The sequence below is a fragment of the Roseateles flavus genome (assembly GCF_039872765.1).
Taxonomy (GTDB): Bacteria; Pseudomonadota; Gammaproteobacteria; order Burkholderiales; family Burkholderiaceae_C; genus Roseateles_B; species Roseateles_B flavus.
Map to the genome: position 1 here is coordinate 339045 of NZ_JBDPZC010000003.1, position 55110 is coordinate 394154.

The 55110-nt window shown below is 69.1% G+C and carries 52 protein-coding genes (1 of these 52 cut by a window edge); 15 read left to right on the top strand and 37 right to left on the bottom strand.

All coding sequences use genetic code 11. The features are described 5' to 3' along the window. The 6 genes from ABDJ40_RS09395 to ABDJ40_RS09420 all read right to left on the bottom strand — a co-directional run. Window positions 1-332, bottom strand: partial view of an ABC transporter ATP-binding protein gene (locus ABDJ40_RS09395; RefSeq protein ID WP_347608997.1) — the 5' end (the start) only. Its footprint begins 388 nt before the window's first position; the window shows 332 of its 720 coding nt (coding positions 1-332); its start codon is at window positions 330-332; the stop codon falls past the left edge of the window. Then, entirely contained in the window at window positions 329-1132 is an 804-nt protein-coding gene (locus ABDJ40_RS09400; RefSeq protein WP_269629716.1) for an ABC transporter ATP-binding protein, read from the bottom strand. The genes ABDJ40_RS09395 and ABDJ40_RS09400 overlap by 4 nt, the downstream gene beginning before the upstream one ends. After that, window positions 1129-2436, bottom strand: a complete 1308-nt coding sequence (locus tag ABDJ40_RS09405; RefSeq protein ID WP_347608999.1) for a branched-chain amino acid ABC transporter permease — start codon at window positions 2434-2436, stop codon at window positions 1129-1131. The genes ABDJ40_RS09400 and ABDJ40_RS09405 overlap by 4 nt, the downstream gene beginning before the upstream one ends. Before the next feature lie 12 nt (window positions 2437-2448). Then, window positions 2449-3465 carry a branched-chain amino acid ABC transporter permease gene (locus ABDJ40_RS09410; protein WP_347609001.1) on the bottom strand — a complete coding sequence of 339 codons (1017 nt, stop codon included), beginning with the start codon at window positions 3463-3465 and terminating at the stop codon, window positions 2449-2451. A gap of 191 nt (window positions 3466-3656) precedes the next feature. Beyond that, entirely contained in the window at window positions 3657-4901 is a 1245-nt protein-coding gene (locus ABDJ40_RS09415; protein ID WP_269629719.1) for a branched-chain amino acid ABC transporter substrate-binding protein, read from the bottom strand. Window positions 4902-5012: 111 nt separating this feature from the next. After that, entirely contained in the window at window positions 5013-6671 is a 1659-nt protein-coding gene (locus ABDJ40_RS09420) for a 3-(methylthio)propionyl-CoA ligase (protein WP_347609004.1), read from the bottom strand. Window positions 6672-6856: 185 nt separating this feature from the next. Between ABDJ40_RS09420 and ABDJ40_RS09425 the strand changes: the two genes are divergently transcribed. The 5 genes from ABDJ40_RS09425 to ABDJ40_RS09445 all read left to right on the top strand — a co-directional run bounded on the left by ABDJ40_RS09425 (window position 6857) and on the right by ABDJ40_RS09445 (window position 10661). Then, a complete protein-coding gene (locus ABDJ40_RS09425; RefSeq protein WP_347609006.1) occupies window positions 6857-8347 on the top strand; it encodes a protein adenylyltransferase SelO in 1491 nt (496 codons plus the stop codon). After that, the gene (msrB, locus tag ABDJ40_RS09430; protein ID WP_269629722.1) at window positions 8344-8751 is read left to right on the top strand and encodes a peptide-methionine (R)-S-oxide reductase MsrB; all 408 of its coding nucleotides are present in this window, start codon (window positions 8344-8346) and stop codon (window positions 8749-8751) included. Before ABDJ40_RS09425 ends, msrB begins: the two co-directional genes overlap by 4 nt. Window positions 8752-8775: 24 nt before the next feature. Then, complete coding sequence (locus ABDJ40_RS09435) at window positions 8776-9435, top strand: septation protein A (protein ID WP_347609008.1); 660 nt, start codon at window positions 8776-8778, stop codon at window positions 9433-9435. Next, on the top strand, window positions 9432-9722 hold the full coding sequence (locus ABDJ40_RS09440; protein ID WP_269629724.1) for a BolA family protein: 291 nt from the start codon (window positions 9432-9434) through the stop codon (window positions 9720-9722). Before ABDJ40_RS09435 ends, ABDJ40_RS09440 begins: the two co-directional genes overlap by 4 nt. A 138-nt stretch (window positions 9723-9860) precedes the next feature. After that, the gene (locus tag ABDJ40_RS09445; RefSeq protein WP_347609011.1) at window positions 9861-10661 is read left to right on the top strand and encodes a peptidylprolyl isomerase; all 801 of its coding nucleotides are present in this window, start codon (window positions 9861-9863) and stop codon (window positions 10659-10661) included. A gap of 344 nt (window positions 10662-11005) precedes the next feature. Here the strand turns inward: ABDJ40_RS09445 and ABDJ40_RS09450 are convergent, their stop codons facing one another. Continuing rightward, on the bottom strand, window positions 11006-11683 hold the full coding sequence (locus ABDJ40_RS09450; RefSeq protein WP_347609013.1) for an ABC transporter ATP-binding protein: 678 nt from the start codon (window positions 11681-11683) through the stop codon (window positions 11006-11008). Window positions 11684-11693: 10 nt separating this feature from the next. On the opposite strand from ABDJ40_RS09450, the gene ABDJ40_RS09455 reads away from it, so the two are divergent. Next, window positions 11694-12326, top strand: coding sequence for an arylesterase (locus ABDJ40_RS09455; RefSeq protein ID WP_347609015.1), 633 nt, complete (start codon window positions 11694-11696; stop codon window positions 12324-12326). 21 nt (window positions 12327-12347) lie between these two features. Here ABDJ40_RS09455 and ABDJ40_RS09460 read toward each other — a convergent pair whose 3' ends face one another. Together ABDJ40_RS09460 and def are read right to left on the bottom strand one after the other, a co-directional pair. Beyond that, the gene (locus tag ABDJ40_RS09460) at window positions 12348-14405 is read right to left on the bottom strand and encodes a DUF6600 domain-containing protein (RefSeq protein WP_347609017.1); all 2058 of its coding nucleotides are present in this window, start codon (window positions 14403-14405) and stop codon (window positions 12348-12350) included. A gap of 102 nt (window positions 14406-14507) precedes the next feature. After that, window positions 14508-15044 carry a peptide deformylase gene (gene def / locus ABDJ40_RS09465; RefSeq protein WP_347609019.1) on the bottom strand — a complete coding sequence of 179 codons (537 nt, stop codon included), beginning with the start codon at window positions 15042-15044 and terminating at the stop codon, window positions 14508-14510. Window positions 15045-15096: 52 nt separating this feature from the next. Between def and ABDJ40_RS09470 the strand changes: the two genes are divergently transcribed. Continuing rightward, entirely contained in the window at window positions 15097-16056 is a 960-nt protein-coding gene (locus tag ABDJ40_RS09470; RefSeq protein ID WP_347609021.1) for an MBL fold metallo-hydrolase, read from the top strand. A 6-nt stretch (window positions 16057-16062) separates the two neighbouring features. On the opposite strand, the gene ntrC is transcribed toward ABDJ40_RS09470, so the two are convergent. The 10 genes from ntrC to ABDJ40_RS09520 all read right to left on the bottom strand — a co-directional run bounded on the left by ntrC (window position 16063) and on the right by ABDJ40_RS09520 (window position 26665). Then, on the bottom strand, window positions 16063-17535 hold the full coding sequence (gene ntrC, locus ABDJ40_RS09475) for a nitrogen regulation protein NR(I) (protein ID WP_269629732.1): 1473 nt from the start codon (window positions 17533-17535) through the stop codon (window positions 16063-16065). A 30-nt stretch (window positions 17536-17565) separates the two neighbouring features. Further along, window positions 17566-18657: a nitrogen regulation protein NR(II) gene (gene glnL / locus ABDJ40_RS09480; RefSeq protein ID WP_269629733.1), complete on the bottom strand. Its 1092-nt coding sequence runs from the start codon at window positions 18655-18657 to the stop codon at window positions 17566-17568. Between the two features lie 26 nt (window positions 18658-18683). Beyond that, a complete protein-coding gene (locus tag ABDJ40_RS09485) occupies window positions 18684-19229 on the bottom strand; it encodes a hypothetical protein (RefSeq protein WP_347609024.1) in 546 nt (181 codons plus the stop codon). Between the two features lie 162 nt (window positions 19230-19391). Next, window positions 19392-20807 carry a type I glutamate--ammonia ligase gene (gene glnA / locus ABDJ40_RS09490; protein ID WP_269629735.1) on the bottom strand — a complete coding sequence of 472 codons (1416 nt, stop codon included), beginning with the start codon at window positions 20805-20807 and terminating at the stop codon, window positions 19392-19394. A gap of 276 nt (window positions 20808-21083) precedes the next feature. Further along, the gene (locus ABDJ40_RS09495; protein WP_347609027.1) at window positions 21084-21878 is read right to left on the bottom strand and encodes a competence/damage-inducible protein A; all 795 of its coding nucleotides are present in this window, start codon (window positions 21876-21878) and stop codon (window positions 21084-21086) included. 13 nt (window positions 21879-21891) lie between these two features. After that, window positions 21892-22794 (bottom strand): EI24 domain-containing protein, encoded by a 903-nt coding sequence (locus tag ABDJ40_RS09500; RefSeq protein WP_347609029.1) that lies wholly within the window; start codon window positions 22792-22794, stop codon window positions 21892-21894. Between the two features lie 103 nt (window positions 22795-22897). After that, window positions 22898-23881 (bottom strand): sterol desaturase family protein, encoded by a 984-nt coding sequence (locus tag ABDJ40_RS09505; RefSeq protein WP_347609031.1) that lies wholly within the window; start codon window positions 23879-23881, stop codon window positions 22898-22900. A 38-nt stretch (window positions 23882-23919) separates the two neighbouring features. Next, window positions 23920-24726: a polysaccharide deacetylase family protein gene (locus tag ABDJ40_RS09510; RefSeq protein WP_347609033.1), complete on the bottom strand. Its 807-nt coding sequence runs from the start codon at window positions 24724-24726 to the stop codon at window positions 23920-23922. After that, window positions 24726-25715, bottom strand: a complete 990-nt coding sequence (locus ABDJ40_RS09515) for a YncE family protein (RefSeq protein WP_347609035.1) — start codon at window positions 25713-25715, stop codon at window positions 24726-24728. The genes ABDJ40_RS09510 and ABDJ40_RS09515 overlap by 1 nt, the downstream gene beginning before the upstream one ends. A 137-nt stretch (window positions 25716-25852) precedes the next feature. Continuing rightward, entirely contained in the window at window positions 25853-26665 is an 813-nt protein-coding gene (locus tag ABDJ40_RS09520) for a TIGR00266 family protein (protein WP_347609037.1), read from the bottom strand. Between the two features lie 87 nt (window positions 26666-26752). Between ABDJ40_RS09520 and ABDJ40_RS09525 the strand changes: the two genes are divergently transcribed. Next, complete coding sequence (locus ABDJ40_RS09525) at window positions 26753-27559, top strand: IclR family transcriptional regulator (protein ID WP_347609039.1); 807 nt, start codon at window positions 26753-26755, stop codon at window positions 27557-27559. 135 nt (window positions 27560-27694) lie between these two features. Here the strand turns inward: ABDJ40_RS09525 and phbB are convergent, their stop codons facing one another. The 3 genes from phbB to phaC all read right to left on the bottom strand — a co-directional run bounded on the left by phbB (window position 27695) and on the right by phaC (window position 31611). Continuing rightward, a complete protein-coding gene (phbB, locus tag ABDJ40_RS09530) occupies window positions 27695-28438 on the bottom strand; it encodes an acetoacetyl-CoA reductase (RefSeq protein WP_347609041.1) in 744 nt (247 codons plus the stop codon). Window positions 28439-28619: 181 nt separating this feature from the next. Further along, window positions 28620-29801, bottom strand: coding sequence for an acetyl-CoA C-acetyltransferase (locus ABDJ40_RS09535; protein WP_269629745.1), 1182 nt, complete (start codon window positions 29799-29801; stop codon window positions 28620-28622). Between the two features lie 64 nt (window positions 29802-29865). After that, window positions 29866-31611 (bottom strand): class I poly(R)-hydroxyalkanoic acid synthase, encoded by a 1746-nt coding sequence (phaC, locus tag ABDJ40_RS09540; RefSeq protein WP_430765624.1) that lies wholly within the window; start codon window positions 31609-31611, stop codon window positions 29866-29868. A gap of 241 nt (window positions 31612-31852) precedes the next feature. On the opposite strand from phaC, the gene ABDJ40_RS09545 reads away from it, so the two are divergent. Further along, window positions 31853-32167 carry a hypothetical protein gene (locus tag ABDJ40_RS09545; protein WP_347609044.1) on the top strand — a complete coding sequence of 105 codons (315 nt, stop codon included), beginning with the start codon at window positions 31853-31855 and terminating at the stop codon, window positions 32165-32167. Here the strand turns inward: ABDJ40_RS09545 and pgeF are convergent. Beyond that, window positions 32099-32884 carry a peptidoglycan editing factor PgeF gene (pgeF, locus tag ABDJ40_RS09550; RefSeq protein WP_347609046.1) on the bottom strand — a complete coding sequence of 262 codons (786 nt, stop codon included), beginning with the start codon at window positions 32882-32884 and terminating at the stop codon, window positions 32099-32101. The genes ABDJ40_RS09545 and pgeF overlap by 69 nt on opposite strands. Next, a complete protein-coding gene (gene maiA / locus ABDJ40_RS09555) occupies window positions 32881-33519 on the bottom strand; it encodes a maleylacetoacetate isomerase (protein ID WP_347609048.1) in 639 nt (212 codons plus the stop codon). The genes pgeF and maiA overlap by 4 nt, the downstream gene beginning before the upstream one ends. A 94-nt stretch (window positions 33520-33613) precedes the next feature. Between maiA and ABDJ40_RS09560 the strand changes: the two genes are divergently transcribed. Next, window positions 33614-34162 carry an NUDIX hydrolase gene (locus tag ABDJ40_RS09560; protein WP_347609050.1) on the top strand — a complete coding sequence of 183 codons (549 nt, stop codon included), beginning with the start codon at window positions 33614-33616 and terminating at the stop codon, window positions 34160-34162. 27 nt (window positions 34163-34189) lie between these two features. Here the strand turns inward: ABDJ40_RS09560 and ABDJ40_RS09565 are convergent, their stop codons facing one another. Next, entirely contained in the window at window positions 34190-36103 is a 1914-nt protein-coding gene (locus ABDJ40_RS09565; protein WP_347609052.1) for a bifunctional diguanylate cyclase/phosphodiesterase, read from the bottom strand. A gap of 37 nt (window positions 36104-36140) precedes the next feature. After that, window positions 36141-36755: a transglutaminase-like cysteine peptidase gene (locus ABDJ40_RS09570; protein ID WP_269629751.1), complete on the bottom strand. Its 615-nt coding sequence runs from the start codon at window positions 36753-36755 to the stop codon at window positions 36141-36143. Between the two features lie 330 nt (window positions 36756-37085). Between ABDJ40_RS09570 and ABDJ40_RS09575 the strand changes: the two genes are divergently transcribed. Then, window positions 37086-37949 carry an HDOD domain-containing protein gene (locus ABDJ40_RS09575; protein ID WP_347609055.1) on the top strand — a complete coding sequence of 288 codons (864 nt, stop codon included), beginning with the start codon at window positions 37086-37088 and terminating at the stop codon, window positions 37947-37949. 353 nt (window positions 37950-38302) lie between these two features. On the opposite strand, the gene ABDJ40_RS09580 is transcribed toward ABDJ40_RS09575, so the two are convergent. Both ABDJ40_RS09580 and ABDJ40_RS09585 read right to left on the bottom strand, forming a co-directional pair. Then, a complete protein-coding gene (locus tag ABDJ40_RS09580) occupies window positions 38303-39349 on the bottom strand; it encodes a M35 family metalloendopeptidase (RefSeq protein ID WP_347609057.1) in 1047 nt (348 codons plus the stop codon). A gap of 226 nt (window positions 39350-39575) precedes the next feature. Continuing rightward, window positions 39576-40748, bottom strand: a complete 1173-nt coding sequence (locus tag ABDJ40_RS09585; protein WP_347609059.1) for a rhodanese-like domain-containing protein — start codon at window positions 40746-40748, stop codon at window positions 39576-39578. Between the two features lie 189 nt (window positions 40749-40937). Here ABDJ40_RS09585 and sorT point away from each other — a divergent pair, with 189 nt between their 5' ends. The 4 genes from sorT (at window position 40938) to ABDJ40_RS09605 (ending at window position 44034) form a co-directional block, all read left to right on the top strand. Further along, the gene (sorT, locus tag ABDJ40_RS09590) at window positions 40938-42152 is read left to right on the top strand and encodes a SorT family sulfite dehydrogenase catalytic subunit (protein WP_347609061.1); all 1215 of its coding nucleotides are present in this window, start codon (window positions 40938-40940) and stop codon (window positions 42150-42152) included. Further along, window positions 42152-42520: a SorU family sulfite dehydrogenase c-type cytochrome subunit gene (sorU, locus tag ABDJ40_RS09595; RefSeq protein ID WP_347609063.1), complete on the top strand. Its 369-nt coding sequence runs from the start codon at window positions 42152-42154 to the stop codon at window positions 42518-42520. Before sorT ends, sorU begins: the two co-directional genes overlap by 1 nt. A gap of 125 nt (window positions 42521-42645) precedes the next feature. Further along, a complete protein-coding gene (locus ABDJ40_RS09600) occupies window positions 42646-43398 on the top strand; it encodes a hypothetical protein (RefSeq protein ID WP_347609065.1) in 753 nt (250 codons plus the stop codon). 51 nt (window positions 43399-43449) lie between these two features. Beyond that, window positions 43450-44034 (top strand): hypothetical protein, encoded by a 585-nt coding sequence (locus ABDJ40_RS09605; protein ID WP_347609067.1) that lies wholly within the window; start codon window positions 43450-43452, stop codon window positions 44032-44034. Between the two features lie 33 nt (window positions 44035-44067). Here ABDJ40_RS09605 and ABDJ40_RS09610 read toward each other — a convergent pair whose 3' ends face one another. The 9 genes from ABDJ40_RS09610 to aceE all read right to left on the bottom strand — a co-directional run bounded on the left by ABDJ40_RS09610 (window position 44068) and on the right by aceE (window position 55094). Next, a complete protein-coding gene (locus tag ABDJ40_RS09610; protein WP_347609069.1) occupies window positions 44068-44784 on the bottom strand; it encodes a LiaF transmembrane domain-containing protein in 717 nt (238 codons plus the stop codon). Then, entirely contained in the window at window positions 44781-45170 is a 390-nt protein-coding gene (locus ABDJ40_RS09615; protein ID WP_347609071.1) for a LiaF transmembrane domain-containing protein, read from the bottom strand. The genes ABDJ40_RS09610 and ABDJ40_RS09615 overlap by 4 nt, the downstream gene beginning before the upstream one ends. A 189-nt stretch (window positions 45171-45359) precedes the next feature. Then, on the bottom strand, window positions 45360-46313 hold the full coding sequence (locus tag ABDJ40_RS09620) for a J domain-containing protein (RefSeq protein WP_347609073.1): 954 nt from the start codon (window positions 46311-46313) through the stop codon (window positions 45360-45362). Between the two features lie 5 nt (window positions 46314-46318). Beyond that, entirely contained in the window at window positions 46319-46675 is a 357-nt protein-coding gene (locus tag ABDJ40_RS09625; RefSeq protein ID WP_347609075.1) for a hypothetical protein, read from the bottom strand. Beyond that, a complete protein-coding gene (locus tag ABDJ40_RS09630; RefSeq protein WP_347609077.1) occupies window positions 46672-47580 on the bottom strand; it encodes a hypothetical protein in 909 nt (302 codons plus the stop codon). Before ABDJ40_RS09630 ends, ABDJ40_RS09625 begins: the two co-directional genes overlap by 4 nt. Window positions 47581-47791: 211 nt before the next feature. Further along, window positions 47792-48595, bottom strand: a complete 804-nt coding sequence (locus ABDJ40_RS09635; protein ID WP_347609079.1) for a hypothetical protein — start codon at window positions 48593-48595, stop codon at window positions 47792-47794. Between the two features lie 152 nt (window positions 48596-48747). Then, window positions 48748-50550 (bottom strand): dihydrolipoyl dehydrogenase, encoded by a 1803-nt coding sequence (gene lpdA, locus ABDJ40_RS09640; RefSeq protein WP_347609081.1) that lies wholly within the window; start codon window positions 50548-50550, stop codon window positions 48748-48750. Window positions 50551-50682: 132 nt separating this feature from the next. Further along, window positions 50683-52341 carry a dihydrolipoyllysine-residue acetyltransferase gene (aceF, locus tag ABDJ40_RS09645; RefSeq protein WP_347609083.1) on the bottom strand — a complete coding sequence of 553 codons (1659 nt, stop codon included), beginning with the start codon at window positions 52339-52341 and terminating at the stop codon, window positions 50683-50685. Between the two features lie 41 nt (window positions 52342-52382). Continuing rightward, the gene (gene aceE / locus ABDJ40_RS09650; protein ID WP_347609085.1) at window positions 52383-55094 is read right to left on the bottom strand and encodes a pyruvate dehydrogenase (acetyl-transferring), homodimeric type; all 2712 of its coding nucleotides are present in this window, start codon (window positions 55092-55094) and stop codon (window positions 52383-52385) included. Window positions 55095-55110: the final 16 nt, after the last annotated feature.

Below are 55110 nucleotides of genomic sequence, written 5' to 3' on the forward strand. Positions count from 1 at the left end.
CCGCGCTTCTGGCCCAGCAGCAGGTTCTGGTGCACGGTGAGGCGCGGGAAGATGTCGCGGTTCTCGGGCACGTAGCCGATGCCCGCGTGCGCGATCTCGAAGGCCTTGCGGCCCAGCAGCTCCTGTTCGCCGAAGCGCACAGAGCCCGTGCCGTCGACCAGGCCCATGATGGTCTTGGCCGTGGTGGAGCGGCCCGAGCCGTTGCGCCCCAGCAGGGCGACGATCTCGCCGGGCTCCACCACCATGTCCACACCGTGCAGCACATGGCTCTTGCCGTAGAAGGCATGGACCTTGTCGAGCACCAGGCGGCGCCCTGTCTTTTCCGATGTCATGCCGTCGCTCCCGCTGCGGCCTGCTCGGCCAGGACGGAGCCCAGGTAGGCCTGCTGCACGCGGGCGTCCGCGCGCACGGCCTCGGGCGTGTCGAAGGCGATGACCTCGCCGTAGACCAGCACCGCGATGCGGTCCGCCAGGCCGAAGACCACGCCCATGTCATGCTCCACCGTCAGCAGGGTGCGCCCCTCGGTGACCTGGCGGATCAGCTGGATGAAGCGCTGCGTCTCGCTCTTGCTCATGCCCGCGGTGGGCTCGTCCAGCAGGATCACCGAGGCCCCGCTGGCGATGGTCATGCCGATCTCCAGCGCGCGGGCCTCGGCATAGGTCAGGTTCATGGCCAGCACGTCGCGGCGCCTGTCCAGCTGGATCTGCTCCAGCAGCTCCTCCACCCGGTCGTTGAGCCCGTCCAGCCCGGCCAGGAAGTGCCAGAAGCTGTAGCGGTAGCCCATGGACCACAGCAGGGCGCAGCGGATGTTCTCGAACACCGAGAGCCGCGAGAAGAGGTTGGAGACCTGGAAGCTGCGCGCCAGGCCCTGGCGGTTGATCTTGTAGGGCGGCAGGCCGTCGATGCGCCGGCCGTGCAGGCGCACCTCGCCGCTCGTGGGCGGGAAGCGGCCACTGATGAGGTTGAAGAGCGTGGACTTGCCGGCGCCGTTGGGGCCGATCAGCGCCACGCGCTCGCCCGCCCTCACCTGCAGCTGCGCGCCGCGGATGATCTCGCTGCGGCCGAAGCGCTTGCGCAGGTCCAGCAGCTCCAGCGCGTAGGGCGTCCCGGTGTCAGAAGGGGCTTGGCTCACAGGCTCTCCCGGCGCTTGATGTCCTGCTCGATCTCTTCCTGGGTCTGGTCCCACTCGGCCCGGAAGCGCCGCCGCGCCAGCTCGAAGAGACCCAGCCCGACGACCATGGCCAGCACCGCGCCGAACCAGGCATCGACCGAGTTGCTGCGGATGCGCGCGCCCATGAAGCCCAGCTCCGGCCCCATCGCGGCATTGAGCTGCAGGTGGTAGAGCATCTCCACGATGCAGCTGGCGCCCAGCAGCACGGTCAGCCCGGTGCCGGCCAGCGCCAGGTAGGCCGTCCACAGGCGCGAGAGCTTGCCGAAGGCCGCCACGCGCAGGTTCATCATGATCAGCGCGGCGATGCCGCCCGGCGCATACATCACCATGAAGAGGAACACGAGGCCCAGGTAGAGCAGCCAGGCCTGCGTCAGCTCGGACAGCAGCACGCCGGCCAGCACCATCAGCACCGCGCCGATGATGGGCCCGAAGAAGAAGGTCGCGCCGCCCAGGAAAGTGAAGAGCAGGTAGGCACCCGAGCGCGCGGCGCCCACCACCTCGGCGGTGACGATCTCGAAGTTCAGCGCCCCCAGGCCGCCCGCGATGCCCGCGAAGAAGCCCGAGATCAGGAAGGCCAGGAAGCGCACCCAGCGCGTGTCGTAGCCGATGAACTCGACGCGCTCGGGGTTGTCGCGCACGGCATTGAGCATGCGGCCCAGCGGCGTGCGGGTCAGCGCGAAGAGGGCCGCGGTGCTGAAGAAGCAGTAGAGCGCGATCAGGTAGTAGACCTGGATCTGCGGCCCGAAGCTGATGCCCAGCACCGGCGCGCCCACCACGCGGTTGCCCGAGACCCCGCCCTCCCCGCCGAAGAACTCCGGCAGCATCAGGGACATGGACCAGATCAGCTCGCCCAGACCCAGCGTGATCATCGCGAAGGGCGTGCCGGACTTCTTGGTCGACACATAGCCGAACAGCGCCGCGAAGAAGAGCCCCGCCAGCCCGCCCGCCAGCGGCACCAGGCTCACCGGCAGGGCCAGCTGCCCGGCCGAGACCTGGTTGAGCGTGTGCATGGCGAGGAAGCCGCCCAGGCCGCTGTAGACCGCATGGCCGAAGCTGAGCATGCCGCCCTGGCCCAGCAGCAGGTTGTAGGCCAGGCAGGCGATGATGCCGATGCCCATCTGCGACAGCATGGTGTGGGCCAGGCTGCTGGTCCACAGCAGCGGCGCCACGCCCAGCGCCAGGGCATAGCAACCCCACACCAGCCAGCGGCCGACGTTCCAGGGCTTGAAGTGGAAATGCGCCGCGCTGGCGCGCACTTGATTCATCAGCCGGCTCCCTCAGTCGTCCCGCGTGCCGAACAGGCCCTTGGGCCGGAAGATCAGGATCAGCACCATCAGCAGGTAAGGCAGGATGGGCGCGACCTGGGCCAGCGAGAGCTTCAGCAGCGGATAGCCCGGCGTGGCCGGCGTGACCGCCAGGCCCGCGCGCTGCGCCAGCGTGGCCAGCGAGGCGTCCACCGTCAGCGGCAGGGTCTGGATGAGGCCGATCAGCAGCGAGGCCACGAAGGCCCCGGCCAGCGAGCCCACGCCGCCCACCACCACGACCACGAAGATGATGGAGCCCACGATGGCCGCCATGGCCGGCTCGGTCACGAAGGTGATGCCCCCGATGACGCCCGCCAGCGCCGCCAGCGCGCAGCCGCTGCCGAAGACCAGCATCAGCACCCGCGGCACGTTGTGGCCCAGGGCCTCGGCCATCTCCGGGTGGGTGAGTGCCGCCTGGATCACGAGCCCGATGCGGCTGCGCGTCAACAGGGCCCACAAGGCCACCAGCATCGCCAGGGCCACCACCATCATGAAGGCCCGGGTCAGCGGGAACTTGGAGCAGGCCGCTGCCGCGCACTGTGCCGGCGTGGCGTCGCCCCATACGAGGGTCAGGCCTTGCCCGGCCGCCTTCAACAGCGTGAAGGCCGAGCCCTGCAGCGCCGGCGGCGGGCCGAAGGGCACCGAGGTCCGCCCGAAGACCAGCTGCACCAGCTCCAGGATCACGTAGGACAGGCCGAAGGTGATCAGCAGCTCCGGCACATGGCCGAACTTGTGCACCCGGCGCAGCGCCGTGCGCTCGAACAGCGCACCGAGAAGCCCCACCGCCAGCGGCGCCAGCAGCAGCGCCGGCCAGAAGCCCAGCCAGCCCGCCAGCACATAGGCCGCGTAGGCGCCCAGCATGTAGAAGCTGGCATGCGCGAAGTTCAGCACGCCCATCATGCTGAAGATCAGCGTCAGGCCTGCGCTGAGCATGAACAGCAGCAGCCCCGAGGCCAGGCCATTGAGCAGGTTGATCAGGAGTTGGTCCACATCACCTCGTGCAGGTTCAGCCCGCGAAAGCGTTCATCGACGCCAGCCCCCCTCCGCCACCGCCAGGGAATCGGGTATGCAGCGGCTGCAGCGAGCGGTCCGAGGTGGCGACGAGGAGCACAGCCGTACTGGGGTACGGCGAGCACCGCAGTCGCCAGATCGGATCGCGCAGCCAGCCGATGCAGCCCGATTCAGCGTTTCATTTGGCAGGAGGTGGGGGTGGAGGAGACGTACGAGTCGTACATCTTCAGCGGCACCAGCGTGTAGCCCGTGTTCTCAGGGCTGTACGGATACTTGGCATCCGCCTTGTTCCACACCGAGATGAACAGCGGCTGCTGCAGCTGGTGGTCGGTCTTGCGCACCTGCACCTCGCCGTTGAAGCTCTTCACCGTGAGCCCTTCCAGCGCGGCGGCCACCTTGACCGGGTCCGTGCTCTTGGCCTTGGCCATGGCCTCGCCCAGCAGGCTGTAGATGTGGATCACGCTGCCGGTGTAGAAGTCGTCGTTGAAGCGCTTCTTGTACTCGTCCATCCACTTGCCCATCTGCCCACCGAGGTTGTAGTGGTTGTAGGACACCTGGAAAACGCGCCCCGCCGAGGCCGCGCCCAGCGCCGTGGGCGTGCCGCTGACGCCGGCGTAGTAGGTGAAGAACTTGCCCGTGTAGCCGGCCTCGTTGGCGGCCTTGACCAGCAGGGTCAGGTCTGAACCCCAGTTGCCGGTGATGACGGTGTCGGCGCCGCTGGCCTTGATCTTGGCCACATAGGGCGCGAAGTCGCGCACCTGGGCCAGCGGATGCAGGTCTTCGCCCACCACCTGGATGTCCGGCCGCTTGCGGGCCAGCATCTCCTTGGCGTACTTGGCCACCTGCTGGCCGTGGGCGTAGTTCTGGTTGAGCAGGAAGACCTTCTTGACGTCGGCCTGGTCCTTCATGAAGGTGGTGATGGCCTCCATCTTCATGGAGGTGTCGGCGTCCATGCGGAAGTGCCAGTAGCTGCACTTGCTGTTGGTGAGGTCCGGGTCCACGGCCGAGTGGTTGAGGTACAGCACCTCCTTGCCCGGGTTGCGCTCGTTGTGCTTGTTGATCGCGTCAATCAGCGCCAGCGCCGCGCCCGAGCCATTGCCCTGGGTGACGTAGCGTACGCCCTGGTCGATGGCAGACTTCAGCGCATTGAGCGTCTCGGCCGGGCTCAGCTTGTTGTCGATGGCGATGATCTCGAACTTCACGCCCGCCGGATTCGTGGCGTTGAACTTCTCGGCGAAGAACTGGAAGCTCTTGACCTGGTTCTGGCCCACCGGGCCCATCAGGCCGGACAGCGGGTCGATCCAGGCGATCTTCACCGTCTCGCCCTTCTGCGCCTGGGCCCCGAGGCTCAGGCCGGCAAGAAGCAGGGACGCTGCGAGGTGCCGCAGCCTGAACTCACGCGATGCAGTCAACATGGACGTCTCCTTCTGGCCCTTTGGCGGGCCTGTTCTCGGTCTCAACATGTCTTGCAGGTCCCGACCCGCTGGCCGGGCCTGCTTCAGCGAACGCGGTCGGCCCGCCCCGGCTCAGGCGCCGGGCAGGCGGTGCTCGGCAAACTGCTGGCGCAGCTTGAGCTTCTGGATCTTGCCGGTGGCCGTGTGCGGGATCTCGTCGACGAAGACCACGTCGTCCGGGATCTGCCACTTGGCGATGCGGCCCTCGTAGAAGGCCAGCATCTCCTCGCGGCTCAGGCTGGTGCCGGGCTTGCGCACCACCACCAGCAGCGGGCGCTCGTCCCACTTCGGATGCCGGCAGGCGATGGCCGCGGCCTCGGCCACGGCCGGGTGGGCCATGGCGATGTTCTCGAGGTCGATGGAGGAGATCCACTCGCCGCCGGACTTGATCACGTCCTTGCTGCGGTCGGTGATCTGCATGAAGCCGTCGGCGTCGATGGTGGCCACGTCGCCGGTGGGGAACCACAGGCCCGCATCGACGCCCTGCTCCTTCACCGGAACCAGGGCGGACTCGTTCTGGCCGAAGTAGCTGTTGATCACCCAGTGGCCGCGCACGACCAGGTTGCCGCTGCTGGCGCCGTCCCAGGGCTGGGCGTCGCCGGCGTCGTCGATCACGGCCATGTCGATGCCGTAGATCACCTTGCCCTGCTTCTCCAGGATGCGGCGCTGCTCCTCCTGCGGCAGCTTGAGCTGGCGCGCGGTGAGCTTGGACAGCGTGCCCAGCGGCGAGAGCTCGGTCATGCCCCAGGCATGGATGACCTCGACGCCGTAGTCGTCCATCAGCGTGCGCAGCATGGCCGGCGGGCAGGCCGAGCCCCCGATCACCGTGCGCTTGAAGCTGCTGAACTGCAGCTTGTTGGCGCCCACGTAATTGAGCAGGCCCAGCCACACGGTGGGCACGCCGGCGCTGAAGGTCACCTGCTCCGATTCGAAGAGCTCGAAGAGCGACTTGCCGTCCAGGTGCGGCCCCGGGAACACCAGCTTGGCGCCCACGATAGCGCTGCTGTAGGGCAGGCCCCAGGCGTTGACGTGGAACATGGGCACCACGGGCAGGATCACGTCCTTGGAGGAGCAGTCCATGCCGTCGGGCAGCGCGGAGGCGAAGGCGTGCAGCACGCTGGAGCGGTGGCTGTACACGGCGCCCTTGGGATGGCCGGTGGTGCCGGAGGTGTAGCAGATGCTGGAGGCCGCGTTCTCGTCGAAGCGGGGCCAGGTGTAGCGGCCGTCCTCGGCCTCCACCAGCTCCTCGTAGCACAGCAGGCCCTGCAGGCTGGTCTGGGCCGGCATGTGGGCGCGGTCCGTCATCAGCACGTAGTGGCGGATGTGCGGCAGCTGCGGCGCCAGCTTCTCGACCAGGGGCAGGAAGTTGAGGTCGAAGCAGAGGGTCAGGTCTTGCGCGTCATTCGCGATCCAGGCGATCTGCTCGGGGAAGAGGCGCGGATTGATCGTGTGGCAGACCAGCTGGGAGCCTGAGCTGCCGTAGTAGATCTCGAGGTGCCGGTAGCCGTTCCAGGCCAGGGTGCCGACGCGGTCCCCGGGCTTCAGCCCGAGCCGGGCCAGCGCCTGGGCCAGCTTGCGGGAGCGCAGTTCGCACTCGCGCCAGTTGTAGCGGTGCAGGTCGCCCTCGACCCGCTTGCTGACGATCTCGGTGTCACCCGAGTGCCGGGCCGCGTGCTGGATCAGCGAAGAGATCAGCAGCGGCATGGACATCATCTGTCCCATCAAGCCCATCAATGTCTCCTTGGTTCCTGCCCTGCGTGGGGCTGAACTCGACCGAATCGGGCCATGTTAACCCTGCGCCGTGTGGCGACTTAGTCACCCTCGTTACACTGGATCTCATGGTTTTCGACAAGGGCACGCCCCCCTCTTCAGACCCGGGCAGTGACGCCCTTGCCACTCCCTCCACGGGTCGCGCGATGGATTGGCAGGAGCAGCTGGCCCAGGTCCCCGCCCGGCATGCCGCCAGCTTCACCCGCCTGGGTGACGGCTTCCTGACACGGCTCCCGCCCGAGCCGCTCCCCGCCCCGCACTGGGTGGCGTACAGCGAGCCCTGCGCGCAGCGGCTGGGCCTGCCACCCGACTGGCGCAGCGAGGAGGCCCTGCAGGTCCTCAGCGGCAATGCGCTGTGGGAAGGCATGGATCCCTGGGCCAGTGTCTACAGCGGGCATCAGTTCGGCGTCTGGGCCGGCCAGCTGGGCGACGGGCGTGCGCTGCACCTGGGCGAGTTGCTGCACGAAGGCCAGCGCTGGGAGGTCCAGCTCAAAGGGGCCGGGCGCACGCCCTACTCTCGCCGTGGCGATGGCCGGGCGGTGCTGCGCTCCTCCATCCGCGAGTTCCTGTGCTCAGAAGCGATGGCCGCGCTGGGCATCCCGACGACCCGCGCGCTGTGCATCACCGGCTCGCCGCAGGGCGTGCGGCGCGAAACGGTGGAGACCGCTGCCGTCGTGACCCGCGTGGCGCCCAGCTTCCTGCGCTTCGGCCACCTGGAGCATTTCGCGCACCACGGGCAGCACGAGGCGCTGCGGCAGCTGATGGCTCATGTCCTGAGCCACCATGCGCCCGAGTGCCTGGACGCGCCGGTGCCGCCGGTGGCCTTCCTCGAGAAGGTCGCCCGCCAGACCGCCGAACTGCTCGCCGCCTGGCAGTGCGTGGGCTTCTGCCATGGGGTCATGAACACCGACAACATGTCCCTGCTGGGCCTGACCCTGGACTACGGCCCCTTCGGCTTCCTGGACGGCTTCGACCCTGGCCATGTCTGCAACCATTCCGACCACCAAGGCCGCTATGCCTACGCCCGCCAGCCGCAGGTCGCCTTCTGGAACCTGCATGCCCTGGCCCAGGCCCTGATGCCGCTCATCGGCGGTGACGAGGAGGCCGTGGCCGAGCTGCTGGGCGAGGCCCTGGAGCCCTACCGCCAGGTCTTCCAGCAGGCCATGCTCACGCGCATGCGGGCCAAGCTGGGCCTGGCGCGGGCCGAGCCCGAGGACCAGGCCCTGGTCGACGACTGGCTGCGGCTGCTGGCCCTGCATCGCACGGACTACACCATCGCGCACCGGCGCCTGTCCCGCTGGCCGGCCATGGCCGAGCCCGACGGGGGCCCGCTGCGCGACCTCTTTCTGGACCGCGAGCGCTTCGACCTCTGGGCCCTGCGCTACCGCGAGCGCCTCACCCGCGAAGCCAGCGTGGACGCCGAGCGCCTGCCCCGCATGCAGGCCGTCAACCCGGCCGTGGTGCTGCGCAACCATCTGGCCGAGACCGCCATCCGCCAGGCCCAGGCCGGCGATTTCAATGAAATCGAGCGCCTGCTGAAAGTTCTGCAGCGCCCGTTCGACGAACCGGTTCAAGCGTCCGATGCGGACTTCCCGCCCGACTGGGCCTCCCATCTTGAGGTGTCCTGTTCATCATGAGCGACAAGCCCTACCCCATCCAGAAGAGCGACGCCGACTGGCGCGCCCAGCTCGACGACATGCAGTACCAGGTGACCCGCCACGCGGCCACCGAGCGCGCCTTCACCGGCCAGTACTGGGACCACTGGGAGCGCGGCCACTACGACTGCGTCTGCTGCGGCACGCGGCTCTTCGAGGCGCAGACCAAGTTCGACGCCGGCTGCGGCTGGCCCAGCTACTGGGCCCCGGTGAACGCCGACGTGATCGAGCGCATCGAGGACCGCAGCCACGGCATGGTGCGGGTGGAGGTGCGCTGCCAGCAGTGCGGCGCGCACCTGGGCCATGTCTTCCCGGATGGCCCGGCCCCGACGGGCGAGCGCTTCTGCATCAACTCGGCCGCGATAGACTTCGCGCCCGATGCCTGAGGCTCAGGCGCTCAAACACTCTTCATGAAGCTTCTGCTCGACTTCCTGCCGCTGATCCTCTTCTTCGGCACCTTCAAGATCGCCGAGTCGCACAAGGCCGCCGCGGCGGCTTTCGCGTCCTCGCACTTCGGCTTCATGGTGTCCGGCGGCGCGGTCGGCCCGGAAGAGGCGCCCGTGCTGCTGGCCACGCTGGTGGTGATGGCCGCCACCCTGGCGCAGGCCCTCATCACCAAGCTGCGCGGCCACAAGATCGACCTGATGCTGTGGATCAGCCTGGCCCTGGTCGTGGTCCTGGGCGGACTGACCGTCTGGCTGCACGACGAGACCTTCATCAAGTGGAAGCCCACCGGCCTCTACTGGGGCATGGCCCTGGTGTTCCTGCTCAGCGACCTGCTGTTCGGCAAGAACCTGCTGCGCAGCATGATGGAGAAGGACGTGAAGCTGCCCGACTTCGCCTGGCGGCGCATGAACTGGGGCTCGGTGCTGTTCTTCATCGCCCTGGGTGTCCTGAATCTTTACGTAGCTTTTCACTACCCCACCGCCACCTGGGCCAACTTCAAGGTCTTCGGCGTGACGGGCCTCTTCGTGCTTTTCACGCTGGGCCAGGGGGTCTACATGAGCCGTCACATCGTCGAGTCCGCGCCCGCTGAAGACAGCCCGGCCGACAAGGAAGTCCTCCCATGAACAGCCCCCAGCACGCCCTGCCCCGCGCCTCGCTGGCCGTGATCGAACAGCGCCTGCGCGAAGGCCTGCAGCCCGAGCGGCTGGAGATCGAGGACGACAGCGCGAAGCATGCCGGCCACGCCGGGGCCCGCGAAGGCGGCCACTACACCGTGCGGGTGGTCAGCGAGCGCTTCAGGGGTCTCACGAGGGTCGCGCGCCACCGGCTCGTATATGATTTGATGGCTGAGCTGATGCGTCAGGGCATCCATGCCCTGGCCATCGATGCGAAGGCTCCGGGAGAACCCTGAGCCGCACCGAATGGCGCCCCGAACCGGCAGGTTCTGTGGGCGTCTGTTTTTATTCAAACCTCGCCGCGTAACGCGGTGTATCACTGATAGAACCGGTGGTGTGTTCGCCGGTGGAGTCTGTTGAAAGGCCCAATGTCCATGAAGAAGATTGTGCTCGCCGCCTCGATCGCGGCCCTGACCGCAGCCCTGGCTCCCCTGTCGGCCAGTGCCCAGAACGTCGCGACGGTGAACGGCAAGGCCGTGCCCAAGGCTCGCGTCGACCAGCTGATCGAACAGGTCACCAAGAACGGCCAGCCCCGCAGCCCCGAGCTGGAAACGCAGGTCAAGGACGAAGTGGTCCGCCGCGAGATCTTCCTGCAGGAAGCCGAGAAGCGCGGCATCCCGGCCAGCGCCGACTACAAGACCCAGATGGAACTGGCTCGCCAGATGATCCTGATCCGCGGCCTGATGGAAGACTTCAAGAAGAAGAACCCCGTCACCGACGCGGAAGCCATGAAGGAGTACGAGCAGTTCAAGGCGGCCAACAGCGGCATGGAATACCGTGCCCGCCACATCCTGGTCGAGAAGGAAGACGAGGCCAAGGCCCTGATCAAGCAGCTCAATGGTGGCGCCAAGTTCGAGGACCTCGCCTCCAAGAACTCCAAGGACACCGGCTCGGCTGCCAACGGTGGCGACCTGGACTTCGCCAATCCCAACAACTTCGTGCCCGAGTTCTCCAAGGCCATGACCGCCCTGAAGAAGGGTGAGATGACCCAGGAGCCGGTGAAGTCGCAATTCGGCTATCACATCATCAAGCTGGAAGACACCCGCGAAGCCACCTTCCCGGCCTTCGACGACGTCAAGGGCCAGATCAAGCAGCGCATCGAACAGCAGAAGATGGGCGAGTTCCAGCGCGAGCTGGTGAGCAAGGCCAAGACCGACTACAAGTTCGCCCAGTGAGCTTGAGTGCCCAGACGAGTCGCGTTGCGGCTCCCTGACGAACCCGGCCTTGCGCCGGGTTTTTTCATGGCTCTTTGCGCGCTAAGTTGTGATCGCCAGGAGCCTGCTCCGTACCGCCCGCCTTGCACCACGAACCAACACGCAAAGCGCTCTCACGGGCTTCTTGCATGCCGGGTGCTGATCAGCAAGCGCGCAACAGGCATCGCCACCTCGGTCACCCGGTCTCGACTCACCGCCTATTGAGCATGCGTCCGCCACGCCGGGCCATCCCCTGAGGTCAAGAGCGTTCGGCGAAGCCGACGCTCGCCCCGCGCGACGCCTGCGGATCCGGCTTTGCCGGGCCGTCAGGCGTGCTCCACCAGCCGGCCTGCCTCAATGCGCAGCTGGCGTTCACAGCGCTCGGCGATGCCCAGGTCATGCGTGACCATCACCAGCGTCGTCCCCGCCTCGCGGTTGAGCTCGAACATCAGCGCCATTACCTGCGCGCCGGTGGCGAAGTCCAGGCTGCCGGTGGGCTCGTCGGCGAGCAGCAGGGCCGGGCGCTGCACAAAAGCGCGGGCCAGGGCCACGCGCTGCTGCTCGCCCCCCGAAAGCACGCGCGGATAGTGGTAGAGGCGCTGCCCCAGGCCGACGCGCTCCAGCATGGCCTGCGCCTGGGCGCGGGCCTCGCGGTCACCGCGCAGCTCCAGCGGCAGCATGACGTTCTCCAGGGCCGTCAGGTTGGACAGCAGCTGGAAGTTCTGGAACACGAAACCCACATGGGCTGCGCGCAGGGCGGCGCGGGCGTCTTCATCGAGTGCATAGAGGTCCTGCCCCTGCAGGCGCACGGTGCCGTGGCTGGGGGTGTCCAGGCCGGCCAGCAGGGCCAGCAGCGTGCTCTTGCCCGACCCCGAAGCCCCCACAATGGCCACTGACTCCCGCGCCTGCAGGGTGAAGCTGATGTCATGCAGAATCGTCAGCTCGCCGGTGGCATCGCGGACCGTCTTGCCCAGGTGTTCGACTTCGAGGATGGATACAGACATGAGGAGAGCGATGCAACGCCGAATGTGGATGGCCCACTGTAGCCTGAGCCTGGGCCTGCTGCTGGCGCCGGCCCTGGCACGCGCGACGAAACGCAAGATCCTGGTGCTGGGCGACAGCCTGTCCGCCGAGTACGGCCTCGCCCGCGGCAGCGGCTGGGTGGCCTTGCTGGAGGCACGGCTGAAGGCGCAGCAGCGCGAGCTCGAGGTGGTCAATGCCAGCATCAGCGGCGAGACCACCTCCGGCGGCCGTTCCCGCCTGCCGGCCTTGCTGAGCAAGGAGCAGCCCAGCCTCGTGATCATCGAGCTGGGCGGCAACGACGCCCTGCGCGGCCTGCCCGTGGGCATGACCCGCGACAACCTGCGCGCCATGGTCCAAGCCTGCAAGAAGGCCGGCGCCCGCGTGCTGCTGGTGGGCATGGAGATGCCCCCCAACTACGGCGCCGCCTACGGCCGGGACTTCGCCGACAGCTTCGAGACGGTCGCCCGGGACGAGAAGGTCGGCCTGGTGCCCTTCCTGCTGGCCGGCGTGGCCGACCGCCCCGATGCGGAGGCCTGGTTCCAGGCGGACCGCATTCACCCTCTGGCCAAGGCCCATCCGCTGATGCTGGAGCAGGTCTGGAAAGGCCTCGCCCCCCTGCTCTGACCGGCGCCCGGCCTTCGCAGCTCAGCGCTGCTCGTCCTGCCGGCCCTTGCGCGGCACGTTGTCCTGCTGCGGGGATGGGCGCGACGGGCGTGCCTCTTCCTGACGCTGGGGCGGGGCCACGCGAGGCGGCTCGGGGGCACGCACGGGTTCACGCGCGCGCTCGGGCTGGATCTGCCGCAGGGGCACCTCGCGCTGCTGTTCGCGCTGGTGCTGCTGCATCTGCTCGCGCTGCTGCTGTTCACGCTGCATCTGCTCGCGTTGCTGTTGCTGTTGCTGTTGCTGCTCGAAGCGCTGCTGCCGCTCCTGGCGCTCGACGCGATCCTGGCGGTCCTGACGCTCCTGGCGGTCCCGCTCGGCCATGCGCTCGCGCTCCTGGCGATCACGCTCCAGGCGGTCCTGAAGGCTGCGGTCCGGCACGGCCTGCGGCTGGACGGCATCGCGGCTGTCCTGACGTGGCGGCTGCTCGGGCAGGCGGCGCAGCGGCGGACCGTCCTCACGACCGCGAGACGGGGTGGGCAGCACGGCCGGCGGAGCCACCACCGGTGCCGCGGGCTGGATGACCGGGGGCATGGCCGCGGGCGGATTCACGGCCGGCTGAGGCAGCGCGCGCAGTGGCACGCCGCTGTCCTCCCGCTCGCCGCGCTGGCGGGGATTGTCGCGTCGCACCGGATCCTGCACGACCGGATGGCCCGGCATGGGCGGCACGGCCTGGACCGGTGCGCCCTGGGGTGGCAGACCGCGCAGCGGCACACCGGCATCGCCCCGCGCCTCCTGCGGACGCCATTCCTGGCGGCTGGGCGCCTGCGGCAGCGGGCGCAGGGGCACATGGGCATCGGTATTGGCCACGACGCGCGCGGCGCTTTCACTCCAGATGCTCACGGCGCCGCGCACCTCGCGATTGCTGCGCGGCGGCGGCAGGGCCGAGCCGCGGTTCACCACCGTCACCGGGTCATGCTCGCGGTTGATGCGCTGCCCGTAATGCGGGCTGTGGCGATAGCTGGGCACATAGACCTCGCGCGGGGCCAGCGGATACCAGCCATAGCGCGGCGGCGGCGGCCGCGAGCCGATGCTGATGCCCACGCTCACCACCGGTCCGCCCACCCAGGCGACCAGGGCCGGCGCATAGGCCGGGCGCGGCACGTAGCGGCCCGGCACCCAGCACCAGCGCTCGCGCACCACGACCCAGCGGCCGTAGTGGAAGGGCGCGAAGCCCCAGGGCGCGTCATCCACCCAGGACCAGCCCCAGTGACGGGTCCAGACCCAGCGGCCATAGCGGTACGGCGCCCAGTCCGGCGCCACCTGCTGCGGGATCCAGACGGTGCCGTACTCCTCGGCCTGCTCCCAGCGGCCGTAGCGGTCGAGGTCTTCGGCGCCCGTCATTTCGGGCGAGACATAGCGGTAGGCCGGCAGATCACCCTCGCTGCGGCTCATGCCCAGCAGCCAGTCGGCGAAGCGATCGCGCTCCAGCACCATGCGCTCGACGCGCGGACCGTCGGCCCACCAGAACTCGGCCTGTTCATTGGGCTGCAGCCACACGGCCGGCGTACCCGGCGCGCGCGCCTCGAAGCGCAGCTCGCCCTCCCAGTTGAAGGCGCGGCTGCCGCGGTCCAGCTGGTCCACGCGGTACAGGCCCTTGCGATCGAAGAAGAAACGGCCCTCGCGGGTGCGCACCTGGGCCTCGCGCGCCGCCTCAGCATTGCGCAGGCGCAGGCCCAGCTGGCCGCGGGCCAGCAGCAGCTCGAGGTGGTCTTCGTCGAGGCGGCTCAGCTCCAGGTCGGCCGAATCATCCAGCCACAGGCTGGTGGAGCCCACGCGCAGGGCCAGGCGGCCGTCGCGTTCGGTGCGGATGCGGTCCCCTTCGCCCAGGGTCTGGTTGGGGCTGAGGCGCTGCCAGTCCTTGGTCTCGGCGTCGAAGACCCAGGCCGTGCCCTGTGTTTCCGCCACGCGGGCGGCGCGCGTGGGCGGGTCCTCCGCCTGGGCAGGCAGGGCCCAGAGGCTGGCGGCCAGCAGCAGGGCGCTGGCGAAGGCCCGGGTCAGGGGGCGCAGCAGGGACGCGCCCTGCAGGTGTCTCATGGTCATGGAGGCTCTCCTCGGCTGTCGGCCCAACGCAGCAAGGGGCCTGCCCGATGACGGGCGGGATGTAACAAGTGGGCGATGGCCGCCCCGCGCCACGCCAGCACTTCAGTCGTCGGCGTTGGGGTCCAGGCCCGGGAACAGCACCGAGGTGTAGCCGAAGCGGCTGAAATCACGGATGCGCGAGGGGTAGAGCCGGCCGATCAGGTGGTCGCACTCGTGCTGCACCACCCGGGCATGGAAGCCTTCGGCCTCGCGCTCGATGGGCTGGCCCTGGGGGTCGACGCCGCTGTAGCGGATGCGCTTGAAGCGCGGCACGACGCCGCGCAGGCCCGGCACCGAGAGACAGCCTTCCCAGCCCTCCTCCTCCTCCTCGCCGAGGGGGACGATGACGGGGTTGAGCAGCACCGTCAGCGGCACGGGCGGGGCCTCCGGATAGCGCTCGTTGCGCTCGAAGCCGAAGATCACCAGCTGCAGGTCCACACCGATCTGCGGTGCGGCCAGGCCGGCGCCGTTGGCGGCCTTCATGGTGTCCAGCATGTCCTGAACCAGGGCCTCCAGCGCCGGCGTGCCGAACTCGCGCACAGGCTGTGCCTGGCGCAGCAGGCGCTCGTCGCCCATCTTCAGCAATTCCCTCACAGCCATGGGTGAGCCCTCGTGCATCAGTTATCGTTGCAGGCCATTCTAGGGAGCCTGCATGCCACCGTATCTGCTGTCCTTGGGTCCAGGCCTGTACCGCATCGACACCGCCTTCCAGCGTGACGACTTCGATGCCGCCTACCTGCTGGTGGACCAGGGCCGCGCGGCCTTCATCGACACCGGCACCAACCACGCCGTGCCACGCCTGCTGGGCGCCCTCGCCCACCTGGGCCTGGCGCCCGAGGCCGTGGACTGGGTGATCCCCACCCATGTGCACCTCGATCACGCCGGCGGCGTGGGTCTGCTGATGCAGGCCCTGCCCCAGGCCCGCCTGCTCGCCCACCCGCGCGGTCTGCGCCACCTCGTGGACCCGCGTGCGCTGTGGGCTGGCGCGCTGGCCGTCTATGGCGAGGAGGAGATGCAGCGCTCCTACGGCCAGCTGCAGGCTGTGCCCGCCGAGCGCGCCGAGGCCAGCGAGGACGGCCAGCGCCTGCGCGTGGGCGGCCGCGAGCTGCTGCTGATCGACACCCCCGGCCATGCCCGCCACCACCACTGCCTCTTTGACGCGCAAAGCGGCTGCTGGTTCACCGGCGACACCTTCGGCCTCTCCTACCGCGAGTTCGACGTGGACGGCCGCCCCTGGCTCTTCCCCACCAGCACGCCCGTGCAGTTCGACCCGCCCGCGCTGAAGCAGTCCATGCAGCGCATGCTGGAGCGGCGCCCGCAAGGCATGCTGCTGACCCACTTCGGCCGCATCGGCTACAGCGAGGGCGAAGTCCGCGAGCTGCACCAGCGCCTGCTGGTCCTGCTGGACGAGACGGTGGCGCTGAGCCTGGCGCTGCGCGAGGCCGAGGACCGCCACGAGGCGCTGAAGCAGGCGCTGTCCGCCCTCTACCTGCGCTCGCTGGCGGCGCATGGCTGCACGCTGCCCCCCGAGCGCCAGCTCGCGCTGCTGGCCATGGACATCGAGCTCAATGCCCAGGGCATCGGCGTCTGGCTGGACAAGCCCACCGCCTGAGCAGCATCAGACGTCCAGGCCCAGCTCCTGGATCTTGCGCGTGATGGTGTTGCGGCCGATGCCCAGCTTCTGGGCGGCCTCGATGCGGCGGCCGCGGGTCATGTCCAGGGCCGTCATGATCAGGCTGGCCTCGAAGCGGCGGCAGAGCTGGTCCCAGACCTCGGGCTCGCCCGCCGCCAGCAGGCGCCGGGCCTCACGGGCCATCTCGGCCACCCAGGCGTCGGGGCCGCCGCCGAAGCTCGGCAGGGCCGGGCCGCTGCTGACGAAGGACGGCGCCGCAGGCGCAGGCGCCTCACCGGCCACCGCCTGCTCGGCGGGGCGCTCGGCCTGCAGCAGCTCCTGCGGCAGGTCCTTGGCCTCCACCTGCTGCGAGGGTGCCATCACGCTGAGCCAGTGGCAGATGTTCTCCAGCTGTCGCACATTGCCCGGGAAGTCGAAGGCGCACAACGACGCCAGCGCCGCCTCGGACAGGCGCTTGGGCTCCACGCCCAGCTCGGTGGCGCTGCGCTGCAGGAAGAAGCGGGCCAGCACGGGCACATCCTCGCGGCGCTCACGCAGGGGCGGCAGGCGCAGGCGGATCACGTTGAGGCGGTGGAACAGGTCCTCGCGGAAGGCGCCCTGGCGCACGCGCTCCTCCAGGTTCTGATGGGTGGCCGCGATCACCCGCACATTGCTGCGCAAGGGACTGTGGCCGCCCACGCGGTAGTACTGCCCATCGGACAGCACGCGCAGCAGCCGGGTCTGCAGGTCCAGGGGCATGTCGCCGATTTCGTCGAGGAACAGCGTGCCGCCTTCGGCCTGCTCGAAGCGGCCGCGCCGCGTGGCCTGGGCGCCGGTGAAGGCGCCGCGCTCATGGCCGAAGAGCTCGGACTCCAGCAGGTCCTTGGGGATGGCCGCGGTGTTGATGGCCACGAAGGGCCCCTCGCCCCGCGGGCTGTGCTTGTGCAGGGCGCGCGCGACCAACTCCTTGCCCGAGCCCGACTCGCCGGTGATCAGCACCGTGACATTGCTCTGAGACAGCCGTCCGATGGCGCGGAACACGTCCTGCATGGCCGGCGCCTGGCCCAGCATCTCGGGCAGCTGCGCGGCGGACTCCTGCTCCACCGCGGCTTCGCGCAGGCTCTCCTCCTGGGCGCGGCGGATCAGCTCCACGGCGCGCGAGAGGTCGAAGGGCTTGGGCAGGTACTCGAAGGCCCCGCCCTGGAAGGCAGAGACGGCGCTGTCAAGGTCCGAGTAGGCCGTCATGATGATGACCGGCAGACCGGGGTGCTTCTCCTTGACCTTGGCCAGCAGGTCCAGGCCCGAGCCGCCGGGCATGCGGATGTCGGAGACCAGCACCTGGGGGCTGTCCTCCTCCAGGGCAGCCAGCAGCTCGCGCGTGTTCGAGAAGCAGCGCACCGGCAGCCCCTCGCGCGTCAAGGCCTTCTCGAGCACAAAGCGGATCGAGTGGTCGTCATCAACAATCCAGATGGATTTCATGCAGCTCTCCCCTTTGCCACAAGTACTCCCTCAGGGCAAAGGCAGGGTGATTCGGAAGTCCGTCCGTCCAGGCTCGCTGTCGCAGTCGATCATGCCCTGGTGCTGTTGCGCGATCGTCTGCGAGAGTGTCAATCCGAGGCCCGAGCCGCCTTCACGCCCTGAGACCAGGGGATAGAAGATGCGGTCGCGGATCTCGGGCGGCACGCCCGGCCCGTTGTCCTCGATATGCAATTCCAATGCCAGGCGCCAGCGCTGCTTGCCCAGGGTGACCTGCCGGGCCACGCGGGTGCGCAGCACGATCTCGGCGTCCCCGGCGGCGATGCGCGGCGCCAGGGCCTGGGCCGCGTTCTGAACGATGTTGAGCACGGCCTGGATCAGCTGCTCGCGGTCGCCGCGGAAGTCGGGCAGCGAGGTGTCGTAATCGCGCCGTACCTTGAGCCCCCGGGGGTACTCGACCAGGATCAGCGAACGCACCCGCTCGCACACCTCGTGGATGTTGACGTCACCCACCACCTGGGCCCGCCGGTGCGGTGCCAGCAGGCGGTCGACCAGGGATTGCAGGCGGTCGGCCTCGTGGATGATGACGTCGGTGTACTCGGCCAGCTCGGGGCCCAGGGCCGTGGGCTGCAGCTCCAGGGCCAGCAGCTGGGCCGCGCCGCGGATGCCACCCAGCGGGTTCTTGATCTCGTGGGCCAGGTTGCGGATCAGCTCCTTGGTGGCCTGCACCTGGTCCAGGGTGCGCTCCTCGCGGTCCTGGCGCGATTGCTGGGCGTTCTCGATCAGCTCCAGCAGGAGCAGGTCCGGCATGTCCGTCTGGCTGACGATCACCTGCACCGGCAGCGGCTCTTCGTGAGGGCGCAGGCCGCGGCGCAGCTGGGTCTCGAAGCGGCTGCTGGAGTAGGCATTGCGCGAGACACCCTCCATGGCCTCGCGCAGCCGCGCGGTGTCCTCGAGCCAGTCCTGTGCGTGGCCTCGCGCCAGCACCCGGCGCGAGAGCTGCATCTGGGTCTCGAACGCCGCATTGACATGCACGCAGGCACCATCGGGGTGCACCAGGGCCACCATGGTGGCCAGCATGTCCAGGGCGCGCAGGCCCTCGGGGTCTTGATCAATGGCAGTCATGTCGGAGTCCAGCCCCGGCATGCGGCTCAGGGCAGTTTGGCAATTTCCCGCTTGATGGCCGCGATGTCGGCCTCCTGGCGCGAGATGCTGGCCTTGAGATCGGCCACACGGTCCAGGTACTTCTGGTAGTTGCGTTCGTCACCACGGCGCTCGGGCTGGCCGTTGGCGTAGTCCTTCTGCAACTCGCCGAGCTTGGCCTCGGCCTCGCGCAACTCACGCTCCAGCACGCCGCGGCGGTCGGAGTCACGGGCCTTCTGGAGGGCCGGGTCCACCTTGGCGCTTGGCGGCCCCTCGGACACCACCTGCCCCGAGGCCGCGGCACGCGGCTTGGGAACGGACACCACGGACACCGGCGTGCCCTCGATCGTGCGGCAGCCCTTTTCCTGCGCTTCCTTGGGGGAAAGGGCATCGGTATAGAGCACCGGCGGTCCTGGGCAGCGGTAGACCTGGGAGGCCTGAGCCCCATGGGGGGCCGGCGTCTGGGCTGTGGCACCGAAGGCCAGCAGTCCGCACAGGGCGAGCAGGCCGGTCCCGACAGGGCCGCGGGACGGGGAGGAAGGTTTGCTTAGCATGCAGCAGGGCGCGATCGAAGCCATGAAGAGCCATTGTGGCGCATTCGCGCCCGATCTTTGCGCGGGATCGTCCCTCGCAAACACCCGGCAACAAAAGAAAAAGGGACGGCCCAGGCCGTCCCTTTTGTTGCGAGGTTCGTGCAGAGACCCCGCGCATCGCCATCACAGGGCGTAGTACATGTCGTACTCGACCGGGTGGGTGGCCATGCGGAAGCGGGTCACTTCCTGCATCTTCAGATCGATGTAGGCATCGATGAAGGCATCGGTGAACACGCCGCCCTTGGTCAGGAAGGCACGGTCCTTGTCCAGGTACTCGAGGGCCTGGTCCAGGCTGTGGCAGACGGTCGGGATCTTCGCGTCTTCTTCCGGGGGCAGGTGGTACAGGTCCTTGGTGGCGGCTTCGCCCGGATGGATCTTGTTCTCCACGCCGTCCAGACCGGCCATCAGCAGGGCTGCGAAGCACAGGTAGGGGTTGGCGCTGGGATCCGGGAAGCGGGCTTCCACGCGACGGCCCTTGGGGTTGGCCACGTAGGGGATGCGGATCGAGGCCGAGCGGTTCTTGGCCGAGTAGGCCAGCTTCACCGGGGCTTCGAAGCCGGGCACCAGGCGCTTGTAGCTGTTGGTGCCGGGGTTGGTGATGGCGTTCAGGGCACGGGCGTGCTTGATGATGCCGCCGATGTAGTACAGGGCGAAATCGCTCAGGCCAGCGTAGCCGTCACCGGCGAACAGATTCTTGCCGTCCTTCCAGACGGACTGGTGAACGTGCATGCCGCTGCCGTTGTCGCCCACGATGGGCTTGGGCATGAAGGTGGCGGTCTTGCCGTAGGCATGGGCCACGTTCTGGATCACGTACTTCTGCAGCTGGGTCCAGTCGGCGCGCTCGACCAGGGAGCTGAACTTCGTGCCGATTTCCATCTGGCCGGCGTTGGCCACTTCGTGGTGGTGCACTTCGACGGGGATGCCCAGCGATTCGAGGATCAGGCACATCTCCGAGCGCATGTCCTGGCCGCTGTCGACCGGGGGCACGGGGAAGTAGCCGCCCTTGACGGTGGGACGGTAGCCGCTGTTGCCGTGCTCGTATTCCTTGCCGGTGTTCCAGGCGGCTTCTTCGGATTCGATCTTGAAGAAGCAGCCGGACATGTCATTGGCCCAGCGCACGGAGTCGAAGATGAAGAACTCGGGCTCAGGACCGAAGAAAGCGGCGTCGCCCAGGCCGGAGGCCTTCAGATAGGCTTCGGCGCGCTTGGCCAGGGAGCGGGGATCGCGCTCGTAGGCCTTGCCGTCGGCCGGATCGATGACGTCGCAGGTCAGGATCAGGGTCGGCTCTTCGAAGAAGGGGTCGATGTTGGCCGTGTTGGGGTCCGGCATCAGCAGCATGTCGGAGGCTTCGATGCCCTTCCAGCCGGCGATCGACGAACCGTCGAAGGCATGGCCCGACGTGAACTTGTCTTCATCGAAGTGAGACACAGGCACGGACACGTGCTGTTCCTTGCCACGGGTATCGGTGAAACGGAAGTCGACGAACTTGACTTCGTTCTCCTTCACCATCTTCATCACATCAGCGACGGTCTTGGCCATCAATCACTCCTAGCGGGTAGCAGGTATGGGGGTCTCGGAATTCGGCGGGCGCTGCGGCTGATCGGAAGCCGGCGGCGCATGCACCAAAAGCAGAGCAGGTTTCGTGCCAAAGTCTTGCAGGCGGCTTCCACCCCACGGGGCGGCGGCCCAGCACGGTGCACAGGCCCTGGCGACGCGGGATTATGCGTCGCCCGCCCTGCAGCGCCCTGACGCCGATCTACAAGAGAGGATTCATCTCCCGGGGAGCCGCACCATTGTGGTTCACATCGTGGGGCATCATCGCACCAACTCAGTGCCAATGGATGCACCAAGTTGGACGAGCCCGGCCTTCATGGCCTCGAATGCGGCCTCCAGCGAGGCCGCCTCGCCCTTGACCCCCAGTTCCACATGCCGCCCCCAGCGAGGGTGGTCGACGCTGGGCAGGCTGAAGACTTTCACGCCAGGGAAGCGCGCCTCGATCTCCAGCATCAGCGGCGTGAGCGCCGCTTCCAGCGCGCCGGGCAGGATCAGCGAGCGCTCCAGCACACGCCGGGCGCGGTGCAGCTGCGGATAGCGGGTGTCCAGCACCCACTCCATCATCGGGTGGGCCATCACCGGGAAGCCGGGCACGAAATGCACATCGCCCACGAAGAAGCCGGGGATGCGGTTGTAGGGATTGGGGATGAGGCCGGCGCCCTCCGGGAACTCGCCCATCTGGAAGCGGCGCAGGGTGCCCTCGGATTGCTCGTCCGCCACCGTGCCCTGCTCATGCGCCATCTCCTGGATGCGCTGCCAGATGAGGGCGCGTGCCTCGGGGTGCAGGCGCAGCGGCCGGCCCAGGGCGGCGGCGGCGGCCTGGCGGCTGTGGTCGTCCGGCGTGGCGCCGATGCCGCCACAGCTGAAGACCAGGTCCCCGCTGGCGAAGGCCTCCCGGAAGGCCGCGGTCTGGGCCTCCCGGTCGTCGCCGATGTAGCGGGCCCAGGCCAGGCCCATGCCGCGAGCGCCGAGCCGCTCGATACAGGCGGCCAGGTGCTTGTCCTGGCGCTTGCCCGACAGGATTTCGTCCCCCACGATGATCAGTCCGACCCGCATGGCAGCCCTCCCCTCACTGCGGCGGCAGTTCCGGCACGACCTCCAGCGCCGGCGGCGGCGTCTGGCCCGGCGGCAGGGGATCCAGCAGATCACCCGGCGCCTCCGCGGCACGCGACTGCCTCAGCTCATGCAGGGCCTGCAGGCAATAGTGGGCGAACCACAGCGAGCTGAAGGCGAAGACGAGGGTGTAGAGGAAGACCGAGCCCAGGATCAGGAAAGGCGCCAGCGCCAGGCTCAGCACGCCGAAGGCCCAGATCGCCGTGGGCGCGGCGCCCAGGAAGCCGGTCAGCAGGCCCAGCCCCAGCAACGGCACCTTGTGCTCGGCAAGGATGCGCCGCCGCTCGATGCGCGAGGCATGCTCGGCCAGCACGTCGAAGGCGAAGACGCGATAGCCCAGCCAGCCCCAGATCAGCGGCGGCAGGAACAGGGCCAGGGGCGGAATCAGCCAGAAGGGCATGCTCAGCAGCAGGGCCAGCAGGGCCAGCAGCGTGTGCCCGAGGGACCAGGCCACGCTCAGCCAGAAGGGCGCGCCCTGCTTGCGCTCAAGCCCCGGGAAGCGGCGCTGGGCGACCAGCTTGCTCATGCCAGGCGTCATGAAGACGGCCACCAGCAGCAGGCTGAATACCAGCAGCGCCGGTACGGCCATGGACAGCAGCACCAGCGGCGCGATGGCCGTGCGCAGGCCCTGCAGGCCGACGTGGTCCAGCCAGGTCAGCACCGTCTCGATCAGGCGCCAGGACTCCAGGCTGGCCCGCACGCTGTCCAGGGCGGGCTCCCAGAAGAAGTACATGAGCGCCCAGGCCAGCGGTCCGGCGATCAGCAGGGGCAGCAGGGACAGGCCGATGACGCGCGGATGCAGGCAGTAGGCCGCGGCACGCCAGAAGGCATCGGCCACGCGGGACAGGGTGCTGAGCATGGATCTCCTAGAAGAGGCAGCGCCCGGCCAGGTGCCGGGTCCGCTGGGGTGCTCAGCATAGCAAGGCCGCCGGCGCCCTCGCCGTGCCGACCGTCAGGGGTGCTCAGCCCTGGCGTCGCGCCGGGCGCAGGGCTGCCGCGAGGCGCTTCAGGCCCAGCCACTGCTGCGCCCAGAAGCCGCGGCCGTAGTCCCGGCCGCCCTCCTGCTCGAGCTGGTCGCGCACGCCGGTGGGGTCGTAGCGCAGCTCGAAATTGGCGGTGCCGAACAGCACGTCCCAGACCGGGAAGAGCACGGCGAAGTTGTGGCCGCCCAGCGTGCCCTTGCCGCCCGATTCATGGCCGATGCCGATGGAGTGGTGCAGGCGGTGGAAGCGCGGGCTCACGAAGACCCGCTCCAGCACCGGCCCGAACCACAGGCGCACATTGGCGTGCTGCAGGTTCTCCAGCAGCTGCGAGAAGGCCACCAGGGCCACGAACTGCCCCGGCTCCACGCCGATGAAGCGGGCCAGCAGCACGAAGAAGACATCGCGCAGGATGTCGTCCAGCAGGTGGTTGCGGTTGTCGCTCCACATGCTCATCGAGCGCTGGCTGTGGTGCAGGGAATGCAGGGCCCACCACCACTCGAACTGGTGCTGGGCGCGGTGCAGCCAGTAATTGAAGAAGTCGAAGACCAGCAGGTACAGCAGAAAGCTGACCCAGGGCACATCGCTGACGCCCGGCCACAGCGCGTCCAGCTGCCAGGTGGGCAGGCCGGCCAGGCGCATCTCGCCCGAGACCATGTCCAGCACCGGATCCAGGCTGAAGAACATGGCCAGGCGGAACAGGCCCAGGCGGTGGATCAGGGTGTAGAGCACGTCGACGCGAACGGCGCTGCGGTCCTGCTGCGGCTCCACGGGCCGCCAGCGCTCCAGGCCGCGGATCAGCACCAGCATCAGCAGCACCTGGATCAGGCCGACCAGCAGCCAGCCCGTGCCGTCATAGGCCTCCTCCAGGCGATTGCCCAGGCCCAGGGCAAAGCCCAGGGGCTGGACGACAAGCTCGAACAGCCACTGCTGGGCCTGCGCGAAGAGATCAGAGAACCAGTCCATGCCTGTTGATCAGTGCGGGTCGGTGCGGAATCGTGGGGTCAGGGCTTGCGCGCGGCCAGCGGACGCTCGGCACTGCCGCCGCGCATCAGGCCGGCATAGCGCGGATGCTCGCGCAGGGGTGCGAAGCAGTAGCCCTTGTCCTTGAGGCCCTTCATCAGCGGCTCCAGCACGGCCGGCGCCCAGGCATCCTGGCGGGACCAGATGCCCAGGTGGGCCAGCAGGATGTCGCCCGGCTTGACGTTCTTCAAGGCACGGCTGAGCAGCTGCTCGTTCGGGTAGCGCTCCGAGGGCAGCTCATCGCCGAGGAAGCCGGCCGGGCTCCAGCCCACGTGGCTGTAGCCACAGGCTTTGGCGGCGGCCAACAGGGCCGGCGAGGTCTTGCCGGCCGGCGCACGGAAGATGGGATCCAGGCGGCGCCCGGTCATCTCGGTGAAGCGCTGGGCGGTCTTGTTGAGCTCCTCGCAGTACTCGGCCGCGCTGAGATCGCGGATCCTCGGCGGCTCGACGCCGGCCTGCACCTTCATGCGGAAGCGCCCGTCGGGCAGGTCCTCCATCCAGATGTCGTGCGACCAGGTGTGGGAGCCGAAATCGTGGCCTTCCGCCGCGCGGGCCCGCCACCAGGGCGCCCATTCCTCGTCCAGCGTGCGACCGTCCGACAGCGTGGGCTCGTTGGCCAGGAAGAAGGTGGCCTGCGCGTCGTAGCGCTTGAGCAGGTCCGCCACCAGGGGCGCGACGCCCATATGGCCGGTGTCGAAGCTCAGGAAGACCGGCTTCTCATCGGGTTTGCAGGCGGCCTGGGCCGCCAGGGCGACGGCCAGGGCCGACGCCGCGATCCACTGCTTCATCACTGCCTCGACACATGGTCCAGGGTCCAGACCCCGTGCGGCGACTTGCCCACGTTGACCTGCTTGACGACCTTCTTGGTCTGCAGGTCGATCATGGTCAGCTTGCGGGCCCAGCGCGATGTCACGAGCAGGGTCTTGCCGTCGGGCAGGATCTCCATGTCGTCCGGGCCACCGGGCGCCTTGAAGGTCTCGACCACGGTGAAGCCCTGCAGGTCGATCTTGCTGATGGTGTTGTTGGCGCGGTTGCTGACCAGCACATGGCGCTTGTCGCCCATGGAGCGGAAGCTGTGGGCGCCCTCGCCCGTCAGCAGGCGCTTGACCAGCTTGGGCGTGGGGCCGCTGACGTCATAGACCTCGACATGGCTGTCGCCGGTGAGGGCCACCAGCAGGTGCTTGTCGTCCTGGGTCAGGAAGATGTCGGCCGGCATCTTGCCCACGGGCACCTTCCAGCGCGGCGCCTGGGTGGTGAGGTCGATGGCGGTGATCTCGTCGGAGTCCTGCAGGCTCACGTAGACCACGGTGCTCTTGGTGTCCACATAGAGGTGGCTGGGCGTCTTGGGCGCCGGGATGCGCTTGACCAGCTGCAGGGGCTCCTTGGCGTTCTGCGGCTGCCAGCGGTACAGGGCGATGTGGTCCAGGCGGTTGCCCGCGGTGATGAACCACTTCATGTCCGGGGAGAAGCGCAGGTGGTAGGGGTCGGTGATGCCGTGCAGCACGCGCTGCACCTGGGCGGTGACTGGGTCGATGAAGGTCAGCGAGTCGCCCAGGGCATTGGCGACGATCATGGACTTGTCGTCAGGCGACAAATACAGGTGATGCGGCTCCTTGCCGGTCGGGATGCGGCGCAGCTGGGTGAAGCTCACCGGGTCAATGACGCTGATGTCGGCGTCCAGGGAGTTGAGGACGAACAGCGGGTGCGGGGCGGCCTGGGCCGGGGCCGCACCAGCCAGAAGCGCCAGGGCCAGCAGGGGCCGGCAGAAACGGGACATGAGAATTCCTTGAACCGGGGGCGGCAATCGTCACCGCCATCACCCTCAAGTGTATTCGCCCGCCTGCACGCCCTGCGGTCCGCGGGCCTGCGCTGGATCAAGCCGGAGGCGGCCCTGGCACCGGCCGCCTCCCTTGTTCACTCGTCGTCGCCGCCCAGGATGGAGCCCAGCACGCCGCCGGCGCCGAAGCCGCCCAGCAGGGAGCCCTCTTCCTTGCGGCCGCCGTTCTGCGGAGCCGCGGCGAAGATGCGCGAGGCCAGGCGCGAGAAGGGCAGGCTCTGCAGCCAGACCTCGCCGGGGCCGGTCATCTTGGCCAGGAACAGGCCCTCGCCGCCGAACAGCGCCGTCTTGATCTTGCCCACGTACTGGATCTCGAAATTGACGCTGGGCGTGTAGGCCACCACGCAGCCGGTGTCCACCAGCAGGGTCTGGCCCGGCTGCAGGGTGCGGCGCACCACGGTGCCGCCGGCATGCACGAAGGCCAGGCCGTCGCCGTCCAGCTTCTGCATGATGAAGCCCTCGCCACCGAAGAAGCCGGTGCTGAGCTTCTGCTGCACGGCGATACCCAGGGACACGCCGCGTGCCGCGCACAGGAAGGCGTCCTTCTGGCAGATCAGCGTGCCGCCCAGCTGGCGCAGGTCCATGGGCAGGATCTTGCCCGGGTAGGGCGCCGCGAAGGCCACGCGCTGCTTGCCGCTGCCGTTGTTCGTGTAGACGGTGGTGAACAGGGATTCACCGGTGATCAGCCGCTTGCCCGCGCCCAGCAGCTTGCCGAAGAAGCCGCCCTGGTTGGCGCCGCCGTCACCGAAGACGGTGTCCATGGCGATGCCGGCGTCCATGAACATCATGCTGCCCGCCTCGCCGATCGCCGCCTCGCCGGGGTCCAGCTCGACCTCGACGAATTGCATTTCCGCGCCCTTGATCTCGTAGTCCACGACATCCATTGCCATTGCCAGTCCTCCTCATAAAAACCTTGGCCCGGCGATGTTAACGAATGCAAACCCATTTGCCGCAGACCACTGCCTATACTGCGCCGCATGGACGAGTCGACGACGCAGCCCCGGGGGGAGCCCGTACTGAAGCCGGGGGACAGCTATGTGCAGTCCTTCGCGCGCGGCCTTTCCGTCATCAGGGCTTTCAGCGCCGAGGCCTCTGCCCAGACGCTCACCGAGGTCGCCCGCCGCTGCGGCCTGACCCGTGCCGGCGCGCGCCGCATCCTGCTGACCCTGGAGACCCTGGGCTATGTGCGCACCGAGGGCCGGCTCTTCTCCCTGACTCCCAAGATCCTGGACCTGGGCTTCGCCTACCTGTCCTCGCAGCCCCTGTGGCAGTTCGCCGAGCCGGTGATGCAGGTGCTGGCCAGCGACCTGAAGGAAAGCTGCTCGGCCGCGGTGCTGGAGGGTCAGGACATCGTCTACGTGCTGCGCGTGCCCGCCCGCAAGATCATGAGCGTGAACCTGGGCGTGGGCAGCCGCCTGCCAGCCTGGTGCACCTCCATGGGCCGCGTGCTGCTGGCCGGCCAGCCCGATGCCCAGCTGGACCAGCACCTGGCCCAGGTGAAGTGGCAGCCCTACACCCAGCGCACCGCGATGAACCTCGACGAGGTCCGCACCCGCATCCTGCAGGCCCGCGAACAGGGTTGGTGCCTGGTCAACCAGGAACTGGAAGACGGCCTCGTGTCCCTGGCCGCCCCCATCGTCGACCGCCAAGGCCAGACCATCGCCGCGCTCAACATCGGCGCCCAGGTCAACCGCACCCCGCCCGAGGCCCTGCTGGAAAACGCCCTGCCCCGCCTCCTGGATTCGGCACGCAGCATCTCTCGGCTCCTCCAGATCAAGACCTGACCCCCCCTGCCGGCTTCGCCGGCCCCCCCGAGGGGGGCTGAGGCCGGACACAAACGGCGAGCCGTTTGTGTCCGGCCGAAGGCCAGGCCTCTGGCCTGGCGCGGCCTGCAAGGCCGGCGAAGCCGGTAGGGGGGGTCACCCCATATGCAATCCGCCGTTGCAGGAGAAGTCGGCACCGGTGGTGAAGCCGGAGTCCTCGCCGGCCAGCCAGGCGACGATGGAGCCGATTTCATCGGGCGTGCCCAGGCGCTTCACGGGGATGGTGGCGACGATCTTCTCCAGCACCTCGGGCTTGATGGCACGGACCATGTCGGTGCCGATGTAGCCGGGGCTCACGGTGTTGACCGTCACGCCCTTGGCCGCCAGCTCCTGCGCCAGCGCCATGGTGAAGCCGTGCATGCCAGCCTTGGCGGCCGAGTAGTTGGTCTGACCGGCCTGACCCTTCTCGCCATTGACCGAGCTGATCTGGATGATGCGGCCCCAGCCCTTCTCCACCATGCCCGGCACGACCTGCTTGGTCACGTTGAACATGGAATTGAGGTTGGTGTCGATCACCGCCTTCCAGTCCTCCGGCGTCATCTTCAGGAACATGCGGTCCCGGGTGATGCCGGCGTTGTTGACGAGCACGTCGATGGGGCCGTGCTCGGCGATGGCATTGCTGAAGGCCGCCACCGTCGATTCCCAGTCGGCCACATTGCCGACGGAGGCGTAGAAGGTGTAGCCATCGGCCTTCTGCTCGTCGAGCCACTTCTGGAAGTCACGGCTGGGGCCGCAGCCCGCGATGACCTTGTGGCCCGCGTTGTGCAGCTTGCGGCAGATGGCGGTACCGATGCCGCCCATGCCGCCGGTGACGTATGCAACTTTCTGTGTTTGAGTCATGTGAATCTCCTTCGCCTCCATGGCTGTTCAGGGGAGCCCGGTGTCGGCGCCGCGTCCTACGCGCCATCCGGGCTGCTGTTGTCATTCGAAGAAGACGCGCATTGCCGGAACCCCAGGCTCGCCCAGCCCCCATCAGGGGTCAAGCGGGTTGGCCCTGAGAGCTCCCCGAAATCCCTCCGTGTCAGCGCTCCACGCAGAGCGCCACGCCCATGCCGCCGCCGATGCACAGCGAGGCGATGCCCTTCTTCGCATCGCGACGCTGCATCTCGTGCAGCAGGGTCACGAGGATGCGCGCGCCCGAGGCCCCGATGGGATGGCCCAGGGCGATCGCACCGCCGTTGACATTCACCTTGGCCAGATCCCAGCCCATCTCCTGATGGACCGCGCAGGCCTGGGCCGCGAAGGCCTCGTTGATCTCCAGCAGGTCCAGGTCCTGCGGCGTCCAGCCGGCGCGCTGCAGGGCCTTGCGGGCGGCCGGCACCGGGCCCATGCCCATGGTGGCCGGATCCAGGCCCGCGCTGGCATAGGACGCGATGCGCGCCAGCGGCGTCAGGCCCAGGGCCTTGGCCTTGTCGGCGCTCATCAGCAGCAGGCCGGCGGCACCGTCGTTGAGGCCGGAGGCATTGCCCGCGGTCACCGAGCCGGCCTTGTCGAAGGCGGGGCGCAGGCCGGCCAGGGCCTCGGCATTGGTCTTGCGGTTGATGAACTCGTCCGTGTCGAAGACGATGGGGTCGCCCTTCTTCTGCGGCAGACTCACCGGCACGATCTCGTCCTTGAAGCGGCCGGCGTCCTGCGCCGCGGCGGCCTTCTGCTGCGAGCCCAGCGCCAGGGCGTCCTGGGCCTCGCGGCTGATGGCGTACTGCTTCGCCACGTTCTCCGCCGTGATGCCCATGTGGTACTGGTTGTAGACGTCCCAGAGGCCGTCCACGATCATGGTGTCCACGAGCTTCCAGTCGCCCATGCGCTGGCCCTCGCGCGAGCCGGGCAGCACGTGGGGCGCCAGGCTCATGTTCTCCTGGCCGCCGGCAATGATGATCTCGGAGTCCCCGTCGCGGATGGCCTGGGCCGCCAGCATCACCGCCTTCAGGCCGGAACCGCAGACCTTGTTGATGGTCATGGCCGGCACGGCATGCGGCAGGCCGGCTTTGATCACGGTCTGGCGCGCCGGGTTCTGGCCCGAGCCGGCAGTCAGCACCTGGCCCAGGATGACTTCGCCGATCTGTTCGGGTGCGACACCCGAGCGGCGCAGCAGCTCGCGCACCACGGTGGCGCCCAGCTCCGGGGCGGCGGTCCTGGACAGGCTGCCGCCGAACTTGCCAATGGCGGTACGCGCCGCGGCGACGATGACGATCTCGGTGCTCATGCGGAAATCTCCGAAAAGGGGAATGAGGCAGGCGGCGCGCCAGGCACCGCCTGCGATGCGGGGGTCAGGCCTTGTGCTTCACATAGCGGCCCGGCGCGGGCTCGATGGCCTTGTGCTGGCGATTGCCCGGCGTCTTGGGCGCAGGCTTCATCGCGCCGGCATGGCTGGCCAGCCAGTGCGACCAGTCGGTCCACCAGGAGCCGGGATGCTCGACGGCGGTCTCCAGCCACTGGCCAGCCTCGGCGGGCAGGGCCGCGGTCTTGCCGGTCCAGAAGCTGCGCTTCTTCTTGGCCGGCGGGTTGATCACGCCGGCGATGTGGCCCGAGGCGCCCAGCACAAAGCGCTTCCGGCCCTTGAAGACCTGAGTGCTGCGGTAGGCTGCGTCCCAGGGCACGATGTGGTCCTCGCGCGAACCGTAGATGTAGACCGGGGCCTCGATGGCGCCAAGGTCCAGGCGCTCGCCGCAGACGGTCAGCGCGCCGGGCTTCTTCAGCTCGTTCTGCAGATAGGTGTGGCGCAGGTACCAGCAGTACATGGGGCCGGGCAGATTGGTCGAGTCGCCGTTCCAGTAGAGCAGGTCGAAGGCCGGCGGCGCCTCGCCCTTGAGGTAGTTGCCCACCACGTAGTTCCAGACCAGATCGTTGGGCCGCAGGAAGCTGAAGGTGGTGGCCAGCTCCTGCCCCTTGAGCAGGCCGGGGCCTTTGGGCGCATCGGGGCCGATGCTCATCTCGCGCAGGCGCACCGAGCCCTCGTCGACGAAGAGGTCCAGCACGCCGTTGCTGGCGAAGTCGATGAGGGTGGTCAGCAGGGTCACGCTGGCCGCGGGCTGCTCGCCGCGCGCGGCCAGCACGGCCAGGGCGGTGGCGAGGATGGTGCCGCCCACGCAGAAGCCCAGGGCGTTGATCTTCTTGCTGCCGCTGATGGCCTGCACCGTGCGGATGGCCTGGATGGCGGCCTGCTCGATGTAGTCGTCCCAGGTCCAGCCCGCGCAGGACTCATCGGGATTGCGCCAGCTCACGACGAAGGTGCGGTGCCCCTGCTCCACGGCATAGCGGATCAGGGAGTTGTCCGGCTGCAGGTCGAGGATGTAGTACTTGTTGATGCAGGGCGGCACCATCAGGAAGGGCAGCTCGTGCACCTCCTTGGTCAGGGGCTTGTACTCGATCAGCTGGAAGAAGTCGTTCTCGAAGACGACGTCGCCGGCGGTGGTGGCCACGTTGCGCCCCACCTCGAAGGCGGACTCGTCCGTCTGCGAGACATGGCCGCGCTGCATGTCCGCCCACAGCAGCTGCATGCCGCGGGCGATGCTCTCGCCCTGGGTCTTGAGCGCCAGCTGCTGAGCCTCGGGATTGAGGGCCAGGAAGTTGCTGGGCGCCGAGGCATCGACAAACTGCTGCACCGCGAACTTGATGCGGGCACGCGTCTTGTCATCCCCCTCCACCTGCTCGGCCATGCGCTGCAGGGTCTGGGCATTGAGCAGGTAGAGCTGGGCCGTGAAGGCCGCGACCGGATTGCTGCCCCAGGCCTCGCTGGCGAAGCGCCGGTCCGGCAGCTTGGCGGGATGGCCGGCAGAGGCAGTAACGGCCTGGTTCCACAGCCCGCTGGCTTGGCTGAGGTAGTCCTTCTGCAGGGCTGCCCAGGCATCCACGGGCACCTTCAGGCCGGCGAAGGTCTTCATCGCCTCGCCCATGCCGGCCTGGAAATCGGCGGCCATGTGCTCGGCCATCTTGCCGGCGGCCTCTGCGGCAGCACCCAGGGAGAAGGGATCGGTGGCGGATGCGGCGCCCGCATCCTTGCTCTTGGAATTCATGTGTCTCCTCGCGGAAGGAACGGCCGCCGGGGCAGCGCCGTTCATGACAGTCTCGCACCAGGGTCCGGGACCTCGGGCCGGGCCTCGCCGCCGGGGGGGCTCACGTCGTGAGCCAGCTCGGCAAGCATAGCCAGGCAAGAAGCTTGCCACAGTCCTTGTTGTACGCTTGAAAACTTACCTTCTTATGACGCTCGCGATTCGAGGATCGCGAGGCAAGCCTCCCGCCCCTCTTCCTTCGTCCATGTACCTCATCGCGATCGCCTGGCTCTACGTTGCCCTCATGATGGCCCTGGCCGAAGCCAGCAGTCCGCAGGGCAGCCTCTTCGGGGCCCTCATCACATTCCTGCTCTATGGCGTGGCGCCGATGGCGCTGGTGCTGTACCTCGTCGGCACACCAGCGAGGCGCCGGGCGCGGCACCTGGCCGAGGCCCAGGCCGCGGCATCGGCCCGTGCGCTGGCTCAGCCCGTGAGCGAGCCTCCCGCAGCCTCAGGCCAGGGTGATGGCGGCCACCATGCGCCCGCTGAGCCGCTCCCGCCGGTAGGAAAAGAACCGTGAGGGATCGCTGAAGGTGCACCAGCGGCCACCGCCCTGGCGCGTGACGCCGGCCGCCCGCAGACGCAGCGCCGCCAGCGCCGCCAGGTTGGCCCGCCAGCGCGGCTCGCCCGCCGCATTGGGCTGGTAGCGGAAAAGCTGGCCCTGGGCTGCGCCCAGGTCGGCGCCCGGCTCGACGCCGAAGGCCTCCAGCACGTCCGCCCCCACCTCGAAGGCCTCGGGGCCGATGCAGGCACCGAGCCAGGCCTGGATCTCGCCCGGCTCGCAGCCCGAGGCCTCGCACAGGGCCTGCACGGTGTTCTCGAGCACGCCGCCGGCCAGGCCGCGCCAGCCGGCATGTGCGCCGCCGACCGCCTTTGGTGCAGCGAAGAGCACCGGCAGGCAATCCGCCACCTGAATGGCGCAGCCCAGCCCCGGGATGGTGCTGATGCAGGCATCGGCCTTGGGCACACGTGCCTCCGGACGCGCCCACTCGGGCTTGAGCGTCAGCACCTTGCTGCCGTGAACCTGGGGCAGAAAGACCAGCTGCGCGCCCAGCGCCTCGGCCACGCGCCGCCGGTTCTCCTCGACGGCCGCGGGCTCGTCCTGCACCGCCGAGCCCACATTGAGGCTGGCATAGGGACCGGTGCTGACGCCGCCGGCACGCGTGCTCATGAGGGCGCGCACCTGGGGCGCCTCCCAGTCGGGCCGGATCCAGTCAGGGTGGATCGCCACGCTCATTCAGCGTCCGGGCAGGCCGAGGGCTGGGTCTTGGCGAAGGCGTCCAGCTTCATGCAGGCCTCATGGATGCGCATCACCGTGGGCACGTGGTCCAGGCGAGCATGGAAGCGCTGGGCATTGAAGACCTGGGGCACGAGCAGGCAGTCGGCCATGCCGGGGGTGTCGCCGAAGCAGAAGGCGCCTGCACGTTCCTCGCCCACCAGGCGGCGCTCGACCACCTCCAGGCCGGTCTCCACCCAGTGGCGGTACCAGCGGTCCTTGTTCTCGTCGCTGACGCCCATCTCCTGCGTCAGGTAGCGCAGCACGCGCAGGTTGTTGAGCGGATGGATCTCGCAGGCGATGTCCTGGGACAGCGCGCGGACGTAGGCCCGGTCCAGGGCCTCGCGGGGCAGCAGGGGCGGCTCGGGATGGGTCTCGTCCAGGTATTCGATGATGGCCATGGACTGAGTGACGCTGGCCTCGCCGTCACGCAGCAGGGGCACCAGGCGCGAGGCGGAGACCGCGGCGTAGGACTCCTTGAACTGCTCGTTCTTCGCCAGGTGCACGCTGCGGTAGTCGTAGTCCAGACCCTTGAGCGCCAGGGCGATGCGCACGCGGAAGGAGGCGGAGGAGCGGAAGTAGTTGAAGAGTTCCATGATCGTTCGGATGACGGGTGATGGGCGCCCGAGTGCCGGAGTGCTGCCAGGGGCCGATCCCGGTATGTTGCCACGGGCCCGCTACACTGGATCGATGTTCCTCACCCGACGCTTCAAGCATTGCCCCAGCTGCGGCAGCCAGGTTGACTACCAGGTGCCGGCCGACGACAACCGCGAGCGGGCCACCTGCACCGTCTGCGCGGCCATCCACTACGAGAACCCGCTCAATGTGGTGGGCACCCTGCCCGTGTGGGAAGACCAGGTCCTGCTGTGCAAGCGCGCCATCGAGCCGCGCTATGGCAAGTGGACGCTGCCGGCCGGCTTCATGGAGCTGGGCGAGACCACCGCCGAGGGCGCGCTGCGCGAGACCGACGAGGAAGCCGGCGCCCGCATCGAGCTGCAAGGGCTCTACTGCGTGCACAACGTGGTGCAGGCCGGCCAGGTCCACCTCTTCTACCGGGCACGGCTGCTGTCCCCCGCGTTCAACCCCGGCCCCGAGACGCTGGAGGCCCGCCTCTTCCGCGAGGACGAGATCCCCTGGGACGAGCTGGCCTTCCGCACCGTGCGCGAGACCCTCGTCTGTTTCTTCGAGGACCGCCGCGGCGGCCAGGGCTACGGCCTGCACAGCGCGGACATCCGCTGAAGACCGCGCTGCCTGCCGCCCTGAGGCTCAGGGCTTGATCATCTGCCCCGTCGCCCAGGGGCCGGTGATGCCGTCGATCTCGATGTCCCATAGCGCCTGGGCGTCCAGGCCGTCGTTGACGCCCTCTGCGTAGACCTTCAGCGCCAGGCTGCGCAGCATGATGACCAGGCCGCGCACGAAGGCGGCCCGCGAGGCATCGCCGGAGATGCCGGAAACCACCGCGGCGTCCAGCTTCACATAGTCCAGCCCGGCCTGGTAGAGCCGGTCGACCTGGGCCAGGCCCGCGCCGGCATGCTCCAGACCCAGCACCACGCCCAGCGGGCGGATCTGCCGGCCCAGCTCATGCAGCAGCTCGAAATGCAGCTGCGCGGCCGACTCCCCCAGCTCCAGGCCCAGGCGGCGCGCGGACTGCGGCGACTGGAAGACCAGCTCGCGCAGCCGCGCCACGAAGCCCCCCTCCTGCAGGGACGCCGGCGCCAGGTTCACGCAGCGGGGCTGGCCGTCCTCGGCGATCGCCGTCAGCGCCAGCTGCACGGCGCGCAGGTCAGTCTCGGCACTGAGCTTGCTGCGCAGCGCCAGGGGCAGCCAGCGCGCCGCCTGCAGGAACTCGCCCTGCGGCAGCAGCTGCAGCTGCAGCGGGCATTCCCAGTGCAGCAGCAGGCCCTGGCGGTCCATCACCGGGAAGGGCTGCAGGCGGGCACGGCCGGCGTCCAGACAGTCGCTGATCTGCTGGCGCCAGACGCGTTCGCCCTGGGCCGGCTGGTCTTCGTCCGCCACGCGCTGGAAGGCCACGCAGACGCCCGTGCCCTGCTCGGCGCGGGCCAGCACGGCATCGGCCTCGGCAAACCACTGGGACATCGGCCGGCTGCGCCCCATGTCGACGGCCGCCACGGCCAGGTGCACGCCGCCTTCGCCGCCATGCAGTCCCGAGCGCAGGGCCTCGGCCAGGGCCTGGGCCGTGTCCTCGGCGACGTCGGGCGCGGGCAGCCACAGGGCGAGGTCCGCACCGTTGAGCCGCCCGGCGAGGCAGCCGCGCACCCGGTCGGGGTAGGCCTTGACCGCGCGGGCGATGGCCTGGATCAGCTGGTCGACCTGCTGATGGCCCTGGCGCTGGTTGAGCTCGGCCAGCGAGCACAGGCGCAGCAGGATGAAGCCGCCGCGCACCGGGCCGTCATCCCTGTTGAGCGCGGACTCGAACTCGGCCAGGAACTGCTTGCGCACCGTCAGGCCGGTCAGCCCGTCGCAGTAGGCCTGCCGCTGCAGCACCTGCAGCTGCTCGGCCTGCGCCTCGAACAGGGAGCGGACCTTGGCCACCATGGTGTTGAGTGCGCCGGTCAGGCGGGCGAGCTCGGGAACGCGCGCCTCCTCGATGGTCATGAACTGCCCCTGGACCAGGGCGTTGGCCTGCTGCACCGCGGCGTCCAGGGGTTCGCGGATGCGGCGCAGGCCCAGGGCCGCCAGGCCCACGGCCACGACGCCCACGCCGGCCAGCCAGGCGGCGATGCGCAGAAAGCTCTGCCACAAGGTCTCGTGCGCAAAGGCGCTCTGGCTGCGCACCTCCACGCTGCCCAGGGCCTTCCAGCCGTCCGAGACCTGGGCCACGCCGGGGTGCACGTCCAGCGGCAGCCAGGCGATGAACCAGCCGGGCGCGCCGCCCTGGCCGCCTCGGGCGGTCTTCTCGAAGGCGACCGTGCCGTCTGCCCGCTTCCAGCGCAGGGACTGGTAGGCGCCGGTGTCGAACTGCGCCGAGATCAGCAGGCTCATGAGGCTCTCGTCGCCCTGCTGCTGGGACAGGGCCAGGGCCAGGGCGCCGGCGTTGTCCTCGTTCTTCAGTTGCAGCTGGGTCTGCAGCACCTCGCGCACCGAGCTGGCCGACACCGCGACGCTGGCCATCAGGGCCAGCAGCAGCACGGCGAGCAGCAAGACCGCGACTTGACGCATCAAAGACATGGTGAGTGATTCCCCTCGGCACTGTTCATTAGAAGCCCTCCGCCCTGGCCTTGCCCAGCGCGTCGCGCCATTGCGACAGGCGGGCCGTGGGATTCCCCGCCGGCGCACCGGCCACGCCGCTCCACAGTCCCTCGCTGTTGAAGCTGAAGACCGGTGACAGGTCCGTGCGCGCCGACGCCGGCCGCACCTGGGTCTGCAGGTTGTCCAGGATCAAGGGCTCGGATTGTGGCTGCGCATAGTAGGCCAGCACCATATGCGCCTGCGGCCGGCCATCCAGCATCGCGCGGACGTAGACCAGGCGCAGCTGGGCCGGTTCCAGCCCCAGGGCCAGGAGGCTGAAGTACTTGGCGATGGCGTAGTCCTCGCAATCGCCCCGGCCCTTCTCCAGGGTCTCCAGCGGGCTGGCCCAGTAGTCCACCACGCCCCAGACCTCCTGGTCGTCACGGAACTGGATGCGGCGGTTGTAGAAGTCGTTGACCGCGGCGAGGCGGCCCTCCTCGTCCAGCCCCTGGGCCTTCTCGAGCATCTGCGTGAGGGCCCGCGCGCCGGCCAGGGCCTTGGCCGAACGGCCGGCGGCGACCTCCAGCAGGCGGCCGCTGTCCAGCGCCTGGCTCCACAGGCACAGGCCGGTCAGCAAGGCCATCAGCAGCAGCTGCCGCCCACGCCGCAACGCCGGCCAGGGGCACGCCTGCAGCAGGCTTGCGGCACGGCAGCTCGCAGGGGCTGGGTGAGCGGTCAGCGACAGCAAGGGATGCCTGGGTTTCTCTGCAACGGGGAGGTCGCGGGATGCATGGACCGGGCCAGTATCGCTCGCCCGTCCGCTCCCCCGCGGTGAATCGAGAAGGCGGCGGCCGCCTGACTTCAGCAAGTCTCCCAGAGCGGGGAATTTCCACAGTTTGCGTCAAGTCCCGACACGGGCTGCCCCCGATAATCGGGCGCACCGAGGCCCCCTCTTTGCCGGCCCCCGTCCTTCATGAAGTCTCAAGCCATTCGCCAGGAGCTGGACCAGGCCCGTGCCACCGGTCCCCTGCGCCAGATCGTCATCCCCCCCTGCCCCGAGATGCTGCAGCGCCTGCAGCAGGCCATGCAGGGGCCCGAACCGGATCTCACCGAGGTAGCCCGTATCGCGTCCAGCGACGTGGCCATGTCCGCCACCCTGCTGCGCATCGCCAACAGCCCCCTGCACCTCGCCGACGGCATGCCCTGCAGCGCGGTGGGCCAGGCGATGACGCGCCTGGGACTGGACGAGACCGCGGCCATCCTGACCAGCTTTGCGCTGCGCAATGCCATCCCCGTCAACAGCCCGCACCTCACGCGCTTCTGGCAGCGTGCGGCCAAGCGCGCCCATGCGATGCGCTACATCGCCCGCCAGCTGCCGGGCCTCTCGCCCGACCTGGCCCATACCTACGGTCTCTTCTGCCATGTGGGCATCCCGGTGCTGTTGCAGAGTGTGCGCGGCTATGGCGCGACCATGGTGGAGGCCGGCGCCCGCATCGACCGCCCCTACATCGCCACCGAGAACGCCAATCACAAGACGGATCACGCCGTGGTGGGTGCCCTGCTGGCTCGCGCCTGGAACCTCGCCCCTTCGCTGATGGCGGCGATCCGCCTGCACCATGATTTCGAGTCTCTGGGCGACGCCGACATCGAGCCCGAGATCCACACCCTCGTCGCCGCCGGCCTGATCGCCGAGCACCTCATGCGCCGCCACGAAGGACTGCCCGAAGACGCCGACTGGGCCAGCCACCACCGCCGCGCCATGGACTGGCTGCACATCGACGACGAGGAGCTCGACGTCTGGAACGAAGCCGTCCAGGACCTCCTCGCCGAGGAATAGGCGCCGCCGAAAAGAAGAAAGGCAGGCCAAGAGCCTGCCTTTCGCATTCAGGGCCGGCGCGGGGCCACATCCAGGGGCCGGCGCCGGGCCGCTCCCAAGCCGGCCCACCTGGCATTGAGGGCGGTTCGACGCCGCCCTCAATGCCGTCCTCCGGGGGACCGCCCAGCTTCGCCCGCGTTCAGCAGGGCGAAACTGGGCAAGGGGGCGCATCCAGGGGCCGGCGCCGGGCCGCTCCCAAGCCGGCCCACCTGGCAATGAGGGCGGCTCGACGCCGCCCTCATTGCCGTCCCCCCGGGGGACCGCCCAGCTTCGCCCGCGTTCAGCAGGGCGAAACTGGGCGAGGGGTCAACAGCTCACGGCAGACTTGGCGTGTTCTCGGCGAAGTACTCGTGGCTGTCCGCGTTGTCCAGCGCCTTGGTGGGATTGGACAGCGCCAGGGACTTGGCCGCGCTCTGGCCATAGGCCCAGTCGTCCGTGCCGGCGACCACGGTGAAGTGGGTCATCTCATGCACCAGGGTGCCGCCCTTGGAGTCCGTGCCCGTCATCGGGGCCGACCAGAAGGCGCCGCAGACATAGATCTTGTAGGGCTGGTTGGGATACACGTAGGCATAGGTGCCCGAGTCCTTGCAGCTGCAGTCCAGCACCAGGGCCTTGGTCTTGAAGGCGTCCAGGGTCTTGGCGTAGTGGGACTTGGCCGTGTTCCAGCCCGTGGTGCTGAAGGCACCGAACCAGGTCTTGTAGCGCGTGGTCGCCGAGGGCGTGGCGCTCAGGTAGGTGTAGGCGGACTGCGAGTAGTTGGTCGCCGCGTTCACGGCGCTGGCCAGCGTGCTCTTCTGCGTGGACGTGCAGTTGCCCGTGTAGGAGATGGAGGCGGCCAGCGAGGGGGCCAGCGCGACCTGCGCCTCGGGCTGCTGAGTGCGGCCCTCCAGCCACAGGTAGACCGGGGCGCTGCCGGCATCCGGCGCCAGCAGGGCGGTCTGGCCCGACTGCTGCTTGGCCAGGCCCACGTACTCGATGGCATAGCGGCCGTTCTGGCTCAGGTCGTAGGCACCCGTCAGCTCCACCTGGAAGCTCATGGAAGCACCCGGCGCCAGGCGCACGACTTCGCGCTCGGCAGCGGCGCTGCGCTTCACCAGGCGGCCGGTGTAGGCCACAGGCTCGCCGTCGCGCGTGATGCGGAACAGCGCGGACTCATGCACCTCGCCCGGCAGCTGCGTCTTGGGCAGGAACAGGGGGGTGCGCGAGGTGTTGGTGAGCGTGAGGGTGACGTGGACGTCCACATCGCCCTTCACGACCGGGCTGGCCACTTCCAGACGGACGGACAGACCTGCGGCCTGCGCCGAGACCGCTGCGGTGGCAGCGCCGGCCAGGATTGCCCACTTGACCATGGTTTGGTTCATCGGTGACTCCATCGAGTTAGAGGGGTGCCTGCCCATCACCCCCGTGGTGATGGGCAGGCTGCCGGCGACTCTAGGGAGGCACCTCCGGGGCGCCAACTGTCAGGACCTACAGTCAACGCTGCAGGGGACAGGCATGAAGGGAAAACGATGAGGCAGGTGCGCGAGCTTTCATGACATCTTCGCCCGCCCTGCCCTGCTGGGCGACGGGCCCCGGCGCACTGCGGCCTCAGCTGCCTGCCGCCTCCACGGGCAGGCCTTCGGCCTCCCACTCCGGCAGGCCGCCGCGCAGCCAGTACACCGTCTTGAAACCCTTGGACTGCGCCATCTTGGCGGCCTTGTAGGACTTCCAGCACTCGGCGCCGTTGCAGGCAAAGATCACCGCCTGCGAGGGCTTGAGCTTGTCGGTCTTGTCCAGGGCGCTGAAGTCGTCGAGAGCGGGGTTGAAGGCCACGTCCTTGAGGCTCTTCTCCACATAGGGCAGCCACAGCGCGCCGCGGATGTGGCGAGCCTGGTATTCCTTCTCGATGCGGGTGTCCACCAGCACGGCGCCCTTGGCCTGCAGCTGCTGGGCCTCGCGGGCACTCACGCGGGTCACGCCGGGCAGCTGGATGGGCGTGAAGTGGCCGAGGTCGGCCACGCGCTTGTACTCCTGCATCTCCGGCTTGAAGCGAGCCTGGCTCAGGCCCGTGCTGGCTGGCACCGCGGCGAACCACTGAGCCAGGCGCATGCGGGCCTCGGGCGGCATGTCCTTCTTGACGACCACGCTGAAGCCGCCGGGCACGGGCTCGGAGCTGGCCAGCACCTTGGCCGCCTGGCCGTACTGGCCCTGCCACTCCTTCCATTCGCTCTGGCGCACCACGGTCGCGTCGGCGCTGCCCACCAGCAGCGCGGCGAGGCCGGCCTGGGGATAGCGCTCATGCGCCACGCGCAAGTCCTGCATGGACAGCCCGCCCTGCGTCAGCAGGCCGCGCGCCATGTAGGTGTAGATGGAATCCTGCTGCGGCAGGTACAGGCGCTTGCCGCGCAGGGCGCCGAGGTCCGCCATGTCGGCACGGGCCACCAGCACGAAGGGCTCGGAGCCCTGGGTCGCCCCGAGGAGTTCATAGCCGCGGCTCAGCGCGGAAGCGGCGATCTGCGCCGGGCCGATGAAGAGCTCGTAGCCGCCGCTGCGGGTGGCCCGCATCATGTCGGTGAGGTCTTCGCTGGTGCCCAGGCTGACGGGCTGACCCAGCACCTTGCCCAGGCCGGCCTCCACGCCCTGCTGGGAGACGGTCAGCCCCGCCTTGCGCGCGGTGGGCTCCACCACCACCATGGCGTTGACGCCCGCCTGCGCCTGCCCTGCCAGTTGCAGGCCCAGCAAGACCGCACCCACCACCTGCATGCCTTTTTTATTGCTCATGAACATCCCCAACTGTTTTGATAGGCGCTCAGCGTAGTGGGACATTCGCACACACACTGTCGAATGACGGTGAGTTTTGTTTCAGATCGTCACAGCTGCGTCCTCTAGAACCGGGTCGTGTGCAATCCGTCAACCCCCACAATGCGCGCTGCGCCCTCCGGGCCACGACCATGACGATAAGGAGCCAAGATGAGCCATGACGATCTGATTGCCCGCCGCCGTGTACTGGGGGGTGCTGCCACCGCCCTGGGCGCCCTGGGCCTCAGCAGCTGGGCCCAGGCCCAGGGGGCTTCCCCCGCCGCCCTGCCGCCCGCCAAGCCCCTGCCCGCCTATGCTGCGTGGAAGAACCCGGCCGCCCTGGTGGTGCACAGCGGCACCACCATCGAGACCCGCCGCAGCGCCTTCGGCAGCAGCGTGATCACGCCGGCCCAGCAGCTCTACATCCGCAACAACCTGCCCGCGCCGGACGCCAGCATCCTGGACAAGCGCGACGAATGGACCCTGGAGGTCAGCGGCGTGAAGCAGCCGCGCAGCCTCAGCCTGGCCGAACTCAAGACCCTGGGCCTGGAGACCGTCGCCACCGTGCTGCAGTGCTCGGGCAATGGCCGCGGCTTCTTCCCCAGCAAGCCCAGCGGCACGCCCTGGACCGTGGGTGCTGCAGGCTGCGTGCTGTGGAGCGGCGTGCCGGTGCGCACCGTCGTCGCCGCGCTGGGCGGCCTGGCCGAGGGCGCTGTCTTCCTGACCGGCACCGGTGGCGAGAAGCTGCCCGAGGGCGTGGACCCGCTGAGCGTGGTCGTCGAGCGCTCCGTGCCCATCAAGGCCCTGGAGGACTGCCTGCTGGCCTGGGAGATGAACGGCGAGCCCCTGTCCCTGGCCCACGGCGGCCCCCTGCGCCTGATCGTGCCGGGCTACCAGGGCGTCAACAACATCAAGTACATCAAGCGCCTGTCCTTCGACGCCAGCGAGTCCAAGGCCAAGATCATGGCTCACGGCTACCGCATGACCCCGCCGGGCGCCCAGACCAGCCCGGACCAGGCCTCGGTCTGGGAGATGAACGTCAAGTCCTGGATCAACGGCCCGGCGGCCGACGCCGGCCCGGTGAAGGCCGGCCGCGTGCAGATCCATGGCGTGGCCTTCGCCGGCACCAAGGCCATCGAGCGGGTGGAGGTGAGCGTGGATGGCGGCGACAGCTGGCACACGGCCCGCCTGGTCGGCCCCGACCTCGGGCGCTTCGCCTGGCGCCAGTTCGCGCTGTCCGTGCAGCTGCCGGCAGGCACCTACCAGCTGGCCAGCCGCGCGGTGGACACCGCCGGCAACGTGCAGCCCGCTGACCGCGTCGAGAACGCCCATGGCTACAACAACAACAGCTGGCGCGACCACGCCGTCAAGCTGGTGGTGGCCTGATGGCAAGACCTGACCCCGGCATGCGCCCGTCGCCTGCAGGCCTGTGGTTGGCCCTTCTCGCCCTGCTGGCTGCGGGCCTTTCTCCGGCGGCCCAGGCCGCCGAGGATGCCCAGCTGCAGCGCGGCCGCGAGCTCTTCACGGCCAAGGCCACCCCGGCTTGCGCGGTCTGCCACACGCTGGCCGCCGCGGGCAGCAGCGGGGAGATCGGTCCGGTGCTGGACGAACTCAAGCCGGACGCTGCCCGCGTGCGGCGGGTGCTGCAGAGCGGGCTGGGCGTCATGCCCAGCTACGCCGGCAAGCTGGATGCGGCTGACATGGAAGCCCTGGCCCAGTTCGTCTCGCGCTCGGCGGGCAGCGTCAAGCCCTGACCCCGGGGGGCCGGGCGCCGTGCCGCACGAGCGTTCGTGCAGTAGTGCACGGCGCTGCGGTCAAACCCTGTGCAGGCGCGCCGCCCCCTCTCCCTACGATGCGCGCACTCAGGGAGAGGAATGTCATGTCACGTCGCTGGCGCCTGGGGCTGTTCCTGGCCCTGCTGACCGGATTGGCCGGCCTGAGCTGCTACCAGTACCTGCAGCTCCAGGCGGCATTGCCGCCGCCGCTGCAGGCCGACCCGCGCCTGGCCGAGTACCAGGCCGTGAGGCAGCTGGCCGTTGAACTGGCGCGCCCGATGCGCCGGCCCGGCGCGCAGAACGATGAGGTGATGGCCTTCCGAGCCCGCCAGGAGACCCTGGCCGTACTGCGCGCCTATGCGCTCAACACCCCCTTCCGTTCGGAGCTGCTGCTGGTGGCCGACACCCCCGCATGGACCGAGGCCTGGCAAGGCGGTCCGCAGGCGCGCCGCGTGCACGACGGGCTCTCGGGCCCGGCCACCTGGATTCTTCCGGTCAACAACGGCCAGCGCTGGTCCCTGCAGGTCCGGCGCCTGGAGGACGCCAACCCGACGCCGGACACCCTCGCGCTGAACCGCCATCTGCTGGGCCTGATCGCCAGCAGCGCCGCGCTGGCCCTGGTCCTGGGCATCGCCTGGGGCCGGCAGCTGGGCCGTGCACGCCGCGAGCGCGAGCCCACGGGCGTGCAGCCTGTGTGGGACACCGTGCGCACCGACCTCGGCGCACTGGACGAGGCGGTCAGCGACCACATGCGCCTGCGTGGCGAGCTGGCCCGCCAGAGCGAGGAGCTGGCCGCCGTCACCGAAGCCGTGCGCCAGCGCCGCGAGCAGCGCCGCCGCGAAGGGCAGCCCGCCTGACGTCGCGAGGGCTGGACGCCGGGCGTCCGCCAGCGGCTCGACAATCGCGCCATGCCCGTCGCACTGAACTACCTCTCGCACCGCGAGCGCCAGCACCGCATGGCCGCCCTGATCATCGCCCTGCTTTTCGCGCCGCTGGGATGGAAGCTCTTCGGCCCGCGCGGTGAGTGGGTCACCATCCAGACCCTGCGCTGGCAGCGCGACATCGAGGTCGAGCGCCTGGTCCAGGTCAATGATTCCAGCTGGTGCGACGAGATGCCGCCGGGCGTGCAGGAGATCCAGCGCAAGGTGATGGAGGACCCCAGCGGCCAGCGCGCCGAGCCCAGCCCGCATTGCCGCTACACCGGCCTGCAATGGCGCACGCTGCGCGCCGTGCGCACGCAAGGCGTGCACCCCGAGCCGCCATACTGGGGCTCGCCGGTGCTGGCTCCCCTGCGGCCGGACGAGGCCGGCGCCGAGCGCATTGCCCGGTACAAGGGCATCTACGAGGTGCTCATGGTCGACGCCAAGGAGCGCGACTGGACTTGCCGCGTGAGCCTGCAGCAATGGCAGGCGCTCAGGCCAGGCGAGCAGTTCCGGCTGTTCGTGGACCGCTTCGGCGTGGCCAACTGCAGCACAGTGCCCGGCCCGCGCTGAGCGGACCGGCCGGCAGACGCCGGCCCGGCGCCGTCAATGGCGGACGGTGATGCCGCCCAGCACCAGGGAGCCCCGCAGCTCCAGCTCTCGGCTGGCCTGGGGCAGGGGCTGGGTCTTGTCCTCGATCTGGCCCAGCACCGAGGAGGCCGTGACACGCAGCCGGCAATCCGCCGGCAGGCGCAGCTCCAGGCCGGCCATCACCACAGAGACCTCCAGCACCGCGCGCTGGAAGCCGGCCTGGCTGAGGTCCAGCTCGACGCCCGCCAGCGCAGCCTGCAGCTGGCCCCCGACGAAGTCCTGGGACTGCACGCGGATCTGCTGGCCGCTGAGCACGGCCTTCACGTCGAGCTGGCGGTCGAGGCTGTCCTGGCTGACGCTGCCGAAGGCCTTGCCGAAGACGCCGGCCTGGCCTGGCCGCCGCGTCATCACCAGCACGCCCGCGCCGATCAGCACCAGCGGCCAGAAGTCGCGCCATTCCATGTGCAGCCAGCCCAGGCGGCGCAGCAGCAGCAGGCTACCCACGCCCAGCAGCAGGCCGCCGATGAGCTGCTCGCCCTTGTCGCCCGGCGCGGCCGTCAGCAGGCGCGCGGCGCCCAGGGCCACCAGCAACACCGGCCAGAAGGGCAGGATGCGTCGCAGTTCGAGGAAGTGCAGGTTGTCCAGCAGGAAGGCCCCGCCGGCGAGGACCAGGGTCAGGCCCAGCCACAGCTGGTGGCGGGCGGCGCGTGTCGGTGTGTTGCCGGTGTTCATGCGGTGCCCTCCCCTCGCTCCAGCAGGTAATGAAGGATCTTGGCCACGCCCAGTGCGATCAGCAGCCAGGGCCAGGACTGCTGGAAGCCGAAGCCCTGCCAGCCCGTCTCGCAGGCATAGAACCAGGCGGCGACAGCGCCCAGGAACAGGGCCCGTGTGAGCCCGCGTGCCGAGCGCGCCAGCAGCAGGCTCAGGGCGGCGATCGCGGCGATCACCACGGACCAGGGCGCCTCGAACTGGAACCAGCTGGGCCAGCCATTGCGCTGCACCAGCAGCACCAGGCCGGCCAGGATCAGGAAGAGCCCGAAGCCGCTGCGCCCTTCGCCGCGGTGGCGCCTGCGCTCGCAGCGGCGTCGTGCCCGCCAACTCTGCTGTTCGATCTCCATGGGGTCCTCCAAGCGTCGCCGGGCATCCCTTGCCCTTTTCAAGCCCGGACCATAGCCCCAGGCCTTGCCGCTGTCTTCAGGAATGTCGTGAACCGGCCGCAGGGCGTGACGAAACGCAGGGGCGGACGACGAACGGCAAGCCGCGCCGGTCCGCCCCGGGGAGCGCCCACGCGGCGCCTCAGGGGGAGCTCAGGTGGGGCCCGCCCCGTAAGCCTTGAAGCTGTAGCGCCCGGGCAGCTGCACGGCCACCACGCCATAGCGCCCGGGAGACTCGAACCAGGTGGACGGGTACGACTCCTGCGGCTGCGTGCCCAGGGCGGTCGTCAGGGTGTCCTGGATCATGGACTGCAGGTTGTGCTCGGCGTCCGGCCCCAGGAGGAGCTCGGGCTTCGCGGCATTGAGCGCGCGGCTGAGCTCCCGGACCAGGGTCTCCCGGTTCTTCAGGATGTAGCTGCGCAGGGCCGGGCCGTCGAAGGTGCCCAGCACCAGCTGCACGCGGGGGATGGTCATGGCGCCGGTGCCCAGGTAGATCTCCAGCGGCTGGTCCAGCAGGTCCAGGCTGCGGGCCTCGCGGTCGCGGGCGGCCTCCTGGGCCTCGCGCTCACGCAGGGCGGGCTGGCGCTGCAGCAGGGCTTCCTTGCGGCGCAGCAGGGCCTGCAGCTCCTCTTCCGTGTGTCCCGGGGCGGAGAAGCTCTGGCGCAGGCTGGCCCAGTCGTCTTCCCGGGCCGCCTGGCGGGGCCAGAGCCAGGTCGCCAGGCCGAGCCCGAACGCGAGCACCAGCAGGCCCAGCACCCAGCGCCCGCTCGAGCCCGCGGGCGCAGGCCGGGCGGTGCCGCGCGTGCCTGCCGGGCCTGCCGTCCGTACACGCGCCGCGGCACCCGTGGCCGCCGCTGCAGGCACCGGGCCCGCGGCCCTGGGTGCCGCCGGGGCCTGCTGGGCCGCCAGCCAGTCATCGTAGGCCGCACGCCGGACGGGGTCCGACAGCACGTCATAGGCCTCGGTGATGGCCGCCGCGCGTGCGGCGGCCTCCGGATCATCGGGGCGGCGATCCGGGTGGAAGCGCTGGATCAGGCTGCGGTAGGCCGCACGCAGCACTTCGGGGCTGGCCCGGGCGCTGACTTCAAGGGTGTCGTAGTGGTTCACGGCGCTCAGTCCAGCCTGTCGAAGGTCGTCTTGCTGCCATCCCGCTCGGCCAGGACGAAGCGCCGCGGCTCCGCGGACAGGACGGTGTTGGCATCGTGCGTCACCTGGCCATGGGCATCGCGGAGGGTCCAGATCAGGCGCTGCCCGTCCAGGCGCCAGACACCGTACTGAAGCACGCCGTCATCGGTGCCGCGGATCTCCCAGTCGCCGTTCTCGCGCATCAGCAGCGGCGTGCTCAGGCGCGAGGACTTCCAGGTGCCGACGAACTGCGAAGCCTCGAGCTTCTTCTGGCAGGCCGTGAGGGAGGCGCCGGCAAGCGCCACCACCACCAGGCTGCCGAGGATGCGCAGACGCCGCCTCATTCGTCCTTCATCCGTTCCTTCAACTGGCGCAGGCGCAGCTGCAGGCGCTTGCGGTCCACGTCGTTGTTGCTCAGCGAGATCTCCAGCGCGACCTGCTCGGCCTCGAACTTGAGGCGCTGCTGTTCCTCGCGGGAGGCCTCCATGGCGGCCTGCACATTGCGGCTGGCCTCTTCGCCTCGGCGCCGGGATTCCTCCTCCCAGCGGCGCTGCTCTTCCTCGACGCGGCGGTTCTCGGTGGCGGCCTGGCGCTCGGCGTTCTCCTTGCGACGGCGCTCGGCCTCCATGAGCTCCATCTCGGCCCGGTTGGCGGGCCGCACGCCGTAGGTCTGGTAGTAGTCCTGCAGCATGGCCTGCTCCGCCGCGCGGCGCTCCTGGGCCTCGCGCAGCTCGATCTGGTCGCGCGCGCTCTTGGTCGTGCAGCGGGAGACGCCAACCACCACACCCAGCACCACCAGCAGCAGCACGGCGGAGCTCACCAGGCGGCGCAGGGCCGGCGACCAGTCGCTGAACAGGCCGTCGCCCTGCAGGCTGGACGGGGCGATGTCGGCCCGCACCATCAGGGCGTCGGCCCGCAGGGCCAGGGCGTCGGCGCGCAGGCCCAGGGCGTCGGCCCGGGCACCGGAGACCGAGGACGTGGTGGCCAGGGCACCGCCGTAGGGCACGGCGGCGGCGGCCTTGGCGGCGGCGTCCAGATCGGCGTCGTAGCCCGCCCGCGAGATCGGGTCATTGAGGGTGGTGAACGCCACGCGCAGCAGCTGCACGCGGTCGTTGAAATCCTGCGCCGAGAGGGTCCCCCGCTGGGCCTCCAGTGCATCCAGCTCCAGGCGGTAGCCCGTGCGTACCTCCGTGGCGGTGGCCTGAGGCCGTACGCCCAGCAACTCGTACAGTGTTCTGTTGTCCTTCATTCCCTACCCCATTGGTGCCGTCCGGCACGACTTCGTCGCCCCGCGCGCCAGGATGGCAGGCCCTCGACGTCGGCGTGGCGGGTCGGGGGCAAGTTTAGCGAGGCGCGGGCACCATTCGTGGCGGTCGCCTCACTTTCTGTCGCAGTGGCCGGCCCGATCCTCGGGGTTTTCCAGGAAAGAGGTGGCAGGACCTGCGGGTCTGCCCCTGCATTCAGGAGCCGGCCGCGCCCGCACCCGCGGCGTCCAGCTGGCGCAGCCCCTCGTCCACCGTGTCCAGCCAGCGCCGGTCGAGGTCGCGCTGGCACATGAGGTGGCGCGTGGGCGACTCCACCATGCCGGGCAGCATCACCACCTCCAGCGAGCGTGCCGCCGTGCCGACGTCCTTCAGCAGGTGCTCGGCCTCGTCCAGGTCGGTGAACATGAAGTCCGCATGTCCGCGCAGCAGCATGTGGATCTGGCGCGCAGGCGGCGCGCTCACGCGCAACATGCCCGTCCCGCGCTGGCGCAGCCACAGATCGAGCTGCGGCCCATAGGAGGCGCCGTCGGTCAGCAGCAGGCGCAGCGAGGGGTCCTCGACCATGGCCTGGGCCGTGGGGTACTTGCGCATGCGAATCGCCGCGGCCCGTGTGGCCAGGAAGACGGAGGGCGACTCCCGGTAGATCGGGCTGGAAAACCAGGCAGCGCCCTCGCGCTCCGCCGTCTTGAAGACGCCGACCAGACAGATGGGCTCGGCGCCCTGCAGGATGTCCTGCAGCGACCGCTTCAGCGGCGCCAGGAGCAGGGGCGGCATGGGCAGCTCCGGGGGCCAGACCTTGCGCAGGCGCTCCACCAGGGTTCCCGCGGCACGGCCCTGGGCGTCCGCGTACATCATGGGCGGGATGTCGAAGTAGTGCAGCTCGCGCGGCACCTGCACCTGCACCTGCACCTGCATCTGCACCTGCACCTGCGCCTGCACCTCGGTCGGCCGGAGCAGGCCGGCGAGCAGCAGCAGCATCGGGGCGAGGAGGCGGTTCACGGCGCGAGGGAGGGACCAGCAGAGCCTCAAGTGTGCGCCCGGGGGCAGGCTTTGGAAGTCCCATGAATCGGGGCGCAGGACCGGGCCAGGGCCCGCCATGAACAAGGCCCGGGCCGTTGCCGGACCGGGCCTCCTGCCTTCAGCGTTGCGGCTTACTTCCGTGCCGGCGGCACATCCGTGCAGCTGCCATGCGCCACCTCGGCGGCCATGCCGATGCTCTCGCCCAGCGTGGGGTGCGGGTGGATGGTCTTGCCGATGTCAACGGCGTCAGCGCCCATCTCGATGGCCAGGGCGATCTCGCCGATCATGTCGCCCGCATGCGTGCCGACGATGCCGCCGCCGACGATGCGGTGGGTCTCCTCATCGAAGAGCAGCTTGGTGAAGCCCTCGTCGCGGCCGTTGGCGATGGCGCGGCCGGAGGCGGCCCAAGGGAAGAGGCCCTTCTTGACCTTCAGCCCTTGCGCCTTGGCCTGCTCCTCGGTGAGGCCCACCCAGGCGACCTCGGGGTCGGTGTAGGCCACGCTGGGGATCACGCGGGCGTCGAACTGACTCTTCGCAAGCGCAGCGTCGCCCAGCAGCTCGCCAGCGATGACCTCGGCCGCCACATGCGCCTCATGCACCGCCTTGTGCGCCAGCATGGGCTGGCCGACGATGTCGCCGATGGCGAAGATGTTCGGCACATTGGTGCGCATCTGCACGTCGACGTTGATGAAGCCGCGGTCCGTCACGGCCACGCCGGCCTTGTCGGCGGCGATCTTCCTGCCGTTGGGCGTGCGGCCCACGGCCTGCAGGACGAAGTCGTAGACGCCTTCGCTCTTCGTACCGTCCAGGCCCTCGAACTGCACCTTGATGCCCTCGGGCGTGGCCTCGGCCCCGACCGTCTTGGTCTTCAACATGATCTTGTCGAAGCGGGGCTTGTTCATCTTCTCCCAGACCTTGACCAGGTCGCGGTCCGCGCCCTGCATCAGGCCGTCCATCATCTCGACCACGTCGAGGCGAGCGCCCAGGGTCGAGTAGACGGTGCCCATCTCCAGGCCGATGATGCCGCCGCCGATGATCAGCATCTTCTTGGGCGTGCCCTTGAGCTGCAGTGCGCCGGTGGAGTCGACGATGCGGTCGTCCTGCGGCAGGAAGGGCAGTCGCACCGCGGCCGAGCCGGCAGCGATGATGGCCTTCTTGAAGCGCACCACCTTGCTCGTGCCCGTCTTGTCCTGGGCCGTGCCGGTGGTCTCTTCCACGCTCAGGTGGTAGGGATCGATGAAGCTGCCGTAGCCGCGCACGACCGTCACCTTGCGCATCTTGGCCATCTGCGAGAGGCCGCCGGTCAGCTTGCCGATGACCTTTTCCTTGTGGCCGCGCAGCTTGTCGATGTTGACGGTGGGCGCACCGAAGTCGACGCCCAGGTCCGCCATGTGGCTCACCTCGTCCATCACCGCGGCCACGTGCAGCAGCGCCTTGGAGGGGATGCAGCCCACGTTGAGGCAGACGCCGCCCAGCGTGGCATAGCGCTCGACCAGCACAACCTTGAGCCCGAGGTCCGCCGCGCGGAAGGCGGCCGAGTAGCCGCCCGGGCCACCGCCCAGCACCAGCACGTCGGCCTCGAGGTCGGCGGCACCGCTGTAGCTGCCCGCGGGCAGCGGCGCTGCAGGGGCCGCGGCAACAGGGGCCGGCGCCGGAGCCGGGGCCGGGGCCGCAGCCGGCGCCGGCGCGGCAGCGCCCTCGCTGTCCAGCATCAGGATCACCGTGCCCTGGTTGACCTTGTCACCCAGGCTCACCTTCAGTTCCTTGACCACGCCGGCGTGCGTCGACGGGATCTCCATCGAGGCCTTGTCGCTCTCGACGGTCAGCAGGCTCTGGTCCACCTTCACCGTGTCGCCGGCCTTGACCAGCAGCTCGATGATGGCCACGTCCTTGAAGTCGCCGATGTCCGGGACCTTCACTTCTAGCAATGCCATGTCTGTCTCCATGTCCTCAAGGCGCGCCGATGATGGCACGGCCAGGATGATCAAGCGACGCGCGCGGATCCGGCTTTGCCGGGCCGTCGCGCGTGCCCCCTCGAGGGGGCGCGCGAAGCGCGTAGGGGGTGGTTAAAGAGCGATGCGGCGGAAGTCGGCCAGCAAGGAAGCGAAGTACACGTTGAAACGCGCAGCCGCCGCGCCGTCGATCACGCGGTGATCCCAGCTCAAGGACAGCGGCAGCATCAGGCGCGGCTGGAAGGCCTTGCCGTCCCACTTGGGCTCGATCTGGCTCTTGCACACGCCCATGATGGCCACCTCGGGCGCATTGATGATGGGCGTGAAGTAGCGCCCGCCGATGCCGCCCAAGGACGAGATCGTGAAGCAGCCGCCCGTCATGTCGGCCGGGCCCAGCTTGCCGTCGCGGGCCTTCTTGGCCAGCTCGGCCATCTCCTGGCTGATCTGGACGATGCCCTTCTTGTCGGCATCCTTGATTACGGGCACCACGAGGCCGTTGGGCGTGTCCGCCGCGAAGCCGATGTGGAAGTACTGCTTCAGCACGAGCGTGTCGCCATCCAGGCTGGCGTTGAACTCGGGGAACTTCTTGAGCGCGGCCACGGCGGCCTTGATCATGAAGGCCAGCATGGTGACCTTCACGCCGCTCTTCTCGTTCTCCTTGTTCAGCAGGACGCGGAAGGCTTCGAGGTCGGTGATGTCGGCATCGTCGTGGTTGGTGACGTGCGGGATCACCACCCAGTTGCGATGCAGATTCGCGCCCGAGATCTTCTTGATGCGGCCCATCTCCTTGCGCTCGATGGGGCCGAACTTGGCGAAGTCCACCTGCGGCCAGGCCAGCAGGCCCGGGAAGGCGCCACCGCTGGCTGCACCGCCCGCGGGCGCGGCGGCCTTCTGTGCGGCGGTCTGTGTCTGGCCGGCCATCACGGCCTTGACGAAGCCCTGCACGTCGGATTCCAGCACGCGGCCCTTGGGACCGCTGCCCTTCACTTCCTCCAGCGGCACGCCCAGCTCGCGGGCCAGCTTGCGGATGGTGGGAGAGGCGTGCGGCAGGCGGCCCTTGGCGGCCGAGGGCTCATGCGCGGGCAGCGCCGGCACCGAGGCGCTTGCGGCCACAGGCGCTGCGGCGGCCTGAGCCGGCGCTGCGGCAGGCGCGGCAGGGGCCGGTGCGCTCGCCGTGGGGGCAGCGGCGCCGGCGGCGGTCTGCACCACGGCCAGCAGCGTGCCCTTGGCGACCTTGTCACCCAGCTTGACCTTGAGCTCCTTGATCACACCGCCGTGCGAGGACGGGATCTCCATCGAGGCCTTGTCGCTCTCCACGGTGATCAGGCTCTGCTCGACGCGGATCGTGTCGCCCACCTTGACGAAGACCTCGATCACGCTGACCTCGTCGAAGTCGCCGATGTCCGGCACCACGACGTCAACAAGCCCGCCGCCCGCCGCAGGCGCGGCGACAGGAGCTGGCACTGCCGGGGCAGCGGCAGGCGCCGGAGCCGGAGCCGCGACGGGAGCCGGTGCAGGCGCAGCCGCCGCAGCGCCCGCCCCTTCCACGATCAGCAGCAGGCTGCCCTCGTTGACCTTGTCACCCACGGCGACCTTCAGCTCCTTGACCACGCCCGCGTGCGTCGAGGGAATCTCCATGGAGGCCTTGTCGCTCTCCACGGTCACCAGGCTCTGGTCGACCGAGATCGTGTCGCCCACCTTCACCAGCAGCTCGATCACTGCCACGTCCTTGAAGTCCCCGATGTCGGGCACCTTCACTTCAAGCATTGCCATGCGGATGTCTCCGTTGAATACGTTGCGCTGCGCGGGAGCGATCAGGCGTAGAGGGGGTTGATCTTGTCGGCCTTGATGCCGTACTTCGCAATCGCCTCGGCGACCTTGGCCAGCGGCAGCTTGCCTTCGTCGGCCAGGCTCTTCAGCGCGGCCACGACGATGTAGTGGCGGTTGATCTCGAAGTGCTCGCGCAGCTTGGTGCGGAAGTCCGAGCGGCCGAAGCCGTCGGTGCCCAGCACCTTGTACGAACGACCGGCCGGCACGTAGGCGCGGATCTGCTCGGCGTAGTTCTTCATGTAGTCGGTCGAGGCGATCACCGGGCCGCTGGTGCCGCTCAGCTGCTGGGTGACGTAGGCCGCGCGCGGCGCCTGGGTCGGGTGCAGCAGGTTCCAGCGCTCGGCGTCCTGGCCGTCGCGGGCCAGCTCGTTGAAGCTGGGGCAGGACCAGATGTGGGCACCAACGCCCCAGTCCTGCTCCAGCAGCTCCTTGGCGGCCATGGACTCGCGCAGGATGGTGCCCGAGCCCAGCAGGTTGACCTGCAGCGCGCTGCCAGCCTTGGCTTCGTCCAGCAGGTACATGCCCTTGAGGATCTGCGCCTCGGTGCCGGCCTTCAGCCCGGGCATCGGGTAGTTCTCGTTGAGCAGGGTGATGTAGAAGAACACGTTCTCCTGGTTCTCCACCATGCGCTTGAGGCCGTTGTGCATGATCACGGCGACCTCATGCGCGAAGGTCGGGTCGTAGGAGACGCAGTTCGGGATGGTGCCGGCCAGGATGTGGCTGTGGCCGTCCTCGTGCTGCAGGCCCTCGCCGTTGAGCGTGGTCCGGCCCGAGGTGCCGCCCAGCAGGAAGCCGCGGGCCTGCATGTCGCCGGCCGCCCAGGCCAGGTCGCCGATGCGCTGGAAGCCGAACATCGAGTAGTAGACGTAGAACGGGATCATCACCCGGTTGTTCGTCGAGTAGCTCGTGGCAGCCGCGATCCACGAGGCCATGCCGCCGGCCTCGTTGATGCCTTCCTGCAGGATCTGGCCGGCCTTGTCCTCGCGGTAGTACATCACCTGGTCCTTGTCGACCGGGGTGTAGAGCTGGCCCTTGGGGTTGTAGATGCCGATCTGGCGGAACAGGCCTTCCATGCCGAAGGTCCGGGCCTCGTCGACGAGGATGGGCACCACGCGCGGGCCGAGTTCCTTGTCCCGCAGCAGCTGGGTCAGGAAGCGGACATAGGCCTGGGTCGTGGAGATCTCGCGGCCTTCCGCAGTGGGCTCCAGCACGGCCTTGAAGGTGTCCAGGGGCGGCGTGACGAAGCTCTCGTCGGCCTTCACGCGACGCTTGGGCAGGTAGCCGCCCAGGGCCTGACGGCGCTCGTGCAGGTAGCGCATTTCCGGCGTGTCATCGGCCGGCTTGTAGTAGGGCAGCTTGGGCAGCTCGCTGTCAGGCACGGGGATGCCGAAGCGGTCGCGGATGTACTTGATGTCCTCGTCCGTCAGCTTCTTGGTCTGGTGGACGGTGTTCTTGCCTTCGCCGGCCTTGCCCATGCCATAGCCCTTGACGGTCTTGACCAGCAGCACCGTGGGCTGGCCCGTGCCGTTGTTGTGGGCGGCGTGGAAGGCGGCGTAGACCTTCTCGGGCTGGTGGCCACCGCGGCGCAGCTCGAAGATCTCGTCGTCGCTCATGTGCTCGACGAGCTTGGCGGTCTCGGGGTACTTGCCGAAGAAGTGCTTGCGGACGTAGGCGCCGTCATTGGCCTTCATGGCCTGGTAGTCGCCGTCCAGCGTCTCCATCATGAGCTGCTTGAGCTTGCCGCTCTTGTCGCGCGCCAGCAGCTCGTCCCAGCCCTTGCCCCAGACCAGCTTGATCACGTTCCAGCCGCTGCCGCGGAACTCGCCTTCCAGCTCCTGGATGATCTTGCCGTTGCCGCGCACCGGACCATCCAGGCGCTGCAGATTGCAGTTGATCACGAAGACCAGGTTGTCCAGGCCCTCGCGCGCGGCCAGGCCGATCGCGCCCAGGCTTTCGGGCTCGTCCATCTCGCCGTCGCCCATGAAGGCCCAGACCTTGCGGCTGGCGGTGTCGGCAATGCCGCGGGCATGCAGGTACTTCAGGAAACGGGCCTGGTAGATGGCCATCAGCGGGCCCAGGCCCATGGAGACGGTCGGGAACTGCCAGAAGTCCGGCATCAGCTTGGGGTGCGGGTAGCTGGAGAGGCCCTTGCCATCGACTTCCTGGCGGAAGCTGTCCAGCTGTTCCTCGCTCAAGCGGCCTTCCAGGAAGGCGCGGGCGTAGATGCCGGGGGCACTGTGGCCCTGGATGTAGAGCAGGTCGCCGCCGTGCTTCTCGCTCTCGGCGTGCCAGAAGTGGTTGAAGCCCGCGCCCAGCATGGAGGCCAGCGAGGCAAAGGAGCCGATGTGGCCGCCCAGATCACCGCCGTCCGCCGGGTTCAGGCGGTTGGCCCGCACCACCATGGCCATGGCATTCCAGCGCATGTAGGCGCGCAGGCGCTTCTCGATCTCGATATTGCCGGGGCAGCGCGCCTCCTGGTCAGCCGGGATGGTGTTGACGTAGGGCGTGGTGGCCGAGAAGGGCACGTCGATGCCGGACTGGCGGGCGTGATCGATCAGGGTGTTGAGCAGGAAATGGGCCCGCTCGCTGCCCTCCTCGCCGATGACGGCGGACAGCGCGTCCAGCCATTCCTTGGTCTCGAGGGCGTCGGTGTCTTGGGCGGCTGCGCCTGGGAGGGACTGGGGCTGCGCGGACATGCTGTCTCCTTGCAAA

Coding starts and splice junctions, on each gene's coding strand:
- ABDJ40_RS09405 (WP_347608999.1), bottom strand. CDS start 2,436: ATGAATCAAGTGCGCGCCAGCGCGGCGCATTTCCACTTCAAGCCCTGG.
- ABDJ40_RS09415 (WP_269629719.1), bottom strand. CDS start 4,901: ATGTTGACTGCATCGCGTGAGTTCAGGCTGCGGCACCTCGCAGCGTCC.
- ABDJ40_RS09420 (WP_347609004.1), bottom strand. CDS start 6,671: ATGGGCTTGATGGGACAGATGATGTCCATGCCGCTGCTGATCTCTTCG.
- ABDJ40_RS09425 (WP_347609006.1), top strand. CDS start 6,857: ATGGATTGGCAGGAGCAGCTGGCCCAGGTCCCCGCCCGGCATGCCGCC.
- msrB (WP_269629722.1), top strand. CDS start 8,344: ATGAGCGACAAGCCCTACCCCATCCAGAAGAGCGACGCCGACTGGCGC.
- ABDJ40_RS09435 (WP_347609008.1), top strand. CDS start 8,776: ATGAAGCTTCTGCTCGACTTCCTGCCGCTGATCCTCTTCTTCGGCACC.
- ABDJ40_RS09440 (WP_269629724.1), top strand. CDS start 9,432: ATGAACAGCCCCCAGCACGCCCTGCCCCGCGCCTCGCTGGCCGTGATC.
- ABDJ40_RS09445 (WP_347609011.1), top strand. CDS start 9,861: ATGAAGAAGATTGTGCTCGCCGCCTCGATCGCGGCCCTGACCGCAGCC.
- ABDJ40_RS09450 (WP_347609013.1), bottom strand. CDS start 11,683: ATGTCTGTATCCATCCTCGAAGTCGAACACCTGGGCAAGACGGTCCGC.
- ABDJ40_RS09455 (WP_347609015.1), top strand. CDS start 11,694: ATGCAACGCCGAATGTGGATGGCCCACTGTAGCCTGAGCCTGGGCCTG.
- ABDJ40_RS09460 (WP_347609017.1), bottom strand. CDS start 14,405: ATGACCATGAGACACCTGCAGGGCGCGTCCCTGCTGCGCCCCCTGACC.
- def (WP_347609019.1), bottom strand. CDS start 15,044: ATGGCTGTGAGGGAATTGCTGAAGATGGGCGACGAGCGCCTGCTGCGC.
- ABDJ40_RS09470 (WP_347609021.1), top strand. CDS start 15,097: ATGCCACCGTATCTGCTGTCCTTGGGTCCAGGCCTGTACCGCATCGAC.
- ntrC (WP_269629732.1), bottom strand. CDS start 17,535: ATGAAATCCATCTGGATTGTTGATGACGACCACTCGATCCGCTTTGTG.
- glnL (WP_269629733.1), bottom strand. CDS start 18,657: ATGACTGCCATTGATCAAGACCCCGAGGGCCTGCGCGCCCTGGACATG.
- ABDJ40_RS09485 (WP_347609024.1), bottom strand. CDS start 19,229: ATGCTAAGCAAACCTTCCTCCCCGTCCCGCGGCCCTGTCGGGACCGGC.
- glnA (WP_269629735.1), bottom strand. CDS start 20,807: ATGGCCAAGACCGTCGCTGATGTGATGAAGATGGTGAAGGAGAACGAA.
- ABDJ40_RS09495 (WP_347609027.1), bottom strand. CDS start 21,878: ATGCGGGTCGGACTGATCATCGTGGGGGACGAAATCCTGTCGGGCAAG.
- ABDJ40_RS09500 (WP_347609029.1), bottom strand. CDS start 22,794: ATGCTCAGCACCCTGTCCCGCGTGGCCGATGCCTTCTGGCGTGCCGCG.
- ABDJ40_RS09505 (WP_347609031.1), bottom strand. CDS start 23,881: ATGGACTGGTTCTCTGATCTCTTCGCGCAGGCCCAGCAGTGGCTGTTC.
- ABDJ40_RS09510 (WP_347609033.1), bottom strand. CDS start 24,726: ATGAAGCAGTGGATCGCGGCGTCGGCCCTGGCCGTCGCCCTGGCGGCC.
- ABDJ40_RS09515 (WP_347609035.1), bottom strand. CDS start 25,715: ATGTCCCGTTTCTGCCGGCCCCTGCTGGCCCTGGCGCTTCTGGCTGGT.
- ABDJ40_RS09520 (WP_347609037.1), bottom strand. CDS start 26,665: ATGGCAATGGATGTCGTGGACTACGAGATCAAGGGCGCGGAAATGCAA.
- ABDJ40_RS09525 (WP_347609039.1), top strand. CDS start 26,753: ATGGACGAGTCGACGACGCAGCCCCGGGGGGAGCCCGTACTGAAGCCG.
- phbB (WP_347609041.1), bottom strand. CDS start 28,438: ATGACTCAAACACAGAAAGTTGCATACGTCACCGGCGGCATGGGCGGC.
- ABDJ40_RS09535 (WP_269629745.1), bottom strand. CDS start 29,801: ATGAGCACCGAGATCGTCATCGTCGCCGCGGCGCGTACCGCCATTGGC.
- phaC (WP_430765624.1), bottom strand. CDS start 31,611: ATGAATTCCAAGAGCAAGGATGCGGGCGCCGCATCCGCCACCGATCCC.
- ABDJ40_RS09545 (WP_347609044.1), top strand. CDS start 31,853: ATGTACCTCATCGCGATCGCCTGGCTCTACGTTGCCCTCATGATGGCC.
- pgeF (WP_347609046.1), bottom strand. CDS start 32,884: ATGAGCGTGGCGATCCACCCTGACTGGATCCGGCCCGACTGGGAGGCG.
- maiA (WP_347609048.1), bottom strand. CDS start 33,519: ATGGAACTCTTCAACTACTTCCGCTCCTCCGCCTCCTTCCGCGTGCGC.
- ABDJ40_RS09560 (WP_347609050.1), top strand. CDS start 33,614: ATGTTCCTCACCCGACGCTTCAAGCATTGCCCCAGCTGCGGCAGCCAG.
- ABDJ40_RS09565 (WP_347609052.1), bottom strand. CDS start 36,103: ATGCGTCAAGTCGCGGTCTTGCTGCTCGCCGTGCTGCTGCTGGCCCTG.
- ABDJ40_RS09570 (WP_269629751.1), bottom strand. CDS start 36,755: ATGGCCTTGCTGACCGGCCTGTGCCTGTGGAGCCAGGCGCTGGACAGC.
- ABDJ40_RS09575 (WP_347609055.1), top strand. CDS start 37,086: ATGAAGTCTCAAGCCATTCGCCAGGAGCTGGACCAGGCCCGTGCCACC.
- ABDJ40_RS09580 (WP_347609057.1), bottom strand. CDS start 39,349: ATGAACCAAACCATGGTCAAGTGGGCAATCCTGGCCGGCGCTGCCACC.
- ABDJ40_RS09585 (WP_347609059.1), bottom strand. CDS start 40,748: ATGAGCAATAAAAAAGGCATGCAGGTGGTGGGTGCGGTCTTGCTGGGC.
- sorT (WP_347609061.1), top strand. CDS start 40,938: ATGAGCCATGACGATCTGATTGCCCGCCGCCGTGTACTGGGGGGTGCT.
- sorU (WP_347609063.1), top strand. CDS start 42,152: ATGGCAAGACCTGACCCCGGCATGCGCCCGTCGCCTGCAGGCCTGTGG.
- ABDJ40_RS09600 (WP_347609065.1), top strand. CDS start 42,646: ATGTCACGTCGCTGGCGCCTGGGGCTGTTCCTGGCCCTGCTGACCGGA.
- ABDJ40_RS09605 (WP_347609067.1), top strand. CDS start 43,450: ATGCCCGTCGCACTGAACTACCTCTCGCACCGCGAGCGCCAGCACCGC.
- ABDJ40_RS09610 (WP_347609069.1), bottom strand. CDS start 44,784: ATGAACACCGGCAACACACCGACACGCGCCGCCCGCCACCAGCTGTGG.
- ABDJ40_RS09615 (WP_347609071.1), bottom strand. CDS start 45,170: ATGGAGATCGAACAGCAGAGTTGGCGGGCACGACGCCGCTGCGAGCGC.
- ABDJ40_RS09625 (WP_347609075.1), bottom strand. CDS start 46,675: ATGAGGCGGCGTCTGCGCATCCTCGGCAGCCTGGTGGTGGTGGCGCTT.
- ABDJ40_RS09630 (WP_347609077.1), bottom strand. CDS start 47,580: ATGAAGGACAACAGAACACTGTACGAGTTGCTGGGCGTACGGCCTCAG.
- lpdA (WP_347609081.1), bottom strand. CDS start 50,550: ATGGCATTGCTAGAAGTGAAGGTCCCGGACATCGGCGACTTCAAGGAC.
- aceF (WP_347609083.1), bottom strand. CDS start 52,341: ATGGCAATGCTTGAAGTGAAGGTGCCCGACATCGGGGACTTCAAGGAC.
- aceE (WP_347609085.1), bottom strand. CDS start 55,094: ATGTCCGCGCAGCCCCAGTCCCTCCCAGGCGCAGCCGCCCAAGACACC.